Origin of the sequence: Photobacterium sp. OFAV2-7 (assembly GCF_022347985.1) — a bacterium.
Classification (GTDB): Bacteria; Pseudomonadota; Gammaproteobacteria; order Enterobacterales; family Vibrionaceae; genus Photobacterium.
The window spans coordinates 1-57,314 of sequence record NZ_JAKRFQ010000002.1; the positions used below are offsets into that span (position 1 = coordinate 1).

53 protein-coding genes, 1 tRNA gene, 2 rRNA genes and 2 riboswitches (1 of these 58 running past the window's edge) are annotated in these 57,314 nt (G+C 53.9%); of the genes, 37 read left to right on the forward strand and 19 right to left on the reverse strand.

Going from position 1 to position 57,314, the window contains the following annotated elements; genetic code table 11:
• The 11 genes from MHN01_RS00410 to thiH all read left to right on the forward strand — a co-directional run.
• Window positions 1-107: ribosomal RNA gene (locus MHN01_RS00410) — 23S ribosomal RNA — on the forward strand; the annotation flags it as partial.
• A 116-nt stretch (window positions 108-223) separates the two neighbouring features.
• Window positions 224-339 (forward strand): 5S ribosomal RNA (rrf, locus tag MHN01_RS00415).
• Window positions 340-619: 280 nt separating this feature from the next.
• On the forward strand, window positions 620-745 hold the full coding sequence (locus MHN01_RS24480; protein WP_255724912.1) for a hypothetical protein: 126 nt from the start codon (window positions 620-622) through the stop codon (window positions 743-745).
• 193 nt (window positions 746-938) lie between these two features.
• Window positions 939-1,015: transfer RNA gene (locus MHN01_RS00420), tRNA-Trp, on the forward strand.
• A gap of 154 nt (window positions 1,016-1,169) precedes the next feature.
• Window positions 1,170-1,233: riboswitch (Fluoride riboswitch) on the forward strand.
• Window positions 1,234-1,318: 85 nt separating this feature from the next.
• Entirely contained in the window at window positions 1,319-2,689 is a 1,371-nt protein-coding gene (locus MHN01_RS00425) for a voltage-gated chloride channel family protein (protein ID WP_239409540.1), read from the forward strand.
• Window positions 2,690-2,792: 103 nt separating this feature from the next.
• Window positions 2,793-2,890, forward strand: a riboswitch (TPP riboswitch).
• A 138-nt stretch (window positions 2,891-3,028) separates the two neighbouring features.
• Window positions 3,029-4,951 (forward strand): phosphomethylpyrimidine synthase ThiC, encoded by a 1,923-nt coding sequence (gene thiC, locus MHN01_RS00430; RefSeq protein ID WP_239409541.1) that lies wholly within the window; start codon window positions 3,029-3,031, stop codon window positions 4,949-4,951.
• Entirely contained in the window at window positions 4,951-6,201 is a 1,251-nt protein-coding gene (locus MHN01_RS00435) for a thiamine phosphate synthase (RefSeq protein ID WP_239409542.1), read from the forward strand. Before thiC ends, MHN01_RS00435 begins: the two co-directional genes overlap by 1 nt.
• Window positions 6,191-6,952 carry a HesA/MoeB/ThiF family protein gene (locus MHN01_RS00440; protein WP_239409580.1) on the forward strand — a complete coding sequence of 254 codons (762 nt, stop codon included), beginning with the start codon at window positions 6,191-6,193 and terminating at the stop codon, window positions 6,950-6,952. The genes MHN01_RS00435 and MHN01_RS00440 overlap by 11 nt, the downstream gene beginning before the upstream one ends.
• 6 nt (window positions 6,953-6,958) lie before the next feature.
• On the forward strand, window positions 6,959-7,180 hold the full coding sequence (gene thiS, locus MHN01_RS00445; RefSeq protein ID WP_239409543.1) for a sulfur carrier protein ThiS: 222 nt from the start codon (window positions 6,959-6,961) through the stop codon (window positions 7,178-7,180).
• Window positions 7,181-7,951 carry a thiazole synthase gene (locus MHN01_RS00450; RefSeq protein WP_239409544.1) on the forward strand — a complete coding sequence of 257 codons (771 nt, stop codon included), beginning with the start codon at window positions 7,181-7,183 and terminating at the stop codon, window positions 7,949-7,951.
• Between the two features lie 9 nt (window positions 7,952-7,960).
• The gene (thiH, locus tag MHN01_RS00455; RefSeq protein ID WP_239409545.1) at window positions 7,961-9,073 is read left to right on the forward strand and encodes a 2-iminoacetate synthase ThiH; all 1,113 of its coding nucleotides are present in this window, start codon (window positions 7,961-7,963) and stop codon (window positions 9,071-9,073) included.
• A gap of 160 nt (window positions 9,074-9,233) precedes the next feature.
• On the opposite strand, the gene MHN01_RS00460 is transcribed toward thiH, so the two are convergent.
• Both MHN01_RS00460 and MHN01_RS00465 read right to left on the reverse strand, forming a co-directional pair.
• Window positions 9,234-11,021, reverse strand: coding sequence for an aminopeptidase P family protein (locus MHN01_RS00460; protein WP_239409546.1), 1,788 nt, complete (start codon window positions 11,019-11,021; stop codon window positions 9,234-9,236).
• A gap of 156 nt (window positions 11,022-11,177) precedes the next feature.
• Window positions 11,178-12,134, reverse strand: coding sequence for a LysR substrate-binding domain-containing protein (locus MHN01_RS00465; RefSeq protein WP_239409547.1), 957 nt, complete (start codon window positions 12,132-12,134; stop codon window positions 11,178-11,180).
• 116 nt (window positions 12,135-12,250) lie between these two features.
• Here MHN01_RS00465 and MHN01_RS00470 point away from each other — a divergent pair, with 116 nt between their 5' ends.
• A complete protein-coding gene (locus MHN01_RS00470) occupies window positions 12,251-13,453 on the forward strand; it encodes a multidrug effflux MFS transporter (RefSeq protein WP_239409548.1) in 1,203 nt (400 codons plus the stop codon).
• A 75-nt stretch (window positions 13,454-13,528) separates the two neighbouring features.
• Here MHN01_RS00470 and MHN01_RS00475 read toward each other — a convergent pair whose 3' ends face one another.
• Window positions 13,529-14,422, reverse strand: coding sequence for a DMT family transporter (locus MHN01_RS00475; RefSeq protein ID WP_239409549.1), 894 nt, complete (start codon window positions 14,420-14,422; stop codon window positions 13,529-13,531).
• 299 nt (window positions 14,423-14,721) lie between these two features.
• Here MHN01_RS00475 and rmuC point away from each other — a divergent pair, with 299 nt between their 5' ends.
• The 9 genes from rmuC (at window position 14,722) to hemB (ending at window position 22,746) form a co-directional block, all read left to right on the forward strand.
• A complete protein-coding gene (gene rmuC / locus MHN01_RS00480; RefSeq protein ID WP_239409550.1) occupies window positions 14,722-16,272 on the forward strand; it encodes a DNA recombination protein RmuC in 1,551 nt (516 codons plus the stop codon).
• A 73-nt stretch (window positions 16,273-16,345) separates the two neighbouring features.
• Window positions 16,346-17,101, forward strand: coding sequence for a bifunctional demethylmenaquinone methyltransferase/2-methoxy-6-polyprenyl-1,4-benzoquinol methylase UbiE (gene ubiE / locus MHN01_RS00485; protein ID WP_075762130.1), 756 nt, complete (start codon window positions 16,346-16,348; stop codon window positions 17,099-17,101).
• Between the two features lie 7 nt (window positions 17,102-17,108).
• Window positions 17,109-17,714 (forward strand): SCP2 domain-containing protein, encoded by a 606-nt coding sequence (locus MHN01_RS00490; protein WP_239409551.1) that lies wholly within the window; start codon window positions 17,109-17,111, stop codon window positions 17,712-17,714.
• A 6-nt stretch (window positions 17,715-17,720) separates the two neighbouring features.
• The gene (ubiB, locus tag MHN01_RS00495; RefSeq protein WP_239409581.1) at window positions 17,721-19,355 is read left to right on the forward strand and encodes a ubiquinone biosynthesis regulatory protein kinase UbiB; all 1,635 of its coding nucleotides are present in this window, start codon (window positions 17,721-17,723) and stop codon (window positions 19,353-19,355) included.
• A gap of 68 nt (window positions 19,356-19,423) precedes the next feature.
• Complete coding sequence (gene tatA / locus MHN01_RS00500) at window positions 19,424-19,672, forward strand: Sec-independent protein translocase subunit TatA (RefSeq protein ID WP_160655667.1); 249 nt, start codon at window positions 19,424-19,426, stop codon at window positions 19,670-19,672.
• Between the two features lie 3 nt (window positions 19,673-19,675).
• The gene (tatB, locus tag MHN01_RS00505; protein ID WP_075762133.1) at window positions 19,676-20,014 is read left to right on the forward strand and encodes a Sec-independent protein translocase protein TatB; all 339 of its coding nucleotides are present in this window, start codon (window positions 19,676-19,678) and stop codon (window positions 20,012-20,014) included.
• 11 nt (window positions 20,015-20,025) lie between these two features.
• Window positions 20,026-20,781 (forward strand): Sec-independent protein translocase subunit TatC, encoded by a 756-nt coding sequence (gene tatC, locus MHN01_RS00510; RefSeq protein WP_239409552.1) that lies wholly within the window; start codon window positions 20,026-20,028, stop codon window positions 20,779-20,781.
• A gap of 71 nt (window positions 20,782-20,852) precedes the next feature.
• The gene (gene tatD, locus MHN01_RS00515; protein WP_239409553.1) at window positions 20,853-21,647 is read left to right on the forward strand and encodes a 3'-5' ssDNA/RNA exonuclease TatD; all 795 of its coding nucleotides are present in this window, start codon (window positions 20,853-20,855) and stop codon (window positions 21,645-21,647) included.
• A gap of 52 nt (window positions 21,648-21,699) precedes the next feature.
• Window positions 21,700-22,746: a porphobilinogen synthase gene (gene hemB / locus MHN01_RS00520; RefSeq protein ID WP_239409554.1), complete on the forward strand. Its 1,047-nt coding sequence runs from the start codon at window positions 21,700-21,702 to the stop codon at window positions 22,744-22,746.
• A 43-nt stretch (window positions 22,747-22,789) separates the two neighbouring features.
• On the opposite strand, the gene asnC is transcribed toward hemB, so the two are convergent.
• On the reverse strand, window positions 22,790-23,251 hold the full coding sequence (asnC, locus tag MHN01_RS00525) for a transcriptional regulator AsnC (RefSeq protein ID WP_075762137.1): 462 nt from the start codon (window positions 23,249-23,251) through the stop codon (window positions 22,790-22,792).
• Between the two features lie 139 nt (window positions 23,252-23,390).
• Here asnC and MHN01_RS00530 point away from each other — a divergent pair, with 139 nt between their 5' ends.
• The 3 genes from MHN01_RS00530 (at window position 23,391) to MHN01_RS00540 (ending at window position 27,948) form a co-directional block, all read left to right on the forward strand.
• Entirely contained in the window at window positions 23,391-26,552 is a 3,162-nt protein-coding gene (locus tag MHN01_RS00530; RefSeq protein ID WP_239409555.1) for an EAL domain-containing protein, read from the forward strand.
• Between the two features lie 76 nt (window positions 26,553-26,628).
• Entirely contained in the window at window positions 26,629-27,399 is a 771-nt protein-coding gene (locus MHN01_RS00535; protein ID WP_239409556.1) for a class I SAM-dependent methyltransferase, read from the forward strand.
• A gap of 90 nt (window positions 27,400-27,489) precedes the next feature.
• Entirely contained in the window at window positions 27,490-27,948 is a 459-nt protein-coding gene (locus MHN01_RS00540) for a hypothetical protein (RefSeq protein WP_239409557.1), read from the forward strand.
• 369 nt (window positions 27,949-28,317) lie between these two features.
• On the opposite strand, the gene MHN01_RS00545 is transcribed toward MHN01_RS00540, so the two are convergent.
• Genes MHN01_RS00545 through hemC form a run of 4 tightly spaced genes read right to left on the reverse strand, consistent with a single transcriptional unit; the run spans window position 28,318 to window position 32,414 of the window.
• Window positions 28,318-29,505, reverse strand: a complete 1,188-nt coding sequence (locus tag MHN01_RS00545) for a heme biosynthesis protein HemY (protein WP_075762141.1) — start codon at window positions 29,503-29,505, stop codon at window positions 28,318-28,320.
• Window positions 29,502-30,716: a uroporphyrinogen-III C-methyltransferase gene (gene hemX, locus MHN01_RS00550; RefSeq protein WP_239409558.1), complete on the reverse strand. Its 1,215-nt coding sequence runs from the start codon at window positions 30,714-30,716 to the stop codon at window positions 29,502-29,504. Before hemX ends, MHN01_RS00545 begins: the two co-directional genes overlap by 4 nt.
• 4 nt (window positions 30,717-30,720) lie before the next feature.
• Window positions 30,721-31,482, reverse strand: a complete 762-nt coding sequence (locus MHN01_RS00555; RefSeq protein ID WP_239409559.1) for a uroporphyrinogen-III synthase — start codon at window positions 31,480-31,482, stop codon at window positions 30,721-30,723.
• A complete protein-coding gene (hemC, locus tag MHN01_RS00560; protein ID WP_239409560.1) occupies window positions 31,482-32,414 on the reverse strand; it encodes a hydroxymethylbilane synthase in 933 nt (310 codons plus the stop codon). Before hemC ends, MHN01_RS00555 begins: the two co-directional genes overlap by 1 nt.
• A 412-nt stretch (window positions 32,415-32,826) precedes the next feature.
• Between hemC and MHN01_RS00565 the strand changes: the two genes are divergently transcribed.
• A complete protein-coding gene (locus MHN01_RS00565; protein WP_239409561.1) occupies window positions 32,827-35,391 on the forward strand; it encodes a class I adenylate cyclase in 2,565 nt (854 codons plus the stop codon).
• Window positions 35,392-35,467: 76 nt separating this feature from the next.
• Here the strand turns inward: MHN01_RS00565 and cyaY are convergent, their stop codons facing one another.
• Entirely contained in the window at window positions 35,468-35,782 is a 315-nt protein-coding gene (gene cyaY, locus MHN01_RS00570; protein ID WP_075762146.1) for an iron donor protein CyaY, read from the reverse strand.
• 78 nt (window positions 35,783-35,860) lie between these two features.
• On the opposite strand from cyaY, the gene MHN01_RS00575 reads away from it, so the two are divergent.
• From MHN01_RS00575 to yigB, 6 genes are read left to right on the forward strand one after another with little or no spacing between them, the layout of a single operon-like run.
• Window positions 35,861-35,977, forward strand: a complete 117-nt coding sequence (locus MHN01_RS00575; RefSeq protein ID WP_075762147.1) for a lipoprotein — start codon at window positions 35,861-35,863, stop codon at window positions 35,975-35,977.
• 30 nt (window positions 35,978-36,007) lie between these two features.
• Window positions 36,008-37,261, forward strand: a complete 1,254-nt coding sequence (lysA, locus tag MHN01_RS00580; protein WP_239409562.1) for a diaminopimelate decarboxylase — start codon at window positions 36,008-36,010, stop codon at window positions 37,259-37,261.
• Window positions 37,262-37,275: 14 nt separating this feature from the next.
• Window positions 37,276-38,106 (forward strand): diaminopimelate epimerase, encoded by an 831-nt coding sequence (gene dapF, locus MHN01_RS00585; protein WP_239409563.1) that lies wholly within the window; start codon window positions 37,276-37,278, stop codon window positions 38,104-38,106.
• Entirely contained in the window at window positions 38,103-38,804 is a 702-nt protein-coding gene (locus MHN01_RS00590) for a DUF484 family protein (protein ID WP_239409564.1), read from the forward strand. The genes dapF and MHN01_RS00590 overlap by 4 nt, the downstream gene beginning before the upstream one ends.
• Window positions 38,801-39,715, forward strand: coding sequence for a tyrosine recombinase XerC (gene xerC, locus MHN01_RS00595; RefSeq protein WP_239409565.1), 915 nt, complete (start codon window positions 38,801-38,803; stop codon window positions 39,713-39,715). Before MHN01_RS00590 ends, xerC begins: the two co-directional genes overlap by 4 nt.
• Window positions 39,716-39,757: 42 nt before the next feature.
• A complete protein-coding gene (gene yigB, locus MHN01_RS00600; RefSeq protein WP_239409566.1) occupies window positions 39,758-40,474 on the forward strand; it encodes a 5-amino-6-(5-phospho-D-ribitylamino)uracil phosphatase YigB in 717 nt (238 codons plus the stop codon).
• 75 nt (window positions 40,475-40,549) lie between these two features.
• On the opposite strand, the gene MHN01_RS00605 is transcribed toward yigB, so the two are convergent.
• The 5 genes from MHN01_RS00605 to MHN01_RS00625 are packed head-to-tail and all read right to left on the reverse strand — an operon-like array spanning window position 40,550 to window position 43,206.
• Complete coding sequence (locus tag MHN01_RS00605) at window positions 40,550-41,005, reverse strand: DoxX family protein (RefSeq protein ID WP_160655716.1); 456 nt, start codon at window positions 41,003-41,005, stop codon at window positions 40,550-40,552.
• A gap of 2 nt (window positions 41,006-41,007) precedes the next feature.
• Window positions 41,008-41,793, reverse strand: coding sequence for a DNA-binding domain-containing protein (locus tag MHN01_RS00610; RefSeq protein ID WP_239409567.1), 786 nt, complete (start codon window positions 41,791-41,793; stop codon window positions 41,008-41,010).
• Entirely contained in the window at window positions 41,771-42,622 is an 852-nt protein-coding gene (locus tag MHN01_RS00615) for a DUF692 domain-containing protein (protein WP_255724916.1), read from the reverse strand. The genes MHN01_RS00610 and MHN01_RS00615 overlap by 23 nt, the downstream gene beginning before the upstream one ends.
• A 9-nt stretch (window positions 42,623-42,631) precedes the next feature.
• Window positions 42,632-42,895: a DUF2282 domain-containing protein gene (locus tag MHN01_RS00620; RefSeq protein ID WP_239409569.1), complete on the reverse strand. Its 264-nt coding sequence runs from the start codon at window positions 42,893-42,895 to the stop codon at window positions 42,632-42,634.
• A 44-nt stretch (window positions 42,896-42,939) separates the two neighbouring features.
• Window positions 42,940-43,206, reverse strand: coding sequence for a DUF2282 domain-containing protein (locus MHN01_RS00625; RefSeq protein WP_075762156.1), 267 nt, complete (start codon window positions 43,204-43,206; stop codon window positions 42,940-42,942).
• 337 nt (window positions 43,207-43,543) lie between these two features.
• Between MHN01_RS00625 and uvrD the strand changes: the two genes are divergently transcribed.
• A complete protein-coding gene (gene uvrD, locus MHN01_RS00630) occupies window positions 43,544-45,715 on the forward strand; it encodes a DNA helicase II (RefSeq protein WP_239409570.1) in 2,172 nt (723 codons plus the stop codon).
• An 80-nt stretch (window positions 45,716-45,795) separates the two neighbouring features.
• On the opposite strand, the gene ggt is transcribed toward uvrD, so the two are convergent.
• From ggt to rarD, 4 genes are all read right to left on the reverse strand, one after another.
• Window positions 45,796-47,562 carry a gamma-glutamyltransferase gene (gene ggt, locus MHN01_RS00635; RefSeq protein WP_239409571.1) on the reverse strand — a complete coding sequence of 589 codons (1,767 nt, stop codon included), beginning with the start codon at window positions 47,560-47,562 and terminating at the stop codon, window positions 45,796-45,798.
• A gap of 116 nt (window positions 47,563-47,678) precedes the next feature.
• Window positions 47,679-48,335, reverse strand: a complete 657-nt coding sequence (locus MHN01_RS00640; RefSeq protein WP_239409572.1) for a LysE family translocator — start codon at window positions 48,333-48,335, stop codon at window positions 47,679-47,681.
• An 83-nt stretch (window positions 48,336-48,418) separates the two neighbouring features.
• On the reverse strand, window positions 48,419-49,207 hold the full coding sequence (locus tag MHN01_RS00645) for an AraC family transcriptional regulator (RefSeq protein ID WP_239409573.1): 789 nt from the start codon (window positions 49,205-49,207) through the stop codon (window positions 48,419-48,421).
• Window positions 49,208-49,380: 173 nt separating this feature from the next.
• A complete protein-coding gene (gene rarD / locus MHN01_RS00650) occupies window positions 49,381-50,292 on the reverse strand; it encodes an EamA family transporter RarD (RefSeq protein ID WP_239409574.1) in 912 nt (303 codons plus the stop codon).
• A gap of 293 nt (window positions 50,293-50,585) precedes the next feature.
• On the opposite strand from rarD, the gene recQ reads away from it, so the two are divergent.
• The 4 genes from recQ (at window position 50,586) to MHN01_RS00670 (ending at window position 54,405) form a co-directional block, all read left to right on the forward strand.
• Window positions 50,586-52,430 (forward strand): ATP-dependent DNA helicase RecQ, encoded by a 1,845-nt coding sequence (gene recQ, locus MHN01_RS00655; RefSeq protein WP_239409575.1) that lies wholly within the window; start codon window positions 50,586-50,588, stop codon window positions 52,428-52,430.
• A 306-nt stretch (window positions 52,431-52,736) separates the two neighbouring features.
• On the forward strand, window positions 52,737-53,042 hold the full coding sequence (locus MHN01_RS00660) for a DUF3630 family protein (RefSeq protein ID WP_239409576.1): 306 nt from the start codon (window positions 52,737-52,739) through the stop codon (window positions 53,040-53,042).
• 173 nt (window positions 53,043-53,215) lie between these two features.
• On the forward strand, window positions 53,216-53,893 hold the full coding sequence (locus MHN01_RS00665; protein WP_239409577.1) for a 7-cyano-7-deazaguanine/7-aminomethyl-7-deazaguanine transporter: 678 nt from the start codon (window positions 53,216-53,218) through the stop codon (window positions 53,891-53,893).
• Between the two features lie 74 nt (window positions 53,894-53,967).
• Window positions 53,968-54,405, forward strand: coding sequence for a GNAT family N-acetyltransferase (locus MHN01_RS00670; RefSeq protein ID WP_239409582.1), 438 nt, complete (start codon window positions 53,968-53,970; stop codon window positions 54,403-54,405).
• 244 nt (window positions 54,406-54,649) lie between these two features.
• Here the strand turns inward: MHN01_RS00670 and elbB are convergent, their stop codons facing one another.
• The gene (gene elbB, locus MHN01_RS00675) at window positions 54,650-55,300 is read right to left on the reverse strand and encodes an isoprenoid biosynthesis glyoxalase ElbB (RefSeq protein WP_239409578.1); all 651 of its coding nucleotides are present in this window, start codon (window positions 55,298-55,300) and stop codon (window positions 54,650-54,652) included.
• 324 nt (window positions 55,301-55,624) lie between these two features.
• Here elbB and polA point away from each other — a divergent pair, with 324 nt between their 5' ends.
• Window positions 55,625-57,314 carry the 5' portion of a DNA polymerase I gene (gene polA, locus MHN01_RS00680; protein WP_239409579.1) on the forward strand. The gene runs 1,082 nt beyond the window's last position, so the window shows 1,690 of its 2,772 coding nt (coding positions 1-1,690); its start codon is at window positions 55,625-55,627; its stop codon lies off the right edge, out of view.

Below are 57,314 nucleotides of genomic sequence, written 5' to 3' on the forward strand. Positions count from 1 at the left end.
TAAGTATCCTGAAGGGTTGTTGGAGACTACGACGTAGATAGGCAGGGTGTGTAAGCGCTGTGAGGCGTTGAGCTAACCTGTACTAATTGCCCGTGAGGCTTAACCATACAACACCCAAGGGGTTTTTTACGGACTCCACGAACGCTTGAATGTAAGCGCGAGAACACTGGTCAGATTTTCCCAGATTGTATCTTCCGTCAGTGACGTAAGATAAACGAATTTGCTTGGCGACCATAGCATTATGGACCCACCTGATCCCATGCCGAACTCAGCAGTGAAACGTAATAGCGCCGATGGTAGTGTGGGGTCTCCCCATGTGAGAGTAGGACATCGCCAGGCTTCAAATATAGAGAAAAGGCCACCTGAAAAGGTGGCCTTTTTTCGTTTTCCTGCCACCAAAAAAGACCTATCCTCATCAGATCTCCTTGTATCGTGCATTGCCGATATTTCTACATTTCTACATAGTTGCTCTTGGTCTATTCATATTATGACTCGGTCTGTTAATTGTTAAGCGATTGTTTTGTTTGTTTTTCTTGTTATCATTTTGTGCCTATAACGTATCAATAACAGGCTCTGAATAAAGGCGAAAACTACAAAGTAAAGTCAATGAGGTTCAACTATGTCTGAGTTCGAAATGTTGGAAATGACAGCACTTGCCTGTCTGGGAATGGGAATGCTGGTTGTCGGTCCTGCAGTTGTGGCGTTCGCCGTCTATAAGAAGAAAAAGGCACAAGCGGCATTGTAGTCTGTGGATGAGTACCTTGAGAAAAATCAGAGATTGAACGCTAAATGAATGATTTGATTGTTATCCGTGCATTTGGATGTAAATTTTCATTATTCTTGAATTAACTCTGGTAATTCTCTGCTAGCTGTATAAAATACTCATCACTTCCTAAGGAATGAGTTAAATTCTGGGAAGTCGCTGAAAACAGCACTACAGGGGTGTAGCTCCAATTGGCAGAGCAGCGGATTCCAAATCCGCGTGTTGGGAGTTCGAATCTCTCCACCCCTGCCACATATAAAAGCCTCGACAGAAATGTCGGGGCTTTGCTGTATCTGGACTATGTGAAAGTTGTTCAAGGTCAACCCAAGTGGGTAAACATGCATTTTACGCTTGTTGCTTCTGGGAATTACCGATAGCATACGACAGTTGTTACTGACAGCCATTGTTAGTAACGGGTGATGGAGTTCCACCTTTAACCGCTCGACTGAGATAATGACTCCTGCTGTAGTAGGATAGATCCGTCTATGGTGGGGCCCGGTCATTTGCCATAGCATCTATCCTTGAACATATTCCCGAATGAGATAGAAACTTGGTATGGCACACCCATTAAGCGCTAATCCTAAAATTTTTGTCCAGATCTTGAGATGGACACTCCTTATTATTCCTGTTGCTGTCATTGTCGGCTCTCTAAATGCCTTTTTTCTGTGGATCCTTAATCTCGCCACTGAAACACGAATCGATAATGCGTGGTTGATTTACTTGTTGCCGCTTGCAGGTGTTGTCATTGTCTATTGCTACCGTAATCTTGGTAAGAACTCCGAAGGTGGCAATAACCTGATCATGGATGAGATCCATGAACCTGGCGCTGGTATCCCTACACGCATGGGGCCGCTGGTATTAATCACGACAGTGATCACCCATTTGTTCGGCGGCTCAGCAGGGCGTGAAGGAACCGCAGTGCAGATCGGTGGGGCGACAACACACTGGCTAGCCCGAGTGTTCAAGCTTAACGAAGCTGATACGCGTCTGATATTAATTGCCGGTGTGGCTGCCGGCTTTGGTGCGGTGTTTGGGACGCCGCTGACAGGGGCGATATTTGCCCTTGAGGTACTGGCGATAGGACGTCTGCGCTACGATGCAATCATTCCTGCCTTGTTTGCCGCTATTCTTGCAGATGTTGTATGCAGCGCGTGGGGAGCTCACCATACGCATTACCGGATAGACTTTCTTGAGACCATTACGTTGTTCGAGCATGCCATCAAAGTCGATATCGTGATGATAGCGAAGATTGTGTTGGCAGCCGTTGCTTTTGGTTTGGCGGGGTACCTGTTTGGCGAGCTGACCCATGTGTTTAAGGACATCTTCAAGGCAACGTTGAAAAACCCTTACCTGATTGTTGTCGTGGGTGGTTTGATCGTCATTGGTGCGGTGCAGTGGATCGGTAACTATGACTATATCGGCCTCGGTGTTTATTCAAGCCGGGAAGGGGGAGTCAGTATCCTGAGTGCGTTTAGCGAAGGTGGTGCCGAGTGGTATAGCTGGTTGCTAAAACTACTACTGACAGCAATTACTCTGGCTGCCGGTTATAAAGGCGGTGAGGTAACTCCGCTGTTCTTTGTCGGGGCGACACTCGGCAATACCATGGCCTGGCTGTTGGGTGCCCCTGTCGATCTGTTTGCTGCGTTAGGGTTCCTGGCGGTGTTTGCCGCAGCCACCAATACACCACTGGCGTGTACCATTATGGGGATTGAGCTGTTTGGTGCCGAGCATATGCTGTATTTTGCTATTGCTTGTTATACCGCCTATTACTTTAGCGGCCATACTGGTATCTATTCTTCCCAAAGAGTGGCAGTGCCTAAGCTTTTCGATCTGGATGGAGCGCCGACAATTACCCATAAGTTAGGTGAGCTGAGAGATACGCATTCGTCCTTGCTTAAGACGGTGGTGAAAAAGTACACCAAATAATTATCGGGCCGCATGACAGTGCGGCCCGAGTTGTTTTTACATTCGTTAAACATTTTCTGTCGATTGCACTTGCTGCTGATAGCCTGCTTACCTATACTCTTCACTCAACTTGTCGGAGTGCCAACTGGCTGAGACCGCATTGCGGGATCCGTAGAACCTGATCGGGCTAATACCTGCGAAGGGAACAAGAGAAAAATCTTCTGTTTAGCTGCACCTTTATGATCCATAAAACTGTAGCTGCGGTACCAGATGACGCTGCACACCCTACGTGTACGCCTCTTGTTTAAGCACCAATCCGTCAAGCAACTTCCCCCTATATGGAATATAAAGGAAATTGCTATGTCGAGTCGCAAACAAGCGAGACTGGAAGCTAAACAATTTATTGATTCACTGACTGCCCAACCTTATCCCAACTCCCAGAAAGTTTATGTGCAAGGGAGCCGTTCTGATCTCCAGGTGCCAATGCGCGAGATATCGCTGTCGGATAGTTTGGTCGGCGGTACAAAACAAGAGCCTGTTTTCGAGCCGAATGAGCCGGTGCGTGTTTATGACACCTCGGGCTATTACACCGATCCGGCGCAGGCGGTTGATATCTATGCCGGGCTATCGAAAGTACGCGAAAACTGGATTGCCGAGCGTGCCGACACCGAGTTACTCGATGAGCTTAGCTCCGCTTATTCCAAAGAGCGCCTGGCCGATGAAACGCTGGATGAACTGCGTTTTGCCGAGGCGAACCGTATACGCCGTGCCAAGGCTGGCAAATGCGTGACCCAATTGCACTATGCTCGCCAGGGGATCATTACGCCGGAAATGGAGTTTATCGCAATCCGAGAAAACATGGGCAGGGCCAAGTATCGTGACGAAGTCCTGAACCAGCAGCACCCGGGGCTCAGCTTTGGGGCCAACCTGCCGGAAGAAATCACGCCGGAATTTGTTCGCCGGGAAGTGGCAGAAGGCCGCGCCATTATTCCTGCCAATATCAACCACCCGGAAACCGAGCCGATGATCATAGGCCGTAACTTTCTGGTAAAGGTGAATGCCAATATTGGTAATTCCGCCGTGAGCTCCTCCATTGAGGAAGAAGTGGAGAAGCTAGTATGGTCGACCCGCTGGGGCGGCGATACTGTGATGGATCTGTCTACCGGTCGTAACATCCATGAAACCCGTGAGTGGATCATCCGCAATAGCCCGGTACCGATCGGTACGGTTCCTATGTATCAGGCATTGGAGAAGGTGAACGGGATCGCCGAGAACTTGAACTGGGAAGTCTTCCGCGACACGCTGCTGGAGCAGGCTGAGCAAGGGGTCGATTACTTTACGATCCATGCCGGAGTCTTGCTGCGTTATGTCCCGATGACAGCCAAGCGAGTGACGGGGATTGTCTCCCGTGGTGGTTCTATCATGGCCAAGTGGTGTCTGGCCCACCATCAGGAAAGCTTCCTGTATGAGCATTTTCGTGAGATTTGCGAAATCTGTGCCCAGTACGATATTGCCCTGTCGTTGGGTGACGGCTTGCGTCCGGGATCTGTTGCCGATGCCAATGACGAAGCTCAGTTTAGTGAATTACGCACCCTCGGTGAGCTGACCAAGATTGCCTGGGAATACGATGTGCAGGTGATGATTGAAGGCCCGGGCCATGTGCCGATGCACATGATCAAAGAAAATATGGAAGAGCAGCTCAAGCATTGCCATGAAGCGCCTTTTTATACCCTTGGCCCGCTAACTACCGATATTGCTCCTGGCTATGACCACATCACCTCGGGGATTGGTGCGGCGATGATTGGCTGGTACGGTTGTGCCATGCTTTGTTATGTCACACCGAAGGAACATTTGGGATTACCTAATAAAGACGATGTAAAAGTGGGTCTGATCACGTACAAGCTATGTGCTCATGCGGCAGACTTGGCAAAAGGTCATCCGGGGGCCCAAGTTCGTGATAATGCATTGTCTAAAGCGCGCTTTGAATTTCGCTGGGAAGATCAATTTAACCTAGGTTTAGACCCGGATACGGCGCGCGCCTATCATGATGAAACTCTACCTCAGGAGTCCGGAAAAGTGGCTCACTTCTGTTCAATGTGTGGACCCAAATTCTGTTCGATGAAGATCTCGCAGGAAGTGCGGGATTATGCCAGCGATCTGGAAAAGAACGAGGAGCTGGCCATCAAGTTGCTTGAAGATCCTCTCGAAGGTATGCAGCAGAAAGCCGATGAATTCCGGGCTCGAGGTAGTGAGTTATATCACCCTGTTCAAGAGGATAGTTAATGAGCTCTTTATGTTTACCCGATAGTTTAACGCCACTGCTGATGCATGTGGAACCTTTGCTTGCCGCGGCTGATAAATACCAGCTGGGCGAGCAGGTGAGTGTGGAGTGGAGCGAGTCGGAGACTGTCGATATTCAAATCGAAGAGCGTCAGTTCAGCTTGGTGTTTAATCAGGCTGAGGCTGATATTGCCGGTTATAAGGTGCTGGATCAGTGGATTGCACCTTATCCGGAACTTTGCGAGATACAGCAGCAAGTGGCTGCTGACCCGTCTTTGGTGATTTGCGGTTTGCCGACCGAAAAGGGCTGTGTCGATATCTGGCACCACAATGGCGAGGCGAGAGCCGTCTATTGCCACCACGCCGGTGCCAGTGAACCACAGCGTGCCATGTTGCTGGCAGCACTGGCGCTGGATTATCCGCTGGAAGATGCGGTCACGCTGTCCCGAGCTCATGCTCGAGGCTATTTTGAAAGTCATGCGGATGGCTATGGTGAAACGGGCTGGCCAATGACGCGAGAGCTGTTCCCGCGTCCGCTCACGGCCAATCATCAGGAAGTGGATGAACTGGGCTGGAGCAGCAAGGAAGTGGCCGTCGCGCCCTTTGTCGCGACAGACCCTGCCAAGCTGGCACTGTATCCGGTAGTGGATTCGGCGGAGTGGGTGGAGCGCTTGCTATCGATGGGAGTGACCACCACTCAGCTGCGGATCAAGGATCCGGCCGAGCCGACTCTGGAAGCCCAGGTTAAGCAAATCATTGCTGCCGGAAACCAGCATCAGGCCCAGGTGTATGTGAATGATTACTGGCAGTTGGCCATCAAACATCAGGCCTACGGGGTCCACCTTGGGCAGGAAGATTTGGAAACGGCTGATTTGCAGGCAATCCAGCAGGCCGGTTTGCGCCTGGGTCTGTCGACCCATGGCTATTATGAAATTTTGCGGGCGGTCGAGTTCGCGCCGAGTTATATCGCGCTGGGACATATCTTCCCGACCACGACCAAAGAGATGCCGTCCAAGCCACAGGGGCTGAATCGTCTGGCGCTATACCAGAAGCTGATTGGTGATCAGTTCCCTACCGTGGCCATTGGCGGCATTGACTTGGCTCGGGCTGAAAAAGTCTGGCGCACCGGTGTCAGCAGCGTGGCGGTGGTTCGCGCGGTGACTCAGGCCGACGATACCCAGGCTGCGGTTGACGCCTTTAATCAGTTGTTGGTTCGCCATGAGCATACCAAGGGTGGTGATGATGCTCAGTGATCAGGCGTTTCTACGCTATAACCGCCAGATCATGCTGCCTGAGATCGGCGAGCAGGGTCAGCAGTTATTGGTTGAAGCGCAGGTGTTACTGGTCGGTGCCGGCGGGCTGGGTTCGGCGGCTGCGCTGTATCTGGCCGGGGCCGGTGTCGGCAATATTATTATTGCTGACGATGACGAGGTCGACAGCTCGAACCTGCAGCGTCAGGTGATCTACCGTGACAGCCATCAGGGACAGAGCAAGGTACAGGCGGCGGCAGAACAGCTCAAGGCGCTGAATCCGCATATCCGGGTTCGCCCGGTTCAGGCTCGGCTTGCTGATCAGAGACTGGCGATGGAAGTAGCGCTGGCAGATGTCGTGCTCGACTGCTCCGATAACCTTGAAACGCGCCATGCTGTCAACCGGGCCTGTTTTCGTGCCAACAAGGCATTGATTTCAGGCGCTGCCATTCGTTGGCAGGGACAACTGATGGCTTTTGATTTTCGCCAGGGCCTGGGGCCTTGTTATCACTGCCTGTTTCCCTGGCAGCCGGATGCCCCGCAAGAGCCGCAGAACTGTAGTAATTCAGGCATTGCCGGTCCGGTTGTCGGCATGATGGGAACCATGCAGGCGCTGGAGGCTATCAAGCTGATTACTGGTGCCGGAGAGGTTGCCTTTGGCGCCTTGCAGCAATTCGACGGGCTGACGATGGCATGGCAGAGGTTCAATCTTGCCCAAGATAAACGTTGCCCGGTGTGTGGCACAGGAGAATAACGAATTATGACAGACACAACATCCGTCATTCAGGTACAAGTCAATGACAAACCTGTGAGGTGCCTGGAAGGACAGAGTCTGACAGCGTTGCTAACTACGTTGGACATGCCGTTGCAGGCAACAGCGGTGGCGCTGAATGATGATATTGTTGCCCGCAGCGAGTGGGACAGCACATTACTGAATACGGGCGATCGTATTGCTTTATTCCAAGCTATTGCCGGAGGCTAAATGCTTACTATTGCAGACAAGACGTTTTCATCCCGCCTGTTTACCGGCACGGGAAAATATGCCAACAGTCAGGCAATGGCGGACTCTATTATTGCTTCCGAGTCAGAACTGGTCACTATGGCCTTAAAGCGGGTCGATATCGAAAATCGTGACGATGATATTTTGGCTCCTCTTGTGGCTGCCGGGGTGAACTTGCTACCTAATACCTCGGGCGCAAAGAATGCAAAAGAAGCCGTATTTGCCGCCAAATTGGCGCGCGAAGCGCTGGGAACAAATTGGCTGAAGCTGGAAATTCACCCGGACCCTAAATACCTGATGCCCGATCCGATTGAAACCCTGGCAGCCGCTGAAGAATTGGTGCGTGAAGGCTTTATCGTATTGCCTTATTGCCATGCCGATCCTGTGTTGTGTAAACGGCTGGAAGAGGCCGGTTGTGCTGCGGTGATGCCGCTTGGGGCACCGATAGGTTCCAACAAAGGATTGGCATCGCGTGACTTTTTGGAAATCATTATCGATCAGGCGCGGGTGCCGGTAATAGTCGATGCCGGTATTGGTGCTCCTTCCCATGCCGCCGAAGCGATGGAGATGGGGGCTGATGCGGTGTTGGTAAATACCGCGATTGCGGCCGCGGCCGACCCGGTAGCCATGGGCAAGGCCTTCAAGCTGGCTGTTGAAAGTGGTCGCATGGCCTATGAAGCAGGGCTGGCCGGTACGGTTAACCATGCGATAGCCTCCAGCCCGCTGACGGCTTTTTTGGATCAGAGCGCATAGGGGAGCGGCATGAGTTACGTTGATGTCTGGAAGCAGCTTGAGTGGGATGATATCCGATTGTCGATTTACAGCAAAACGGCGTCGGATGTCGAGCGTGCCCTGCGTAAGCCCAAGCGTGATTTGGAGGATTTCAAGGCCTTGATTTCTCCGGCGGCCGAACCCTATCTGGAACAAATGGCGCAGCAGTCGGCTGCGCTGACCCGCAAGCGGTTCGGTCATACGATTTCCTTTTATGTGCCGCTCTATCTGTCGAACCTGTGTGCCAATGCCTGTACCTATTGCGGTTTTTCGATGGAGAACCGGATCAAGCGCCGGACATTGAGTAAGTCTGAAATCGCCCGAGAATGTCAGGCTATCAAAGCGATGAATTTTGATAGCGTGCTGCTGGTGACCGGCGAGCATGAGCGTAAGGTCGGGATGGCGTATTTCCGTGAAGCGGTGCCGGCGGTCAAAGAGCAGTTCAGCTACCTGGCCATGGAAGTTCAGCCGCTGGATCAGGATGAGTATGCCGAGCTGAAAACCTTGGGGTTGGACGCCGTGATGGTATACCAGGAGACCTACAGTGCATCAACTTATGCCGAGCATCATTTACGTGGCAACAAAATGGACTTTGAATACCGGCTGGAAACACCGGATCGCCTGGCGAAAGCCGGGATTGATAAGATAGGCATTGGCGCCCTGATCGGATTGGAAGAGTGGCGCACGGATTGTTTCTATGTCGCCAGTCACCTCGACTACCTTGAGCGTACCTACTGGCAGACCCGCTATTCTATCTCGTTTCCACGCCTGAGGCCTTGTGAAGGGGGCCTGCAGCCCAAGTCCGTTATGGATGATCGCCAACTGGTACAGCTGATTTGTGCCTACCGTCTGTTTAATCCGGAAGTCGAGCTATCACTGTCGACCCGAGAGTCACCACAGTTCCGAGATAATGCCTTGCCGTTAGGGGTAACCAGTATGTCTGCTGGCTCGAAAACGCAACCGGGCGGCTATGCCGATGACGAGCCGGAACTGGAGCAGTTCTCGATCAGTGATGAGCGTTCGGCTGCTGCCGTGGCAGAGGCGGTTAAAAAGCATGGTTTCGAGGTGGTGTGGAAGGACTGGCACCATGCCTACTCGGGCTAGCGGACTGTTGTTATTTGGCTCTATATCGGCATCGAAAGTGCTCATTTATATCTATAAACTCCGCGCTTTCTCTTTGCTCTAGAGCCAAATCCTGAACAGCTTATATGATAACGCCCGCGAGAATGCGGGCGTTGTGGTATCTACAGCTTGAGATGAGCTGTTAGCGCTTAAGCGGTGCAGTTGCCTGTGCCAGCCAAGCCAGATCGTCGCCTTCCAATGCCGGGCTGATCGCCTCGAATACTGTCTTGTGGTAGTTATTCAGCCATGCCAGTTCGACATCTGTCAGCAGATCAATATCAACCAGACGACGGTCAATCGGAGCGCGGGTCAGTGACTCAAAGCCCATCACCGTCATATCGCCAGCGGTTTCCACTTCAACAACCAGTTCTAGGTTCTCGATACGGATACCAAAGGCATCGGCGCGGTAGTAACCCGGCTCGTTCGATAGCACCATACCCGGTAGCAGGGCAGTTGGGTTGTGTACTTTGGCAATGCGCTGCGGGCCTTCGTGGACACTCAGGAAGTGGCCGACACCGTGACCGGTACCGTGGTCATAGTCAAAACCGTGTGCCCATAGGTGCTGGCGAGCCAGTGCATCGAGCTGGGAGCCGGTGGTGCCTTTCGGGAACCGGGCCGTAGCCAGGGCAATATGGCCTTTCAGTACCAAGGTGAAAGTTTGTTTGACCTCGTCACCCGGTTGGCCGATAGCGATGGTACGGGTAATATCCGTTGTACCGTCTGGGTACTGGCCGCCTGAATCGACCAGGTAGACATTGTCCATTTCCAGAACGCTTGGCTCCGGCTGGTTCAGGTGATTGTAGTGACACATGGCAGCATTGCCGCCGGCGGCCGAAATTGTATCGAAGCTCACATCGGTACAGCTGGTGTCCTGAATACGGAACTGCCACAGCTTGTCAGACAGCGTACCTTCGTCCAGCAGGTTACCTGCTGCAACCTGGGCATCAACCCATGCCAAGAACTTGGAGACAGCGACACCATCGCGAATATGACAGGCTTTCATGCCGGCAATTTCAGTCGGGTTTTTCGCCGCTTTTGGTAGCAGGCAAGGATCCGCAGCTTCAATCAGGTTGGCACCTGCTGTACGCAGTACCTGAGCGGCCCAGGCGTTGCTGGTCGCCGGGTCAATCAATACCTGTTTGCCGTTCAGAGACTGAAGTCCCGCTTCCAGTGCTTCTGGCTTATGGATACGGACACCTTCACCGACATGGGCGGCAAATTCTGCTGGCAGACGCGCCGGGTCGATGTAGAAGTCAACGCTCTCGTCAGCATGGATAATCGCTGTTGATAGCAATACCGGCAGGCTCGGTACATCGCTGCCGCGGATATTCAGCAGCCAGGCAATGCTGTCTACCTGAGTCAGCAGGGCCGCTTCGGCTTTTTGTTTTTTCAGCTCGGTTGCAATGCTGCTGCGCTTGTCGGCGCTGCTCTGGCCCACGAAATCCAGACCCATCAGTTTTGCATCGGACAGGGTCGCTGCCGGACGGTCATGCCACAGGGTATCGATAGGGTTGGCATCAACACAAACAAGCTCAAGGGCTCCGGCCAGGCTTTCGGTGGTGCGAGCCAGCCAGGCACCGCTGTGCAGGCGGGCATCAATAGCCACTTTGCTGCCAGCGGCCAGGTTATCCTGAGTCCACTGGACCGGTGGCTCGTCAATCAGATGGCGGTATTCGAAAACGTCGCCCGGTACTTGCTTACGGACCTGAACAACATAGCGACCGTCAACAAATACAGCTGCTTTTTCACGCGTGATCACCGCCATACCGGCCGATCCCGTAAAGCCTGTTGCCCACAGCAAACGTTCGTTATGGGCCGGGATATATTCGCCGAGGTATTCATCTTCATGAGGAATAAGCAAAGCGTCTAGCTGGTTGTCGGCCAACCACTGGCGGATCTGCTCAACACGTTGTGAGATAACTTCTTGCATGTTTTGAGGTTCCTTGTTTTTGCCGCCGTCTGAATGACGGAATGAATGCCAACCTGAAGAAATCAAAGCAAGGCGACGAGTAATGAGACAGGTTGCCTTGCACTGAGTTGTTCAGGCTGCGGCCATAACGTTAGCGCTTTTGCAAGTCGGCTGCAATTAGGTGGTAGACAAATCACGACATCGGCTGATGATTAACTCCCTTAACCAACTGTGCCCGAGGTCTTTTTCTTGATGTTGATGCCAGAAAAGCGTGTATGCCATAGCAGGAAGTTCTGGCGGAAGCGGTAATACCACAAGATCGAGCTGGGCGGTGATGTAATGGGCAAAGTGACTTGGGGCGGTAAATACGAGGTCGGTGTGGGTGCATAAACTGGCAGCACTGTTGAAATCGGGCACGTACATCGCGATGTCACGGTGCAAACCTTTCTCGGCCAGCTTGTAGTCCAGCAGCCAGCGATCGTCCTGCCCGCAGCGGACTTGGATATGGCGTTGTTCAAGGTAGTAGTCCTGATCCCACTCCCTGTCGGTCTGGCACAGGATCGGGTGGCCCTGGCGGACAATACAGCGCTGGGTATCACGGCATAACTCCTGGAACACGATCCCCTTTGGCGGCATCAGGGTCAGCATCGCGTCCTTGGGGTTGAGATCCTTGCCGGTGATCCCGAAATCAATCTCGCCCCGCTGGAGTCGGTCAAAGGTATTGGGCTCCCATGCCTGGGTATCGAGAATGATATTGGGTCCTTTGGCAAAAATCTCCCCTAAAAACTGTGGCAGAAAAAGCGGGTAGGCGCTTTCGACCAGGGCCATTTTGAAATGGCGCTCGCTGGTCTCGGGAATAAACTCTGCCGGGGCGGTGATCAGCTCGACTTCCCGCAGCAGGTGACCGAGCAGGGGAAGCAGCGCCTGTGCCCGGGGAGTTGGGGCCATGCCGTGGGCGGTACGGGTAAAGAGCGGATCGCTAAACTGCTCGCGCAGGCGTGTCAGACTTTTGCTGACCGCCGACTGGCTGAGGTTAAGCCGTCTGGCGGCATGGGTCACACTGCGTTCTTCCAGCAGGACATGGAGGCAAACCAGCAAGTTGAGATCGATACGGGCAAGTTTTTCAAAAGACACAACAAAACCTCAGGCAGAGTGATATTCCAGAATGGAAATTCTGATTTGAATATAAACCATTTCTGTTCATATCTCTAAGGGCTTAGACTGCCGCCATAACAAGAGAGGAAAGTCACATGAAGCCTGAAAACACGCAGTCCGGAACAAGGTTGGTTGCCCTGATGGTCACCCTTGTCCTATTTAGCCCACTGGCTATCGATATCTACCTGCCCGCCCTGCCGGCGATGGCTGAGACCTTCGCGGTTGACGCCACCCGGGTTCAGGATACGGTGACCTGGTTTATGTTTAGCCTCGGCCTGGGACAGCTATTGGCAGGCCCGCTGGCTGACCGTTTTGGACGTCGCCCTATTGCCCTGGGCGGAGTAAGTATTTATGCCCTCAGTGCGGCGATGGCGTACTGGGCGCAGACACTGGATTTATTGCTGGTGGCTAGACTGCTGCAGGGGTTCGGCGCCTGTGCAACCTCGGTGGCTGCCTTTGCCGCCGTTCGCGACAGCTTCGGGCCTGAGCGTAGCGGCCGAATGATCAGCTACCTCAATGGGGCGATCTGCTTTATTCCGGCATTGGCACCGCTGCTGGGTTCGTGGCTGACCCATGAATTTGGCTGGCGTTCGAACTTCAGCTTTATGGCAGGCTTTGCCTTGGTTGCTGGCGCTTTCCTGGCGGTCTTTTTCAAGGAAACACGCCCGGCGGAAACCAAGGCTGATGGTGTGCTGTTCAGTGCTGATCGCTATTTGTCGGTGCTGCGCGAACCGGTGTTTTTGTTCCACGCCACGCTTTGTATGCTGTCGATGGCGGTGATTTTGGCCTATGTGACCTCGGCGCCGGTATGGCTGATGGTGGAGCAGGGACAGAGTATGGGACAGTTTACAATGTGGTTCGGGGTGAACGCTGCCCTGAATATTCTGGCCTGCATGGTGGCGCCCAAATACATGGATAAGTTTGGTACCCGCAACACCCTAAACCTCGGTTTGCTGATGCTGATTGGCTCCGGTGCGGCGATGCTGGTACTGAGCAGTATTCACCAGGCATGGGCCTTTATGGTGCCTATCTTTATGTCGTCTTTTGGTTTTGCCTTTGTTTTGGGCTCGGCGGCAGGTAAGGCGCTGGCACCGTTCGGTGACCGTGCCGGCACGGCGGCGGCATTGCTGGGGCTGTTCCAGATGAGCGGTGCCGGCATGATGGTGAGCCTGACTCAGCGTCTGGATTTAACCCCGCCGATGCTGCTGACGCTGCAGATGTGGCTATTGGTTCCCGGTCTGTTGATCCTGTGGTCAAAGCTGGGTCGCCGCTGGCATGCCGTCGCAACAACCAGCTAAGAACACTGAATTTATAACTAGACGCCTTTTCCCTGCAGGGCGCTGGGTCTCGACAACCCTTCTACGATTTGCCTGTCACGCTGTGGCAGGCTTTTTTTTGCCTTTCCATTGTTGGATCAGCAGTCCGCAGACAATCAGCACCAGTCCGGCAAGGGTCGAGGGGTGGATTTCTTCGCCGATGATGGTTGCCAGCAACAGCAGGGAGATAAACGGCGAAATGAAGATCAGGTTGCTGATCCGGGCTGTGTTGCGGGTGAGCCTCAGGGCATTGAGCCACAGGACGAACGTCACGCCCATCTCAAACAGTCCGACATAGCTGACAGCAAGCCAGCCTTGCCACGGCACGCTTGGCCAGTTGCCGAGATAGAGGCTGAGGCCGACAGAGAAAGGCAGCGAGACCAAAAAGCCGAGCAATACGCCCAGTACCGGATCGGCCTGGTTCTTGGCATTTAGGATCCAGTACATAGCCCACAGCAGGGTGGATAACAGTGCCAGCGCGACCCCGGTAGGGTTATCAAACTGCAAGGCCATGATATCGCCTTTGGTCGCGATCACCACCACACCCAGGTAGCCTAAGCCACAGGCGACCCAGTCCTGTTTGCGAATTTTCTGGCCGAGAAACACCGCGGCCATCAGAGTCAGGGTAATGGCCCAGCTGTAATTGAGGGGCTGGGCCTGCGAGGCCGGCAATAGGTCATAGGCCTTGAACAGGATCAGATAATAGGCAAAGGGATTGATCAAGCCGAGCAGCAGATAATAGAAAGGGCGGGCCATGAACGTGCGGCCAAGCAGGTGTAGCTTGCCCTGAAAGAAAGCGATAATTATCAGCGCGACAGCGGAGACCACACTGGCTGCCACCATCATTTGGATCGGGCTGAAGAAATCAAGGGTGATTTTAAATGCCGTGGCAACCGTCGACCAGAGTAGAACTGCTGCCAACCCATATCCGAGAGCGTAACGTTCGTTCATTATTCATCCATCATCTTTTTGGCTGCTTTTATATCAGAAGTCGCAGCACGGGTTATTCGTCATACCAAAGGCTGCCAGTCTATTCGATTGTCGATAGCCCGACCAGATCGTGGTTTCTCAGGCTGTGACAGCAAGCCCAATCATTATGCCTGATGGATTACAGCTTCCTCTCCGGGCCGCTTAACTGGCCATAATGGCTGGACATTTATCCAGTATCCACTTAGCCTTTAGCACAGAATAAATCGAGAATGAGTTCGTCTGACAACCATCATTCTTGCTATTAATTAGGGTTGGAAATCATGATAACTGAGTGGCTCACAGGAGCGGAGCTGGCTGTTGTTGCAGCGCTGTCCGGAGCAACCGTAGCCAGTGTGATCACCGCACTATGGATGAAAGGCCGCTGGCAGCAACAAGCGCAACTGCTCCGTCAGCAGGCCGAAGCGGATGCCCGCCTGGCCCAAAGCCAGGAACAGCATTATCAGGATCAGCTTGCAGAGCGAAACCAGGATCTCGATGAGCTGGACGTTGAGCGGGACCGCCTGACGTCCGAGTTACGCCAGATGCATGCCCGTCTGGCGGCGGCATTGGAAAAAATGCGCCATTTCGAAGCGCTGAAAAATGAGAAACAGTACCTGACCGAACAGCTGGAGAATGCCCGGCTGGCCAATGCCGGGTTAGAGGCGGATCTGCGCGAGCAGGAGGCCCGTCATTTCGAAGAGCAGAAAGCGGCAGATGACAAGATTGCCTTGCTGGAAAATGCCGAAGAGCGGTTGCGGGTCCAGTTTGAAAGCCTGGCCAACCGGCTGTTCGAACAGAAAACCCGAACTGTCGACGAGCAGAACAAGCTCAGCCTGGAACACTTGCTCAGCCCGCTCAAGGAGCAGCTGGAGGGCTTTAAAAAGCAGGTGACCGACAACTTCAGTCAGGAAGCTCGTGAGCGCCACACTCTGGTGCATGAGATCAATAACTTGAAGCAGCTCAACGAACAGATGGCCCGTGAGGCGATCAACCTGACCCAGGCCCTGAAAGGGGACAACAAGGCGCAGGGGAACTGGGGTGAAGTGGTGCTGGCCCGGGTACTGAGCGAGTCCGGATTGCGGGAAGGCCATGAGTACCAGACCCAGATCAGCCTGGAAAACGAAGAGGGCAAGCGCTACCAGCCAGATGTGGTTGTGCGCTTGCCACAGGAGAAGGACGTGGTGGTCGATGCCAAGATGTCGCTGGTTGCCTATGAACGTTTCTTCAATGCTGAGACAGCGGCCGAACAGGAACTGGCCCTGAGCGAGCATGTGGCATCGGTGCGAAGTCATATGCGCGGCTTGAGCCGTAAGGACTATCACCAGTTGCATGGTATTCGCAGCCTGGACTACGTACTGATGTTTATCCCGGTCGAACCGGCCTTTCAGGCGGCAGTCGAAGCCGACCCGAGCCTGATCCGTGATGCCATGGATCAAAACATCATGCTGGTCAGCCCGACAACTCTGCTGGTGGCCCTGCGTACTATCAATAACCTGTGGCGTAACGAGCGCCAGAACCAGAATGCCAAGCAAATTGCCGAGCGGGCCGGCAAGCTCTATGACAAGCTGCGCTTGTTCGTCACCGATATGGAAGCCGTCGGGGCATCGCTCGACAAAGCTAACCTGAGCTACCAGGGAGCAATGAATAAATTGGCGACAGGGCGCGGAAATGTGATCCGCCAGGCTGAAAGCTTCAAGTTGCTGGGTGTCGAGGTTAAGCGGGATATCAGTCCTGCTCTGGCCGAGCAGGCCCAGGCAGCGACAGCGATAACGGAGGAAAGCAAGCCCTCGGCACTGTCACCTGCGGTGTCTGCTGCAAATGATTTACCGTAGTGCTTTGAGCAAACCGCAGCCATCAAGTACACTAAGCCGGATAATTAAACACATATAGTATGACGGATATAGCATGACGGACACCACACAAGATACGACCCATTTTGGCTATCGTACTGTAGCCAAGGAAGACAAAGCGGATCTGGTCGCGGAAGTATTTCATTCCGTAGCCGCGAAATACGACATTATGAACGACATGATGTCGATGGGTATCCATCGGGTATGGAAGCGCTTTACCATTGATTGCAGTGGTGTTCGCCGTGGCCATCGTGTGCTGGATCTCGGTGGTGGTACGGGTGATCTGACGGCTAAGTTTTCCCGTATCGTCGGTGAAGACGGCCAGGTTGTACTGGCGGATATCAATAACTCGATGCTGAAAGTCGGTCGCAGCAAGCTGCGTGATATCGGCATCGTCGGTAACGTCGGTTATGTGCAGGCCAATGCCGAAGAGCTGCCGTTCCCGGATGATTACTTTGACTGTATTACTATTAGCTTTTGTCTGCGTAACGTGACTGATAAAGACAAGGCACTGCGCTCGATGTTCCGGGTACTGAAGCCGGGTGGCCGCCTGTTGGTGCTGGAATTTTCCAAGCCGCAGCTTGAGCCGCTGTCTAAGGTCTACGATGCCTATTCTTTCCATCTGTTACCGAAAATGGGCGAACTGATTGCCAATGATGCGGAAAGCTATCGCTATCTGGCCGAGTCTATTCGAATGCACCCGGATCAGGATACGCTGGAAGGCATGATGAAGGATGCCGGTTTCGAGCAGACCCAGTACTACAACCTGACGGGCGGTATTGTTGCCCTGCACCGCGGCTACAAGTTCTGAGGACATTATGCCATTCGATGCTTTTGTTACCGGCGCGGTAGAAACCTCGCTAAATACCCTGTTAAAGGATGACGCCGAGAGTCAGCGTCGTCTGGGACGTCTGCGCGGCAAAGTCATTAGCGTAACCATTAATGAGTTTGGCAAGACGCTGATCTTTATTTTCAGTCAGCAAATCGACGTACTGGCAGTCTATGAAGGTGAGGTGGACTGCGAACTTGCACTGAACCTGACCGTACTGCCGGAGCTTCGTCAGCAGGCTAACCTGACCCAGTTGATCAAGGCCGACAAGCTGGCGCTGGAAGGTGATATCCAGCTGGCCCAACAGTTCTCGGCATTGCTGAGCGGCCTTAAGCCGGATGTGGAAGAGAAGCTGTCGCAATATACCGGTGATATTGTTGCCCATACCCTGGTGAGTGGTCTGAAAACTGGTGCGCAGCGAATTCGCCAGGGAGCGAAGCGACGCCAGCGCGATTTGGCAGAAGTGATCACCGAAGAATGGAAGCTTGCTCCGCAGGCGCTGGAGATCGCCCACTTTGCCGATCAGGTCGATGATTTGAAATCGGATGTTGCCCGCTTCGAGGCCCGCCTTGATCAGCTGCTGGGGCGACGCTAAACCATGATGACCTATTCGGAGTTTAAACGCCTTTATCAAATTACCACAGTGAAGCTGCGCTACGGGCTGGATGAGTTTCTGCCTGATGATCCGCGGGTTAAAGCACCGAAAATGGCTCGCAAGTCACTGTTTTGGATCAAGAACCAGCATGCCGACAAACCACTGGGTGTCCGCCTGAGGCTGGCGCTGCAGGAGCTGGGACCGGTGTGGATCAAGTTCGGCCAGATGATGTCGACCCGCCGGGATTTGTTTCCGCCGCATATCGCCGATCAGCTGGCGATGCTGCAGGATCAGGTTGCCCCGTTTGACGGCAAGCTGGCAAAGCAGCAGATGGAGCAGTCGTTAGGTGGGCCGCTGGAAACCTGGTTTGATGATTTTGACGAAACGCCGCTGGCATCCGCCTCTATCGCCCAGGTTCATACTGCGACGCTGAAATCGGATGGCCGCAAGGTTGTGCTTAAGGTGATCCGCCCGGATATTTTGCCGGTGATCCAGGCCGATATTAAGCTGATGTACCGGATGGCGCGCATTTTGTCGCGGGCGTTGCCGGAAGCCCGCCGTCTGCGCCCGGTCGAGGTGGTACGGGAGTACGAGAAGACCTTGCTGGACGAGCTGAACCTGATGCGCGAAGCGGCCAACGGTATTCAGCTGCGCCGCAACTTTGAAGACAGCGATATGCTGTATGTGCCTGAGGTATATACCGATCTCAGCAGCGAGCGCTTGTTGGTGATGGAGCGCATCTACGGTATCCAGGTCTCTGATGTCGACGCCCTGGTGGCCAATGGCACAGATTTGAAGCTGCTGTCCGAAAACGCGGTGAATATCTTCTTTACCCAGGTGTTCCGCGACAGCTTTTTCCATGCCGACATGCATCCCGGTAATATTTTTGTTGCACGAGAAAACCCGGAAAATCCGCAGTGGATTGCGCTCGATTGTGGTATCGTCGGCACCCTCAACCGGGAAGACAAGCGCTACCTGGCTGAAAACTTGCTGGCCTTTTTTAACCGAGACTATCGGAAAGTGGCCGAGCTGCACGTTGATTCCGGCTGGGTACCGAAAGACACCAACATCGATGACTTCGAGTTCGCGATCCGTACGGTGTGCGAGCCTATTTTTGAAAAGCCGCTGGCTGAAATTTCGTTTGGCCATGTGCTGCTGAACCTGTTTAATACCGCGCGCCGCTTCAACATGGAAGTACAGCCGCAGCTGGTGCTGCTGCAGAAAACCCTGTTGTATGTAGAAGGGTTAGGGCGCCAGCTCTACCCGCAGCTGGACTTGTGGGATACGGCCAAACCGTTCCTGGAAGACTGGATGTCCCGTCAGGTAGGACCACAGGCCGTTATTGATGGTGTTAAAAGTAGGGCTCCGTTCTGGGCAGAAAAATTGCCGGAGTTGCCGGAATTACTGTATGACAGTTTGCGCCAGGGCAATGCACTGAACCAACGGATTGATACACTTTACGACAACTTTATGGACAGTCGGCGTGATCAGGGCCTGGCAAGGTTCTATTTTGGTATAGGTGCAACCTTGGTTGTATGTTCTGCCATACTTTTTAGTAATCATATTGAAACTTATCCAGCGGTCTCGGCCGTTACGGGGGTCACGTTTTGGTTACTTGGGTGGCGTGCTTGCCGCAAATAGCAGGTAAAGTATGCAGCCTAAACATATCGTTTTTGTTATCAACCACAATTAGCTGAGGTAAAACAAGCATGGGTGGTATTAGTATCTGGCAATTGCTTATCATTGCATTGATCATTGTGCTTCTTTTCGGTACCAAGAAACTTCGCTCGCTGGGCGGTGATCTGGGTTCTGCCGTGAAGGGCTTTAAGAAAGCGATCGGTGAAGATGACTCGGCAGCCAAGAAAGACGCTGACGCGGATTTCGAGCAAAAGAAACTTGCTGATGATCAGCAGGGTGAGCAGGCTCAAAAGAGCCAGAAAGACAAAGAGCAGGTTTAACGCGTGTTTGATATCGGGTTCTGGGAGTTAATACTGATCTCGGTGGTGGGATTGGTAGTACTGGGGCCGGAACGTCTTCCCGTCGCGATCCGTTCGGTATCGCGCTGGGTTGGCGCTGCTCGTAATATGGCTAATTCGGTGAAAGATGAACTGTCGCAAGAACTGAAAATTCAGGAATTGCAGGAAAATCTGAAGAAGGCCGAGCAAATGGGAATGAAGGACTTGTCGCCTGAACTGCGTGATTCGGTGGAAGAGCTGAAACAAGCCGCCGCTGATGTGCAGCGTCCCTATGCTGAGAAAAACGAGCACACCTCAGCAACGACTTCTCAAAAGCAGGATTAAATTACATCACTATGTCTACAGTCGAAGAAACGCAACCGTTATTCAGCCATTTGGTAGAGCTGCGTAATCGGCTGCTGCGTTCCATTTTGAGTGTCTTAGTGGTTTTTCTTGGTCTGGTCTGGTTTGCCAACGACATCTATGCGTTTTTGTCGGCACCTTTGGTCGAGCGTCTGCCCGACGGGGCGACGATGATTGCAACAGATGTGGCATCGCCTTTCTTTACACCAATAAAACTCACTTTGGTTACCTCAGTGTTTGTTGCTGTACCTATGATTTTGTATCAGGTGTGGGGCTTCATTGCACCGGGCCTGTACAAACACGAACGTAGGCTGATCATGCCGTTGCTGTTTTCCAGCTCGTTGCTGTTCTACGCCGGGGTGTCTTTTGCTTATTTTGTCGTGTTCCCGCTCGTGTTTGGTTTCTTTACCAGCATTGCGCCGGACGGGGTACAGGTTGCAACTGACATTGCCAGCTACCTCGACTTTGTTTTGGCACTGTTTATGGCCTTCGGTATCGCCTTTGAGATCCCGGTTGCCATTATTCTGCTGTGCTGGACCGGGGCGACCGATCCGCAGAGCCTGAAGCAGAAGCGGCCATATATCATTGTGGCTGCCTTTGTGGTGGGGATGATGCTGACGCCGCCGGACATTATTTCGCAGACATTGCTGGCCATTCCGATGTGCTTGCTGTTTGAGGTTGGCTTGTTCTTCTCTCGTTTCTATATCCGCGACGGAGAAGAGGAAGACGCGGAACATGACGAGCAATAAGCATAATGCATGACATAAGAACCGGCCGCTGGCCGGTTTTTTTTATACAATTTTCAGAGATGGATGATCACATGATAGATATCGGGGTCAACTTGACCAATAGTCGTTTTGACAAGGATCGCGAGGCGGTGATTGAACGGGCGAAGGAGGCTGGCGTCAAGGGCCTGGTGCTGACCGGAACCTGTATCGAAGAGAGCCGTCAGGCACAGGAGATGGCCCGCCAGTGGCCGCAATATTGCTATAGCACGGCCGGGGTGCACCCGCACGATGCCAAAACCGTTTCTGATCTGTCCCTGCCGGCTATCCGCCAGCTGGCGGCAGAGCCGGAAGTGGTGGCAATCGGTGAGTGCGGGTTGGATTTCAATCGCGATTTCTCGCCGCGGCCCCAGCAGGAAGCCGTTTTTGAGGCGCAGCTGGCCCTGGCGGCTGAGCTTAATATGCCCGTCTTCATGCACTGTCGTGATGCCCATGAGCGCTTTCTGGCAATTTTGAAACCGTGGCGTGACCGCCTTCCGGCTGCGGTGCTGCACTGCTTTACCGGAACTGAGGCAGAGCTGAAAGAGTGCCTGGCGATGGACCTGCATATTGGTATTACCGGCTGGGTCTGTGACGAGCGCCGGGGCACTGAGCTGCGCGAGATCGTGCATCATATTCCGGATAACCGCCTGATGATCGAGACGGACTGTCCGTATTTGCTGCCGCGGGACTACCGCCCCAAGCCCAAGTCCAGCCGAAACGAACCTAAGTTCTTGCCGCATATCGCCTCTGTGATTGCCCAGTGTCGCAATCAGGAAGCGGCTGAAGTGATTGCCTGTTCTTATACTACTACCCAGGCATTTTTTGCAATCGGATCGCCCGAAGCCTGACGAGAGTGGTATCATCAGCAAAAAGCGAACCAACCCATACAAGGAGTATGCAGTGTCTGTATCTATCCAGGGCGCGTTTCCAGCCCGCCGTATGCGTCGCATGCGTAAGCATGACTTTAGCCGTCGTCTAATGGCAGAAAACCAGATTTCTGTGAATGATCTGATTTACCCGATGTTTATCCTGATGGGTAAAAACCGCCGTGAAACGGTTGAGTCGATGCCTGGCGTTGAGCGCCTGTCAATTGACCTGATGCTGGAAGAAGCGGAGTATCTGTCAAAGTTGGGTGTGCCGGCGATTGCATTGTTCCCGGTGATTTCGCAGGATTTCAAAAGCACCTGTGCCGCAGAGGCGTATAACCCAGAAGGCCTGGTTCAGCGCGCTGTTCGTCTGCTGAAAGAGCATGTGCCGCAGATGGGCGTGATCACCGATGTGGCACTGGACCCGTTTACGATTCACGGTCAGGACGGCATCATCGATGAGACCGGCTACGTGATGAATGACGTGACGACCGAGGTGCTGATCAAGCAGGCCTTGTCTCATGCCGAAGCCGGTGCCGATGTGGTTGCACCGTCCGATATGATGGATGGCCGTATCGGCGCAATCCGTGAAGCCCTGGAAGAGGCGGGTTACATTCATACCCAGATCATGGCCTATTCTGCCAAGTATGCCTCGAACTACTATGGCCCGTTCCGTGATGCGGTCGGCTCGGCGGGTAACCTCAAAGGTGGCGACAAGAAGACCTATCAGATGGATCCGGCCAACAGCGATGAAGCCCTTCACGAAGTGGCCATGGATGTCAACGAAGGCGCGGATATGGTGATGGTGAAGCCGGGTATGCCGTATCTGGATGTGGTACGCCGGGTGAAGAGTGAACTTCAGGTACCGACGTTTGCCTATCAGGTATCAGGCGAATACGCGATGCACATGGCGGCAATACAAAACGGCTGGCTGAAAGAGCGCGAGACAGTGATGGAATCGCTGTTGTGCTTCAAGCGTGCCGGTGCCGACGGTATTCTAACCTACTTTGCCAAACCGGTTGCCGAGTGGCTGGCTGAAGAGGCGGCTGCCCGTCAGGCAGACAGCGACAATAAAGCCTAATATTCCACTGAGTAAGAGGCGGGATAGGAGTATCTCGCCTTTTTTATGGTTGTACGTTGCGGTTGATGGGGTTCTGCAGCGAAATCAGGGTCTCGGTGGACTGCACCTCATCAATCGCCTGCAGCTTGTCGATTAGCACATATTGCAGCTCCTCAATCGACTTGCACATCAATTTGACGAAAATATTGTACGCACCGGTGGTGTAATAGGCTTCGACGACCTCGTCCAGCTCGTTGAGCTTGGCCAGGGCCGAATGGTAGTCACGGGCGGCGTTTAGATTGATACCGATAAAGCAGCAGACGTCATAGCCGAGCAGCTTCGGGTTTACGACCACTTCGGTACCGGTAATAATCTCGGCTGCCCGCATTTTTTCCACTCGGACATGCACCGTGGCGGGGCTGACATTGAACCGCTTGGCCATTTCTGCATAAGGGATCCTGGCATCATTCATCAGGGCGTTGAGGATATCGCGATCTAAATCGTCAATCCGTGGTGGCTGGGTCATGGTTTTGTATTATCCCTTGTTTATCCGATACAGCTCATATCTTATACTGAGCTGGCTTCAGTATCGAATAATCAGACTTAATTGCGCTGTATTTAGACAGCTGCGCCGGCAGCTAGGCCTGCGCATACTATGAACTTTGATGACAGGGACCCTTCTACGTTCTATGCGCTTTCTAGCTTTGTTTTTGGTGTTGCTGGTGGCACCGGTCTATGCCCAGGTGAAAGATACACTGGTTATCCACTCCTATCACCAGGGCATGCAATGGACAGATTCGTTGCAGGCCGGGCTGGAGTCGGCCTCGAAACCTCATGATATTCCCCTTCATGTCAGCTATATGGATAGCAAGCGCTACCAGTCCGCTAGCTATCTCAACGAACTGCTTGATATCTACCGGGCCAAGCTGACCCGGGAAAAATACCGGGCGATTGTGGTGACGGATGATAATGCCCTGTGGCTGGTGAACCAGCTCTCTGAAGAGGTCGGGGAGACGCCGGTATTGATGGTGGGGATCAATCACTACCAGCCTGAGAAACATGATCAGCTGTCGCAGGTGGCGGGTGTGCTGGAAGTGAACAACCCGGTAGACAATATTTCTCTGGCCCTGTCGCAGCAGCCTGACCTAAAGCAAATCTATGTGATAGCAGACGAGACTTATACCGGACAGGCGATGTGGCAGGAGATCAATGACTACCTGACACTGAATCCGTCTGAGCTGGTTGTACACCGTTTTCCTCCCGGTAAGTTCGACGACATCTTTTCACGTGCCGCGCAACTGCCGGACCAATCTGCAATTATCTTCCTGAGTTATTATTTTGACAGCAGCGGCGACTATATGGGGAGCCGCCCTTTTGTCAGGGCGCTGACCAAGGTCGCTTCTGCGCCTGTATATGCCTCTTACCGGTACCTGCTTGAGCAAGGCGTGGTCGGTGGTGTTATGAACAGTGGCTATGAGCAGGGGCAGCAAATTGGCCAGTTGCTGGTGGCGGTTATCGATGGCGAAATCAGCGAGCTGCCGACGTTTACCTATAGTGCGAGCAAGGAGATGTTTAACCACCAGGTCTTGCAGCGCTGGGGGTTAGACGTGCCGGATGATGTGGTGGTGATCAATAAACCGCAGAGCTGGTTTGAGCGCTATAACAAAGAGCTGCGGGCGATTACTGTGGCTGTGGTGATTATGGGCGCAATCATTGTTTTTCTTAGCCTGATCATTCGCCGACTGCGCAAGAGCGAGCGCAAGCTGCAGCAGAGCAGGGCGCTATTCGAAGGGGTGTTTGATCAGAGCTTTCAGTATATCGGCATTCTCGATTACAACGGGGTGTTAATTTCTGGCAATCTGGCCCTCCAGAATCTGGTCGGTCGCTCAATTATCAAATATGACAGCCCGATGTGGCGCTGGCACTGCTGGGATCAGGAAACGGTTTCTCGCCTGAGCAAGGCCTTTTATGCCGCCTGGCAGGATCAGCGGGTCCGCTTTGAGGTCGAGGTCCAGAGCAGCGAGGACGGCCGGCGGGTATTGGATATTGCGATGAAGCGCATGCCGGAGTCGGTCGGTGAAGTGGAGCAGTTGTTGTTTGAGGCCCGTGATGTGACCTCCCGTCACCAGATGGAAGAAAAGCTGCGCGAGCGGGAAGTCAGCTACCGCCTGCTTTACGAGCAGCAGCCGGTCATCCTGCTGGCTGTCGATAGTCAGGCTCGTATTCAGTCGGTTAACCAGTTTGCGGCCGATCTGCTGGGCTACAGCAAGCGTCAGATGCTGGGGCATAAGGTAACGGATTTCTATTTCGATGATGTGCCGTTGCCGCAGCAATACATCTCGGGAGTGCGCGAGAACAATGCGCAAAAGGTCTGGCGCCGGCAGCTCAGGTACAAATGCGCTGATGGTCATACCGTCTGGATCCGCGAGACGATTCGCCCTACCCAGTCAAAACTTCAGCTGCTGCTGGTTGGCGAGGATATAACCTCGACCCGTGAACTGGAGGCGCAGCTGGAGTATCAGGCCTGCCATGACTACCTGACGGACTTGTTTAACCGTAACCATTTTGAACAGCAGCTGGAAGAGGTGTTGCTCGAAGCCAGGGAGCTGGAAGCCCGCCATGCCATGCTGTATATCGACCTTGACCAGTTCAAGGTGATTAACGATACCGCGGGCCATGAAGCCGGCGATGAAGCGTTGAAGCAAGTTGCCCTGCTGCTGCGGGGGATCACCCCAGAGAAGGCTACGCTGTCTCGACTGGGTGGCGATGAGTTTGCCATCATACTGCGTCATTGCAGCTCGGCTGAGGCTGTGCAGTTTGGTAATGAAATTCTGCACCTGCTGGAAGAGGCCGAGTTTTACTGGCAGAACTCCCGGTTTAGCTTTAGCGGCTCGATTGGGATCCGGCTTATCGACGAGACGGCTGGTTCGACCCAGCAGGTTCATGCCCAGGCGGATACCGCTTGTTATGTGGCCAAGGATGAGGGGCGGAACCGTCTGCATCTCTACCATCCGGATGATGAAGAGCTCAAGCGCCGCGAGCTGGAAATGGAGTGCGTTAACTTGATCCGTAAGGCGCTGGCTGAGAAACGGCTGGAGCTGCACGCCCAGCAAATTGCCCCGCTAACCTCCACGAGCAACAAACAGCATTACGAGATTCTGGTTAGGATCCGCGAGAGCGACGGCTCCATGATATCCCCCGGGCTGTTTATGCCGGCCGCTGAGCGCTATAACCTGGCGCACCTGATTGACCGCTATGTGGTCAATGCCGTTATTGACTGGCTCGTCGCCCATCCAGAGGCGGTCGAGCAACTGGAGCTGTGCTCGATTAATCTTTCGGGTCAGTCGATGGGCAACCGGGACTTTATCCAGTTCATGGTGGAGAAAATCCGCGGCTCCGGCTTGCCGACCAACAAGCTGTGTCTGGAGATCACCGAAACGGCGGCCATCGGCAATATGAGCGAGGCGATACTGCTCTTCACCCAACTGAAGTCATTGGGCTGTCTGATTTCGCTGGATGACTTCGGATCCGGGCTGTCTTCGTTTGGCTACCTGAAGCGAATGCCGGTGGATATTATCAAGATTGACGGCATGTTTGTGCGGGACATCGCCGACGACGAGATGGATTATTCCATGGTGAAGGCCATCAACGAGCTGGCGAAGAAAATGGGCAAGCAGACTGTGGCCGAGTTTGTCGAAAACGAAGCTATCCTGACTCGGCTTGATGATCTCGGTGTCGACTATGCTCAGGGATACCTGTTTGGCAAACCGCAGCCACTGGCCGAGCTGGTAAGCGAGTTGCGCCAATCCTCGGAGGCAGTGGTATAATCCTGACCCTTATATCCCTAGGTCGCTCGGTGCGAGCCGTATGCCGGGGCTTATTGATTGATTACCGGAGAATTCTGTGCAACTCGCTTTAATCTGTGACACGCCTGACCGTCAGCATGAACTGGATGAATTGGCCCTGCGCTGGGGGCTGAGCCATGATGAAGACAGTACTTTTGCCCTGGTACTGACGAGCGAGAGGCTTGAGCTGCACAAACGTGACGAGCCGAAACTGGGCGCGGTGTACGTTGATCTGGCGGGCGGGGCGGCGTCCCATCGGCGTAAATTTGGTGGCGGACGTGGTCAGGCCATCGCCAAGGCGGTCGGCCTGAAGGGCGGCGTGACGCCGACAGTGGTTGACGGTACGGCCGGGCTGGGCCGCGATGCCTTTGTGCTCGCATCTCTGGGTTGCAAGGTGCAAATGGTCGAGCGTCACCCGGTGGTGGCGGCGTTGCTTGATGACGGTCTGCGCCGTGCACAGCAGGATCCCGACATTGGTGGCTGGATCAGTGAGCGGCTTACCTTGCTCCATGCCTCAAGCCATGATGCCCTGGAGAAGCTGGCGGCAGATCCTGAGTTTGCTGCGCCGGATGTGGTCTATCTCGATCCTATGTATCCGCACAAGAAAAAGTCGGCACTGGTGAAGAAGGAAATGCGAGTGTTCCAGACCCTGGTTGGCGCAGATAGTGATGCAGACAGCTTGCTGGCACCGGCGATGATATTGGCAACCAAACGGGTGGTGGTCAAGCGTCCTGACTACGCCGAATTCTTGGCCGGTCAAAAGCCGTCAACGGCGATAGAGACCAAGAAAAACCGTTTTGATGTTTATGTGCTGGCTGCGATGAAATAGGGCCGCTCGGTCCCTATCTTTTGCTCATTACAATGTGGTGTTACCCTTAGAAAGAATAATAATCATTGGCTTTGGCTGAAGGAGTGGTTAATGGCAAAGTCTTTATGTAAATATCGCCGAGTTGAAATTGTCGATCAGTTTGCCAAAATCAGCAAAATAGTCAGTACGCCTAATTTTGTCTGCAGCAGCTGTGCACGCTCGGCCAGCAGCAAGGACTACCTGTGCAAACCCAGCGCCCTTAAGAAAGCCGCGTCATTGGCCCCTGTGCCCAAAGAGGATTCTGCTCCAATAATGGCTTCTGAGGCAGAAAGGCAGGGCACCAACGTTCGGCCGCTCCCGGCGCTGCCAGCTGTGGCTTGCGTCCAGCTGGATGCGGTTGCCACTGTTGAGCAGGAGAGTGTGGCTCTATTGCCTGCAGTGACCAAAAAACAGGTCAAGCGCCTGAAGAAGCTGGCTAAGAAGAAAAACAAGCGGTTGAAGAAAGCCGCCAAGGCAGTTAAACGCTATGAGAAGGCGCTGCAGAAGACCAGGAAAGCGTTAAAGCTCTAGTCGCCTGTAATACCCATTGACACATGACACCATTAAAAAAGCCTCCGAGTACGGAGGCTTTTTTAATTTCCGGCCGATTATGATTCTTTGATCAAAACCGCTGTCATCAGGCAAGTGATCACAGAAACAACAATCCCAGAAACGATTAACCAAGGAAGCATATCCATAGTTAGTTATCCATCTGTTAGCGACTAGAGGTGGCATTGAATAACTTTTACATAATGCTAGCAATAGGTCAGATATAAGATGAAATGCCTGTTAACACTTGGATACAAACTATCGCGACTAGACACATAAATTTCTGATTTTAAGAATAAAAAAGCACCCAAATGGGTGCTTTTTGCCTCAAAATATTATGTTGCTATGATGTTAATTTTTGGCCGGCAGAGCCAGTGTCAGGGCCTGGCGGGAAAGATCGGCGGCAGCCTTGCTGTCGTTCAGTTTTTCCATTACATCAACCAGGTAGCCGTAGTCAGCCATATTCGGTCGTAGCTCGATAGCCTTCTCGAAGTGCTGCTTGGCTTCCTCCCATTTTTCCTCACGCATATACAGCTGCCCCAGTGCACTGTATGTGCTTGGGTTGCTGCTGTCATAGCGAAGCAGATCGGTCAGGCGGACAATGGCCGGGTGGTAGTCGGCCAGGTTCAGTGCCGGTACCAGCTCAATCAGATCTTCGTCGTTGTTTTTCTTCAGCGCGTCACGAAGCACGGTGTAGGCCTCGCTGTCGGCACTGTGGCTGCTCATTAGCCTTACAAAGCAGGCAATAAGCTCAGGGCGTTGCTTGGTCTTACGGTTGAGGCTGTTCCAGTGGCCCATCAGGCCTTCGCTGCCGCTTTGCTGGGTAATGTGGGTCATCAGCCCGCATTCGGCTTTGATTTGCAGTTCAGCCGCTTCCTCGGCGGTGATCACGCCAAGTTTCTCAAGCTGGGGAAGCTGTGCCAGTAGCGGTTTCCAGTCTTCCAGCTTCAGGTAACAGTCTTTTAGCAGCGCCAGCAGTACCGGGTTACGGCTGTGTTCGTGCTGAATATCCTGCAAAGTTGCCACGGCTTGCTCGTACTGCTGCTGACGGAATTGCAGCTTGGCGCGAGTCAGTGCCACGGCTAGATTCTGGCCATCAATGTCGGCAGCCAGTTTCAGGTATTCGTCACGCTGGTTGGCGTCGCCCTGGCTTTGTGCGGCTTCTGCGGCGGCCAGGTAGTTAAGCAATGGCGCGTCGCTGTGCTTGGCGGCTTTGACAACCAGCTTCTCGGCCTGTTTCCAGTCGCCTTCGATGACCTTCATCAAGCCTGTTGATGTCAGCTGACGTGCTTTACGTGCTTTGCGGCCAGACAGCCAGCCACGGGTCGAGCTGCCGACAGACAGGATACGCTTGAGAATGGTTTCCAGCAGGAAGAAAGAGCCGAACAGGATCACGACAATCAGGATCAGGGTGGTCAGGCTCATTTCCAGGGTCTGGTTGGCGACAGAGATCAGTACATAGCCCTGATTGCCTGCCAGCATCGGACCGGCAACAATACCGGCAATCAGCGCAGCAACCAGCAATAATAGTTTGATCATGCTGGGTTCTCCTCTGTGCTAAGTGGCTTCACTTGCTGGCGCAGGCGCTCGCTGATGGCGTTGGTGATCAGAGGCTGTGACTTCAGCGTGCTTGGGTAGCTCGCTTCAATATTTTCCTGTGCAAGTTTATCCAGGGTGCTGATGAAGCTTTGCGCGGCAGGATCTTCCATGTCGTAGAACTGCTCGGCCCACTCTTTGGCCATCATCAGTGACTTGGTGTATAGCTCGCCCTGCTCGCGGTAGACCGACTTGATTGCGGTTTCCAGCTTCGACTTGATGTTTTCCTGCAGGTAGAAGTCCTGCTTAGGCGAGAGTAGCGGGATCACGCTGCCGTCGCGGGTACGGTAGGTAACAAAGTGCTCGCTGAAGTTTTTCAGGGATGTCTTCAGGTTTTCTTTCCAGTCGTCAACAGAAGTTGACACTGTGCCCGACTCGGTCGCTGTCGCTTCCGGCACGATGGCATTGGCTAGCGGCAGTGTTGCAACGGCTTCCTGCAGGCTGGTCAGGCGAAGCACCAGGCCGTCGCGGTCAACACGGGCAACGGCTTTCAGTGCGGTGATGTCACTGTGCATGGCTTCGCGGATCGGCGTCATGCTTGGATCGTTCAGCTCGGCAATACGGTGATCGGCAGATTCAAGCAGGATGGTGGCACTGGCCGTGTCATGCTCCAGCCACAGTTTACGACCGGCCATTTTGACCAGGTAATCCGCCTCGGCCAGCAGCCAGTCGTTCGGACGGCGTCCTTTCATTTCCGACAGTGCCATTTGCAGGCCGGTGATTGACTTGCCCTGCTGCGAGATAGAGACATCGGTACGTTGCAGGCTCTTCTCTACCTGGCTGAGGGTTTCTTGTTTGGTCGCGGCAATGCTGCTTGTCAGGTTGCTTTTCACGCCTGCCAGCTGCTGTTGAAGCTCAGCCATTTTGGCGTTCTGGGCCTGGGTTTGCTGGTGACCGTGGTAGTACAGGCCGGCACCAAGTGCGATGACGAGGGCAATGGCGATAGCCCCCATTTTACTGCCGCTTTGCTTTTCGGCTGGCTGAGGAGCAGGTGCTGGCTGGCTGGCTTTCGCCTTGGCTGCTGTTTCCTTTGGGGCAGAGGTTTCAGGTGCCTGGGCTTTGGCACTTGATTGACCTTGCTTATCCGTTGTTTTTGACACTGCCGATTGTTTGTTATCTGCAGAGGTTTCGTTATTGGTTTTTTTGTCAGTCATCCGATTATCCCATCGTGCCTATCTTGCTTAGGGTCGTGAAAAGGCAGTTGTTGGCCGCACTCCCCACGGTGGAAATTGTACAAAAACCAAGCGTTGTAGCCTGGTCCGCGATTCGTTGGCTTGGTACGAAAAGGTGACGCTGAAGAAACCAAGCCTTGTTGTCATCAGGAATTAAACTACTCAGGTATGCCAGCTGCTCGCCACTGGTGACAACCAGTGCCGACACCTGCCTCGACTGCCATGCCCGGCACAACTGCTCGCCATCGAGAGGGAGCCAGCTGCGCTGGTATGTTTCGCAGTAGCTGACCTCGGCCTTGCGCTGTTGCAAGGTTTGGTAGATCAATTCACGCCCGCCGTTGCCGCGTAAAATCAGTATCCGGCGGTTTTGTATCCGAGCTTGAGTCAGTGCCGGTAATTCCAGTAATCCTTCACTGTCACAGCGCGACTGAGGTGATTGCACGTCGTTGCAGGTGCACTCGGAGAGTACAGCGGCAGTTTTGTGCCCAACGGCCATATAATGCACGTTTTTTGGCCAGCTGGCACCTTGTGTTGTTAAGTAATTGTGCGCCAGGTTCACTGCATGAACACTGACGGCAATCAGAAAATCCCCTGATTGCAGCTGATTTAGCTGAGAAATCAACGTAGGGAGTTGTTTTCCCGGCTGAAAATCGAGCAGTGGTTGGGCAATAGCACTGATCCCCGCCGCATTGAGCTGCTGGGCAAGCTGGTGGCATTCCGGAGCCGGGCGGGTGATCAGTATGGTCATCAGGCGTTGCCGTATAGCTTATCCAGGATGTCCTTGGCGCCGTCGTCGAGCAGCTGCTCTGCCAGTTGGGTGCCTAATGCTTCTGCATCAGCGGCCGGCCCGCTGATCTCGCCGCTAACAATCTTGCTGCCGTCAGGTTCGCCAACTAAGGCGCGTAGCCAGATTTGATCGCCTTTGAGTTCCGAGTAGCTACCGATAGGGACCTGGCAGCCACCCTGCAGGCGGTTGTTCATTGCACGCTCGCAGAGTACGCGGGTCGCGGTTTCCTGGTGGTTCAGGGCTTCAAGTAGCTTACGGACGCGGGTGTCATCCAGACGGCATTCGATGCCGACAGCCCCCTGGCCGACCGCAGGCAGGCTGGTTTCCGGTGCGATGGCATCACGGATGCGATCGTCCATTTTTAGTCGCATAAGGCCGGCGCAGGCGAGAATAATGGCATCGTATTCGCCGTCATCGAGCTTGCGCAGACGGGTATTGACGTTGCCGCGCAGGTCTTTGACAACCAGATCAGGGCGCTGGGCGCGAAGCTGGCATTGACGGCGCAGGCTCGAGGTGCCGACTACGGCACCGGCCGGAAGTTCATCAATAGTATTGAACGTGTTGGAGACAAACGCATCGCGCGGGTCTTCGCGCTCGCAAATTGTCACCAGCCCCAAGCCCTCAGGGAACTCAACAGGGACATCTTTCATCGAGTGCACGGCGATGTCGGCGCGGCCTTCAAGCATGGCCACTTCGAGCTCTTTTACAAACAGACCTTTACCGCCGACCTTGGCGAGCGGGGTATCCAGAATGATATCGCCTTTGGTTACCATAGGTACCAGTTCGACAATCAGGCCCGGATGCGCCTGCTCCAGTGCCTCTTTTACAAATTCTGCTTGCCACATTGCCAGCGGGCTTTTGCGGGTGGCAATGCGGATCGGTTTATCGGTCATAGAATCGGGTCCATTAAATCGCTTGCATTTATACACGGTAATCGTATCACTACTGCGCCATGATGGTAATTCACTTGTTGCCCTCAGTGCGGTGAAGCAGTATTGTCTTGATATGTGTTGCAATTAATGTGATATTTCTCACATAACCTTGAAGTGAAAAATTCATTACAATACCGTCGCTGGCGGTTTATTGAGTTTGTACTAGCTTGAGGGAATCAGGACAAGGATGGGCCGTATCGCCATGTTGCCAAAAAGCGAGCCATTCATAAGCTGTCATAAATCGTCACTATCTTTACGGTTAAAGCAAAAACTGTTACATTGATCACGTTTTTGCTCGCGTGTAGGACACTATCTACACTAATAATGACAAGATTTGGGCCGCTCTCTAGCTGGTAGCTCTTGGAAGAGTAATTTGCATAATTATATCGAGACGCTTAAAAGTAGACTGGATCAGCACAACCAGCTAAGACTGGAGCGTGCCCGCGCAGCCATGAATGCGCAGTCCGAGCAGGTATTTAACCTGCTGACAGTGTTACTCCACTACAATCATCCGGCGGTACCTGGTTATCTTGATCAGGCCGTGCCTGTAGGCATTGCCGCGTTTGACGTTTCCGAGCAGCAGCAACAGCTGATCGACGATTGTGCGCTCACCAGCCAGTCGACCATCACCCCTCCTCAGCTATCTGACGGTGAATACCCGATCCTTGGCCTATATGCCATGGGTAGTACCTCTTCGCTGGGCCAGAGTCTGACCAGTGATCTTGATATCTGGGTCTGTATCCGTACCGACATGGCGGCGGATGATCGCAAGGCGCTTGAGAGCAAGTGCTCGCTGATCTCTGATTGGGCGATGGCACAGGGCGTCGAGGCCAACTTCTTCCTGATTGACGAAAATCGTTTCCGCGATAACTTTTCCGAGCAGATGACCGGCGATAACTGTGGTTCGAGCCAGCACCTGCTGCTGCTTGATGAGTTTTACCGCTCGGCGGTCCAGCTCGCCGGCCAGCGCCTGATGTGGTTCATGGTGCCGCCTGAAATGGAAGAGTGTTACGACGAATATATCGATTACCTTGATTCGAATGGGTATATCCGCCGTGAAGAGTGGATTGATTTCGGCGGCCTGACCCGGATTCCGGCCGAGGAGTATTTCGGCTCCAGCTTGTGGCAGCTCTATAAGAGTATCGACTCGCCGTATAAATCGGTACTGAAAGCGATTTTGCTCGAGGCATATTCATGGGAATACCCGCACACCCAGCTGCTCAGTGTCGACGGCAAGCGCCGCTTCTTCTCGGAAGATCGCACCGAGTACTGCATGGATGCGTATTACCTGATGCTTGAGAAGGTGACGCGTTACCTGGAGCGTATTGACGATCACCGCCGCTTGGATTTGGTCCGCCGCTGTTTCTACCTCAAGACGCATGAGAAGCTGACCCGTGAGCCGGCCTCCGGCTCGGTGGCGTGGCGTCGTGAGGTTCTGGGCAAGCTGACGTCGGGTTGGCAGTGGTCGCAAGAGGTGCTGCTTGAGCTGGACAACCGCCGTGACTGGAAGGTAGAGCAGGTCAAGCGGGCGCACAACGAGTTGCTCGATGCTCTGATGCTCAGCTACCGTAACCTGATCCGCTTTGCCCGCCGTAATAACATCACTTCGGCGATTAGCCCGGAAGATATCAGTATTTTAGCGCGTAAACTGTATGCAGCGTTTGAGGTCCTGCCGGGTAAAGTCACCTTGCTTAACCCGCAGATCTCCCCAGACCTGCACGAGCCGAACCTGAGCCTGATCCAGGTACCGGCCGGGCGGACCAATGCGGCTGGCTGGTATCTGTACAAGCATTCGCTCGATCCGTATGCCATTTTGGGCCAGCCGTCACTGGAGCATAACCGTTACCTGAGCAAGTTGGTTGCCTGGGCATACTTCAACGGCCTGTTAACCGAATCGACCTGTCTGCACAATGTGGTACGCGATTCTGCGATGGATATCGACAAGCTCTATCAGCTGGTCAGTGATATCCGCAATACGTTCCCGATCCGCCGTCCGCAGCCGGGCCTGCAGGCGCTGTCGAGCCCGTGCGAAATTCGCCAGCTCGGGTTGTTTGTCAACTTGGAAAATGATCCGACGACCGAGTTGAAAAACCGTTCAGTCCGTTTTGACTTTAAAAATACCGATATCTTTAGCTATGGCCCCGAGCAGACCTGCCTGGTCGGCAGTGTGGACCTAGTCTACCGTAACTCGTGGAACGAGGTGCGTACCCTGAACTTCAGCGGCGAAAATGCCATGCTGGATGCGCTGAAGACGGTACTGGGCAAGATGCATCAGGATGCAATCCCGCCGGAATCTGTGGATGTGTTCTGCTACAGCAAGCACATGCGCGGCCTGATCCGGAACCTAGTCTATCAGCTGGTGGCCGAGTGTATCGAAATGCGCCTCAAGCCGGTTGAGCAGGAAAAACGCCGCCGCTTCAAGGCGATTCGTATTGGCGAACAGACCCATGGTCTGTTCTTCGAGCGTCGTGGCGTGTCGGTCCAGAAGCTGGAAAACTCCGTCGACTTCTATAGCTGCATTTCGACCAACAAGTTGTTTGGCTCGGCCAATCTGGTGATGGGCAAGGCCGATGAGCCGCACCCGCCGGAAATTGTCGATGCCTATGCCAGCGAAGGCCTGATCCAGTTCTTCTTCGAAGACTGTGATGCCGGCTATAACATCTACATTCTCGACGAGTCGAACCGAGTCGAAGTTTATCGCCAGTGCAGCGGCGACAAAGATGAGATGGTTCACGGGGTAAACCGTTCTTACACCTCGGCCCAGGACCGTTTCAGCTACAGTGCCAACTTCATCAACTTTAACCTGCCGCAGTTCTACGACATTGTGCACAGCGATGGCGGTGAGCCGCAGGTGATCCCGTTCAAGAGTGGCCAGCAAATCCCGCGACCTTCGGCGGCTGGAGCCGCCCCCAACATGATGTCGCTATCGACACGATAGCCGGACGTCGGGCCAAATAACAAAAAGCGAGAGTCTGTCGGCTCTCGCTTTTTCGTTTCAGGCTGTTTGCCTAGGCCTATGACCAGTCCACCGGCTCTTCGGCGTGAAGCGAGCATTCCTGTTTCACCAGCGAAATCAGCTCGGCCCCGCTACGGGTACAGTGCCACAGGCCGTCTTTGTATTTGAAATGGTAACCGCCTGATTTTGAAGCCAGCCAAATTTCGTGCAACGGTTCCTGTCGGTTAATAACGATTTGGCTGCGGTTCTCAAATTCCAGTGTCAGCACGTTGCCGGTCGTCTCATATTCAATGTCTGCACCGGATTCGTCGATGCCTTCCTCGATGCTCATAAGAACCTCATCGGCTAACTTATGAAATTCTGTATCATTCATCCCATTGCGTCCTATTGCTTTTCCTAGTGTTGGTGCGATTATAGAGGGCAATGAAATGATAATCACTGGCTTTGAAAAATGCGTAAAGGTTTATTGGCAATTTTAGTACTGGGTGTATTGGCACTTAATGGCTGTGGTCAGAGTGGACCGCTTTATATGCCGGACGACTCCGAGCAGCAGCAACAACAGCAGTAACGACAGCGATCAGACAGGGAAGAGACAACTTTGGATTATTTTAACTACCAGCAAGACGGCCAGCTTTGGGCCGAAGACATTGCACTTACCGACCTCGCTGAGCGTTACGGTACCCCTTTGTATGTGTACTCCAGGGCAACACTGGAGCGACACTGGAATGCGTTTGATCAGGCGGTGGCCAACCACCCGCACCTGATTTGTTATGCCGTGAAGGCCAACTCCAATATCGGGGTACTCAATGTGCTTGCCCGGCTGGGCTCCGGGTTCGATATTGTCTCGCAGGGCGAGCTGGAGCGGGTTATCGCCGCCGGTGGCGATCCGGCCAAGGTTGTCTTCTCCGGTGTCGGCAAGACGGCTGCGGAGATGAAGCGGGCGCTGGAGCTGGGTATAAAATGCTTCAATGTTGAATCCGAGCCTGAGTTGGAGCGTCTGAACGAGGTCGCTGGCGAGCTGGGCAAGGTGGCACCGGTATCCTTGCGGATCAACCCGGATGTCGATGCCAAGACCCACCCGTATATCTCGACCGGCCTGCGTGACAACAAGTTTGGTATTGTGTTTGATCGTGCGCCGGAGGTTTACCGCCTGGCACAGAGCCTGCCAAACCTGAAGGTGACCGGTATGGACTGTCATATTGGTTCCCAGCTGACGGATATCGAGCCGTTTATTGATGCCACCGATCGCCTGCTGGCACTGATCGATACCCTTAAGGTCGAAGGCATTGAGATCGAACACCTTGATGTCGGCGGTGGTCTGGGCGTGACATACAGTGACGAGCAGCCGCCGCAGCCTTCTGACTATGCCACCGAGCTGCTGGCTCGTCTCAAGGACCATCCAGACTTGGAACTGGTTTTTGAACCGGGGCGTGCCATTGCGGCCAATGCCGGTGTGATGTTGACCCGAATTGAGTATCTCAAGCACACCGAGCACAAAAATTTTGCTATTGTCGACGCGGCGATGAACGATTTGATCCGTCCGACCCTTTATCAGGCATGGCAGGATATCGTGCCGGTATGCCCGCGCGAGGGTGAGAAGCAGACCTATGACTTTGTCGGCCCTATCTGTGAGACCGGCGATTTCATCGGCAAGGAGCGTACCTTGTGCCTCGAACCTGGCGATCTGCTGGCAGTACGTTCGGCAGGAGCCTATGGGTTTGTGATGGCGTCAAACTATAATACTCGTACACGCGCTGCCGAAATCATGGTTGACGGTCAAGATGCCCATGTGGTTCGCGAACGTGAAACACTGGAGCAATTGTGGCAGTCTGAGCACCTGTTGCCAGAATAACAAGAAGGGACATCATGCAGATCAATTTTTCAAAAATGCATGGCTTAGGCAATGATTTCATGGTGGTGGATTGCGTGACGCAGAATGCATTCTTCTCGCCTGATGCCATCAAGCGGCTGGCCGATCGCCATAGGGGGATCGGTTTTGACCAGCTGTTGGTGGTAGAGCCGCCCTATGATCCGGAAACTGACTTTCATTACCGGATCTTCAATGCCGACGGCAGCGAGGTTGAGCAGTGTGGCAACGGTGCCCGCTGTTTTGCCCGCTTTGTCTGGATGAAAGGGCTCACCAACAAATACCATATTTCCGTCAGCACCAAGGGCGGGAAAATGATCCTGAAGCTGGAAAATGACAACCAGGTGACGGTCAATATGGGGGCGCCGGAGTTCGAGCCGGGCAAGATCCCGTTTCGTGCCAAACAAAGTGAAAAAACCTATATTTTGCGAGCTGGCGATAACACGGTATTCTGTGGCGCGGTAAGCATGGGAAATCCGCATTGCGTGACTGTGGTGGACAATGTCGATACGGCTGACGTCGAGACGATGGGTCCGTTGCTGGAATCCCACGAGCGGTTTCCTGAGCGGGTCAACGCGGGCTTTATGCAGATAGTGAACCGTCGTGAAATCAAGCTGCGGGTCTATGAGCGTGGTGCCGGTGAAACCCAGGCCTGTGGCAGTGGTGCCTGCGCAGCTGTTGCGATTGGTCAGCAGCAGGGACTGCTGGATGAAAATGTAAAAGTGAGTCTTCCGGGTGGCAATCTCCATATTCGCTGGGCCGGAGAAGGCAAGCCATTGTATATGACTGGCCCTGTAGCACATGTCTTTGATGGACAAATAGTATTATGACAGATGTATCCCAACTGGGTGAGCTGCCGGTAGTTGCAGACACCCCGTTGTCCGATCAGGACGTGGCAGAATATCTGCTCGGCAACCCTGATTTTTTTAACCGCCAGCCGGAATTACTGACCCAACTGCGCGTTGCCCACAGTGAGCGTGGTGCGGTATCGCTGGTGGAAATTCAGCTCGACAGGCTACGAGGCCGGGTGCGTGAGCTCGAGGGGGAAATTAATTCCCTGGTAACCGCCGCCGGAAAAAACAGCGAGTTGTTTGAAATCTTTGCCCGCGCCCAGCAGCAGTTGTTTCAGACCCATAATATCTACCAGGCGCTGGTGATCCTTGAAGAGCTCAGCAGTCAGTTGCAACTGGATTTCAGCCTGAAGTTGTTTGACAGCTTTGATGACAACCTCTATCTGGAACGCAAGGCTTTTGAGGGCTTTCGTGTTGCCCATCTGTCGCATCGGCCGGTTTACATGGGCCGGTTGCGCAAGCAAGAGAGCGAGTTGCTCTTTAGCCATCCGCCGCACCTGGGATCTTATGTGGTGCTGCCGCTGGGTATTGAGCACCCAATCGGGGTGTTGAGTTTTGCCAGTGCTGATGGTGGTCATTTCCAACCAGCGATGGATACATTGTTTGTCGAGCAGTTGGCCTTGGTGCTAACTCGCCTGATCCATCACTGGGAATATACCCGCGAGGTAATTGATTGAGTCAGTTGCCTTCCGGGCTGGACAAGCCCCTGCAGCGTTTTTACGAATACCTGCGTAGCGAACGCGAGCTCAGTCTGCATACCCAGCAGAACTACAAGCGTCAGCTGACAACGCTGGCCGAGCAGCTGGTTGAGCTGGAGGTCACGGACTGGCGCGTGGTCGATGCCGGCTGGGTACGCCAGCTGGCGAGCAAGGGGATGCGTGACGGCCTGAAGGCCAGCAGTCTGTCGATGCGCCTGTCGGCGCTGCGCAGCTTTTTTGACTATCTGGTACGCCAGGGTGTGTTGAAGGCCAACCCAGCCAAGGGGGTATCTGCACCACGCAAAGCCAGGCCGCTGCCCAAGAACCTTGATGTTGATGAGATGGATCAGCTACTTAGTGTTGATGAGGATGATCCGCTGTCGATTCGGGATCGGGCGATGATGGAACTGATGTACGGGGCCGGACTGCGTCTGTCGGAGCTGGTAAACCTGGATGTGCGTGATATTAGCCTGAGCAAGGGGGATATCCGGGTGATCGGTAAAGGGGATAAGGAGCGAATTGTGCCTTTTGCCGGGTTGGCTCGCGACTGGGTTGGCCATTGGCTCAAGGTCCGCGGACAGCTGGCGGCCAGCGGTGAACCTGGTTTGTTCGTCTCCAAGCTGGGGCAGCGGATTTCCAACCGCAACGTCCAGAAACGGATGGCGGAGTGGGGCCAGAAGCAGGCTGTATCCAGCCATATTAACCCGCACAAGCTGCGCCATAGTTTTGCTACCCATATGCTCGAGTCGAGCGAGGACTTGCGGGCGGTGCAGGAGCTACTCGGCCATGCCAACCTGTCGACCACTCAAATTTATACCCACCTCGACTTTCAGCACCTGGCACAGGTGTATGATGAAGCGCATCCGAGGGCAAAACGAAACAAACGCTAGTGCGTCTTGCCACCTATTCTGCTGATGTAACCGAGGGCTGATATGCAGTTTTATCGCAACCTCCAGTCGCCTAAGGCGCTGACTTTTGATTTGGATGATACCCTGTACGATAACCGCCCGGTGATCCGGCGGGCCGAGCAGGCGATGCATGACTGGCTGGCTGAGTATCATCCGTGCAGCCACAGTATGGCCCGTGAAGACTGGCTGCGGCTGAAAATGCGTTTGGCGGAGCAGACGCCTTATTTGCGTCATGATGTAAGCCTATGGCGTTATGAAGTGCTCAAAGTCGGACTGATGCAGCTTGGTTATTCACAGGAAAAGGCCGAGCAGGCCGCGCGGGAAGGACTGGAGCGGGTATTGGTTGTTCGCAATCAGATTGATGTCCCGGAGGAAACCCATCGGGTACTGGCCGAGCTGGGTCAGAAGCTGCCCCTGCTGGCTATTACCAACGGCAATGTTGATGCGGACAAGATCGGTCTCGGCCAGTACTTTTCTCGGGTGCTGGTAGCAGGCCGTGACGGTTTGGCGAAACCCGAGCCGGATATGTTTGCCCAGGCTGCGGCCTTATTGGGCACGGCGGCACAGGACATTCTCCATGTCGGCGATCATCTGGTCACGGATGTCGGCGGCGCGAAACAAAATGGCTTTCAGGCCTGTTGGTATAACGATCAGCAGCGCCAGCTGCATCGCGAGCCCAAGGCCAAATGGCTGCCGGATGTTGAAATCTGTCGCTTGTCGCAGTTGCTTGATTTGATTTAATGCTGGCTGAGATAAACAAAAAGGCGATCACGATGATCGCCTTTTTTGATCCGGTTTGAACCGACAAGCCTATTGTTACTCCAGCAGGCTCTGCTTCGGCTCGTTGCTGATCAGCCTGTCGACCGAGATCAGTCCCGCGCCCCAGAATACATTGACCAGCATCATCATGCCCCATAGCTGGTGGTCGAAAAAGCCTTTCTCCCACAGCAGTGGGTAGGACACTACGGCAATAATATTGAAGACGAACAATACCAGTGCCATCGGACGGGTGAATAAACCTAGCGCCAGAAAGACCGGCAGGATCAGCTCGGCGGCAGTTCCCATATAGGCGGCGAGCTGCCATGGCAGCAAGGGAACCTGATATTCATATTCGAACAGGTAGAGGGTGCTGTCCCAGCTGGAGTACTTAACCATGCCGGATTTGAAGAACACCCAGGCCACCCAGAGTCGGGTGAATAACAACAGCAACGGGATAAGAGGTTCCGTAATACGCTGTGCCAGACCGTCAATTTGTTTGATAAAACTCAGCATGCTCACTCTCCCTCTGGCAAACCATGAATGTCGGTAAAAATGTGTCGCTGGACGAGCTCACCGAGCATCGCCAGCATTTCCTCGGAGGCGTCACCAAGGCAGCCTTGCTGCTGGCTGAGCCGGATAAGCCCAGTGGCACCCGGCGTCGTATTCAGTACTATCATCTGATCCGGGCGTCGCTGGATCACCGCAGATTCCGGCTGACTGAGATCAATCTCTTCAATGGCGTTGTCGGTGATCATCTGCCAGATAGTCGCGACCGGGTAGTCGGAGTCGATACAAAATGTTGGTTCGGGTACCTCAAGCCGGATCTGGGGCAAATTGGCCTCGGTCAGCTGCTGTAGCTTGGAAAACGGGAACTGACTGTCGATGGCCGGCGCATGGGCGGCACGATCAAGGTACCATTCGAGGCTGGCCAAATCAGCCAGATATGGCACCGCGTCTACCAGTTCAGGTTGGCTGCTGACGGTATTGCACAGTCCTTCCCCGTAATGGCTGACATCACCCTGCTGCAGCGGGTGAGTAAGGACATGTTGGCGTGCAAGCTGGCTAAAGCACTCGTCACCGACCACGCCTTTGACGCAGGGATAGACCACCTCAAGGATTTCCGACAGGCTGATAATAAAGTTGTTGCGGTAAATCTGGATCAGCTGTTCGGCCGGAAACTGACCGTCAGCAATGTCTGCTGTCACGGTGCTGGGCTGGTAGTGCAGGGCTGCCGCAAAGTCTTGCTGCAGCTGGTGCAGCTTGCCGTCTTTGTCCCGGTCAGGGGGTAAGGATTTGTCCATCTTGCGCCTCCTGCATGATAATGTTGCGTGCCTTGTCGGCTTCCCCGAGCAGGACAGAGAGTGGCGGAATATCCAAATCCCACTCAATCAGGGTTGGTGTCCTGCCGTGTTGCTGTACCCAGCGGCGATAAAGCTGCCAAACCGGTTCGCTGACGGGTTTGCTATGGGTATCAATCCAGATCTCGCCGTCCTCGAACTGCTTGACGGTAAAGCCGGCCAGATGGATTTCTTTTACTGCCGAGGCATCCAGCGCGGCAATATACTGATCACAGTCAAAGCCATGGTTGAAGGCGCTGACGTAAATATTGTTCAGATCGAGCAGCAGGCCGCAGCCGGTGCGTTGCTGGACCTGATGAAGAAACTCCCATTCCGGGATAGCCGAGCTGGCAAAGCTCAGGTAGCTGGACGGGTTTTCGATCAGCATCTGGCGACCGAGATACTCCTGCACCTGTTCTACTTTGCGACAAAAGTGAACCAGTGCTTCCTCGGTGTAGGGTAGTGGCAGCAGATCATTGAAAAACTGCCCGTCGACAGAGCTCCAGCTGAGGTGATCCGAGACGGCAATCGGGTCAATTTCATCAACCAGTTGCTTGAGCTGGCTCAGGTGCTGGCGATCCAGGGGATCGGCCGAACCGAGGGACAAGCCGATTCCGTGGCAGCTAATTGGATAATGCTCGGCAATCTGCCGCAGCTGCTGTCGGGCGGTAGAGGTTGTGATGAAGTAGTTCTCACTGTGGACCTCCAGCCAGCCGATATCCGGTTTCTCCGCCAGAACCTGGGTGATGTGGGGGGAGCGTAGCCCCACCCCAACCACTTGGTGCTGTGTCAGGCCACCCACTTATTTTGCCTCTGGCGAGCTGCCGGCCAGGCGGTCACACAGGCCTTTTGGCACCATGATAAAGGCATCTTTCTGACCGTCGACCTTTGAGGTACCGGCACATGAACTGGTTTTGGTTGCACAGTCGTTTTTACCGGCTTTGGCAACGCCGTAGCATTTTTCTTTGGCTTCGGCGGCAACAGCGGTCGAGGCAGTCATCGCGGTACCGGCCAGGGCAAGCAGACCGGTAACGGCAGTGGCAAGGGCTACGTTGGTTTTCTTCATAATCATTCCTTAGATTGAACTAACAGTACAAGGTGGCGGGGTCATTAAGACGATGAAGTAGAACCACCGGCCAGGCGGTCACATAGACCTTTTGGCACCATGATGAAAGCGTCTTTCTGGTTGTCCGTTTTGGACGTACCGGCACAAGAGCTGGTTTTGGTTGCACAGTCGTTTTTACCGGCCTTGGCTACGCCGTAGCATTTCTCTTTGGCTTCGGCTGCCACAGCGGTTGAGGTGGTCATTGCGGTACCTGCAAGCGCAATAAGACCAGTAACGGCTGATGCTAGAGCGATATTGGTTGTCTTTTTCATAATCATTCCTCTTTAATTTGCTGACTGTTGCTGCATGGAGCAACGTTTCCTTTTGTTATTGTTGGCGCTTCTTACTGCGCTCTCGGAACATAAGAAAGGGCGAGCAGGTTTTTTATTTCACTCTTTCTTAACTTTTTTTTCTGGTGCGTAACATCCTGCCATTTCCAAGCATAGAACAAATACTAAAAGGCAAGCGTTTGAAACTGGTGAATTATCAAACGGCTGTGCAGTTGGAAAGCTGGTTTGTCTGAATCTCCGGGGAGGGTGAAGATATCGAGGCATTCTTGAATTGAGCTGGTATAATCACCAGCATTGTATAAATAACCAGTAGGTAACGATGGACGCTTCACTCCTGTTAGATGGCCTTAATGACAAGCAAAGAGAGGCGGTGGCTGCGCCGCTAGGTAATCACCTGGTTCTGGCGGGTGCGGGCAGCGGCAAGACCCGTGTTCTGGTCCATCGTATCGCCTGGTTGATGCAGATTGAGCAGGCCTCGCCGTATTCAATCATGTCGGTGACCTTTACCAACAAGGCGGCGGCCGAGATGCGCGGCCGGATCAACGAGCTGATGCAGGGCTCGTCGGCCGGCATGTGGAACGGCACCTTCCACGGCCTGTGCCACCGCATGCTACGTGCCCATTATCTGGATGCCCGCCTGCCCGATGACTTCAACATTCTGGACTCCGACGATCAGATGCGTCTGCTCCGCCGCCTGATCAAGGCGCAGAACCTGGACGAGAAACATTGGCCAGCGCGCCAGGCAGCCTGGTATATCAACGGCAAGAAGGATGAGGGGCTGCGACCTGCCAACATCGATACCTTCAATGATCCCGTCGAGCAAACCTGGCTGCGGGTATATACCGCCTACCAGGAAGCCTGTGATCGTGCCGGACTGGTTGATTTTGCCGAACTGCTGCTGCGGACTTTCGAGCTGATCCGCGACAACAAGCACATTCGCGAGCATTATCAGGCGCGTTTCAAACATATTCTGGTCGATGAGTTCCAGGATACCAACAACATCCAGTTTGCCTGGCTGCGCCTGATGGCCGGTCCTGATTGTAACGTAATGATTGTCGGTGATGATGACCAGTCGATTTACGGCTGGCGTGGTGCCCAGGTCGAAAACATCCAGCGTTTCCTGCGGGATTTCACCAATGCCTCGTCGATCTTCCTTGAGCAGAACTACCGCTCGACTGGCAATATCCTGAATGCGGCCAACGAACTGATCGCCAACAACAACGAGCGAATGGGCAAGAACCTGTGGACCGAAGGGGCCGAGGGTGAGCCGATCTCACTGTATTCGGCCTTTAACGAGCTGGACGAGGCGCGTTTTGCGGTTGGCAAGATCAAGGAATGGCGCGATCAGGGCGGTACCCTGAACGAGACTGCCTTCCTGTATCGTAGTAATGCCCAGTCGCGGGTACTGGAAGAGGCGCTTATTCAGGCTGGCCTGCCATACCGCATCTACGGTGGAATGCGCTTCTTCGAGCGTCAGGAAATCAAAGATTCGCTGGCCTACCTGCGTCTGATGTCGAACCGCAATGATGATGCCTCTTTCGAGCGGGTGGTTAATACCCCGACCCGTGGCCTGGGTGACCGGACGCTGGAAACCATTCGCATGGCGGCGCGCGATCGCGGTGCGACGATGTGGCAGGCCAGTGTCGCCCTGCTGGAAGAGCAGGTGCTGGCAGGCCGGGCGGCCAATTCGCTGCGCCGTTTCATTGAGCTGATCAATGCCCTTGAGGATGATACCCGCGATCTGCCGCTGTTCCAGCAAACCGATGAGGTGATCCGCAATTCGGGTTTGCGGGCGATGTATGAGCAGGAAAAGGGCGAGAAGGCGCAGGCGCGCATCGAAAACCTCGAAGAGCTGGTGACCGCCACCCGTCAGTTTGAGGTGCCGGAAGAAGCGGAAGAGATGACCCCGCTGGCAGCCTTCCTGTCGCATGCCGCGCTGGAAGCCGGTGAAGGGCAGGCCGATGATTTTGAGGATGCGGTGCAGCTGATGACGATGCACAGTGCCAAGGGACTGGAATTTCCTGTCGTCTTTATGGTCGGTGTCGAGGAGGGGATGTTCCCGAGCTCGCGCACGACCGAAGAGGTGGGGCGTTTGGAGGAGGAGCGTCGCCTGTGTTACGTGGGCATGACCCGTGCGATGCAGAAGCTGTATATCACCTATGCGGAAATGCGCCGCCTGTACGGCAAGGACAATTTCCATAAACCGTCACGCTTTATTCGTGAGATCCCGGCTGAATACGTCGAGGAAGTCCGGATGAAGGCGCAGGTCTCGCGTCCGGCGAGCAGTGGTCGCTTCAGCCAGACCCAGGTGAACGATAACTTCAACCAGACGGGCTTCAGCCTTGGTCAGCGGGTGCAGCACCCTAAGTTTGGTGAAGGGACGATTATCAACTTTGAAGGCAGCGGTGCCCAGAGCCGGGTCCAGGTTGCGTTCAATGGTGAAGGGATCAAGTGGCTGGTAACCCAGTACGCTAAGTTGGATCCGATGTAATTGATTGATGGCTGCAATGTCGTCAGAAAAAAGCCCGCCATGCTGATGCACTGGCGGGCTTTTTATTTGTCGGATGTTTTTTATTGGGCGATAACCTTGCCTTCACGGCGTGGATCTGCTGCCCCGGAGAGCTGCTTGCCGTCAATTTTGATCGCCTGGACTCCCGAGTTGAGATCTTTGATTTTTATCTCGAACCCGAGTTGCTCAAGCTTGGGGGCCCATTGTTCTGCCGTGGTTCCTTTTTCCAGCTCGAAGGCACCGAAGCGGTTATTCATGTTGGGCAGGTTGATGGCCTGCTGCAGATCCAGTCCCCAGTCGAGATGGCCCACAAGGGTTTTGGCGACATAGCCGATAATTTGGCTGCCGCCCGGCGAGCCGACGGCCAGATACGGCTGCTCGTCCTTCATCACGATAGTCGGGGCCATTGACGAGCGAGGGCGTTTGCCCGGCTCAATCCGGTTGGCAATCGGGTTACCGCCGATATGGCTGCGGAAGGAAAAGTCGGTCAGCTCGTTGTTGAGCAGAAAGCCACGGACCATCAAACGCGAGCCGAAGCCATTTTCGATGGTGGTGGTGATTGAAACAACATTGCGATCACGGTCGACAATTGAAAAGTGGCTGGTGGAAGGCAGCTCCAGCGACTCGTCCATGGCGTAGCGCATCGCATGGGACCAGACCGGCAGGCCCGGTTCGGCTGTGGCAAGGGCTTTGTCGCCTTTTAGCAGCGCAGCACGTTGCTTGAGATAGCCGGGATCGAGCAGGCCATCGGTTGGCATGGGGACATAATCACTGTCGGCCATGTAGCGCCCGCGATCGGCAAAGGCCAGGCGGGAGGCATCACCCAGCAGGCGCCAGCTGTTGACGTCATTCGGGCCCATTTTGTCGATAGGGTATTGGTTCAGCATCCCCATGATCTGGCCGAGGGTCAGGGCGCCGGAGCTTGGTGGCCCCATGCCGCAAATCTCAAACTGGCGGTACGGTGCACAGATCGGCTCTCGTTCCTTGACCTGATAGGTGGCCAGATCCATCACGCTGAGTACGCCGGGGTTCCCCTCTGCATTGCGGACGGTTTTGACAATGTCCTTGGCAATGTCGCCATGGTAGAACGCGCTGGCGCCACGCTCGGCAATTTGCGTGAGGGTGTCGGCATAGGCCGGGTTGGTCAGACGCTGTCCGGCCCGGATAGGGCTTTCGTCGTCATTGAAGAAATAGGCTTTGGTGGCCTGCCAGCGCTGGAGATTTTTCTGATCTTTGGCGACCAGTGCCGCGAGGCGCGGGCTGACCGTAAAGCCTTCGGTGGCGAGTTTTATTGCCGGGGCAAACAGATCGCTCCAGGGAAGTTTGCCGTGACGCTGGTGGGTGTACCACATCAGCTTGACCGTTCCCGGGGTTCCGACTGAGCGGCCGCCGACCACGGCATCGTAGAAGGCCAGCGGCTTACCGTTTTCATCTTGAAACAGGCGCGGCGTCACCGCAAAAGGGGCAGTTTCACGACCGTCGAAGGTGGTAAGGGCTTCTTTTTCTGCATCCCAGAACACCATGAATGCTCCGCCGCCGATGCCGGAGGACTGCGGCTCGGTCAGCCCGAGAACAAGTTGGGTTGCCACCATGGCATCAATCGCATTGCCTCCCTGGCGAAGCATTGCTGCGCCCGCTTCGCTGGCATAGGGGTTGGCGCTGGCGACCATCCAGTCTTTGCCGCTTACTTGCTGCTGTTGGCTGATCCCGGTAGCAGCCTCGGGGGCAACCTGATCGGCCGTTTGCTTGCTGGTATCCTTACTCAGGGCGGTAGGGGCAAGCAGGCAGGCTGCCAGTGCCACAGCCAGACGGGACGTATTCCACTCCATGGTTCATTCCTCATTCGCATACGGGGTGCTTCGATAGCGTAAAAGCAGAATACGTAGCTGTCTAATTGCTGAGCAGTTTTTGTGCTCCTAATCAACAATTTATTACAGGCTTACCATCAGGCTGGCAGGACTAGGCGGAGCAGGATCATACTGCCGATACTGACAAACAGCAGGCCGCAGAGCCCGTCGATAAACGGAGTCCACTGTTGGATTTTCTGCTGCAGCCGCTGTCCGGTCAGCAGCCAAGCCAGTGTGGCAAACCATAGGAAGGAGGTTAGCCATAGCAGGCTGATGGCAGTGGCTTTTCCTGCCACGGACATATCTGCCGGCACCAGGGTCGATAGCAGGCTCAGGAAGAATACCAGTGCCTTGGGATTGAGGATGTTGGTGGTAAACCCCTTGGCCAGCGCCTGTTTGCGGTTACCTATCAACTGCTGGGCAGGGCTTGGAAAGGCATGAGATTCGCTCTTGCGCCAGAGTAACTCCAGTGCGCTCATGGTAGCTCCGATGCCCAGCCAGAGCAGATAGGCACCGCCTGCGGCCTGTAGCATGGCAAACAGGGCGGGCTGCTCGCGGATCAGCAGGCTGGCACCGGTAATGCTCAGAATGGAGTGAAGCAGGATCCCCAGTGATAGACCGAGTGCAATAGTGATACCGGTCTGGCGTCCGTAGCGCCCTGCGTTCTGCACCACGAGGGCAAAATCCGGCCCCGGGCTCAGCAAGGCAATAACATGGACGGTAAGCAGGGTGACAAATGGGGTAAGTTCGTGCATTTCATTTTATCCGGTGGTGGTATAACACGGAATAGCATGCCTAGGTGAGCGCAGGAGCGCTTGTAAAAAATTAACAGGGCTGGCTAGATTTCCGAGGGAGCGACGCCAAAGGCTTGCTTGAAGGCCCGGGCGAAATGGGCCTGATCATAAAAACCAACATAATAGGCGACATCAGTACTGCAGTAGCCAGCCTTGAGCAAGGCCATGGCATGTTCCAGCCGCAGGCGGGCCAGCCAGGCATAGGGTGTCATGCCGGTGGCTTTCTTAAATTGTCTCAGTAGCTGGGACGGGCTCAGGTCACATAGCCTTGCCAGGTCGTCGAGGCTAATTTTCTGATCCAGGTTAGCCATCAGGTAGTCCCTGAGTTGGTGGAGATCTTTGCTACCCAGTGCTACCACTGGTTGGGGGCGTAGCTGGCTGTATCGGCCGAGTAGCTGTGAGAAGTACTCGATCGGCATGCAGTCCTTGGCGAGCTGGGGAAAGTGTGGATTGCCCAGCTGGGCGTGTAGCTGGCTAAGCTGAACAAAGAGTTGGCTGTCGGTCACGTTGTGCTGCGGAAAGTGCACCTGACAGTTGCCCGACAGTTCGCTGGCCTGGTGGTCGAGCCATTCCGGGGAAATGCTGAACACTTTGACTTTGTAGCCTTGCTGCTGGGGCTGGCCGTCATGAATTTCATCCGGCGGCATGATCACCAGCTGACCGGCACCAGCCTGATGACGAGCGCCGTTGAAATAGTATTGCTGCTGCCCATCGGTGATCAGCCCCAGATGGAAATCAAGATGGTAGTGGCGCTTGAAGGCAAAGCTTTGGTAATGTGCATCAATCAGGTTGATGTCATCGATGCCGGATTTTCGGTGGTTGACTTTGTTCATCCTGATCCTTCTAACCGCCGGCAGGCTGAGAGTGCATAGTGCCGTCTAATGTGGTGCCGTTAAATATAGCGCCGTCAAAAAATATGGCTATCAGTAGAACATAAACGACGGATGGCGGCTTGTAAAAAACTGACAAGCCGCCAGTTACCCTTTGTGGCAGGTAGTGAGCCGGACTAGCTTGCCTGAATCCGTTTTTTGGCCCGGCGATGACCCTTGATGCCATCGAAGCTAAATAGTACCAGTGCTCCCCAGATGAAGGCGAAGGTATAGCCTTTGTCGGCGGTAAAGCTTTCGCCGTAGACCGTAATCGCCAGCAGAAACATCAGGCTCGGGCCGATATACTGGAAAAATCCCAGAGTAGAGAGTTTCAGTTTGGTGGCAGCTCCGGTAAAGCACAGCAGCGGAAGCGTGGTAACAATCCCGGCGGCCATCAGCAGCAAGTTGGTACTGATTGGGTTGGCGCTCCAGTCGGCGGTCGGGCTGTCGGCGATCAGCAGTACGTAGATAGCAGCCAGCGGCAGCAGAATACAGGTTTCCATGAACAGGCCGGTTTGGGCATCCAGGTTGACTTTTTTCCGTAGCAGCCCGTAGAGACCGAAGCTGCATGCCAGGGCCAGGGCAATAACCGGCAGTGAACCGAACTGGATCAACTGCACGCCAACCCCGCAGGCAGCCAGCGCGACGGCGAGCCATTGCAGCGGGCGTAGCCGCTCTCCCAGAAAGAACATTCCCAGAAGGACATTGAGCAACGGGTTGATGTAATAGCCCAGGCTGGCATCAAGCATGTAGTTGTTGTTCACGGCCCAGATAAAAATCAGCCAGTTGCCACCAACCAGCAGGGCAGTGGCCGTCAACACCAGCAGTGTTTTGGGCTGGCGAAGCACAGCCCTGACCTTGCCCCAACTCTTACCGATGAAGATCAGTACTGCCAGGAAAAAGAATGACCAGATCACCCGGTGACTGAGAATCTCCAGCGGACTGACATGCTGGAGGGACTTAAAGTAAATCGGTGCAATGCCCCACATGGTGTAGGCGCCAAGGGCGAGCATGACCCCTCGCTGGGTATCTTTGGCTTGCTGGTCCATTTTATCCTTATGTGTATTTTATAAAATTCAGAGAAAATGATGGTATTTTCTAAAAAGGTATGCGGAAGCAGTATAAATCGTGTTCAGGTTGAATGTCATCCAGAACTTTTGATGATTTTGTTAGCACCGGACATGATAAGAAAATCCTGCCCGAAGGCAGGTGGGGATTTGCGAGAAGTATTCCAGGAAACAACATTTTGCCGGCTTGGCTAGGGGAAGCTGCTGTAAGTGTCGTTCACATCGGCGATCTGATTGGTATAGAATAGCCAGCTCGTCAACTACAGAGTCGATTTATGTCATCTTGCAGCGCCGCCGTTTGTCAGCCAGCTTCTCTCGCGACCAGCGAACAGATCTTACAGGATGTGTTCGGCTATCAGGCCTTTCGTGTTGGCCAGCAAGAGGTGATTGAGGCGATAGCGGAAGGCCGCGACAGCTTGGTGATCATGCCAACCGGTGGCGGTAAGTCGCTCTGTTATCAAATACCGGCCCTGATGCGTGACGGGCTGACACTGGTGATCTCGCCGCTGATCTCGCTGATGAAGGATCAGGTTGACCAGCTCAAGGCCAACGGGGTGGCGGCCGACTACCTAAACTCGACCATGTCCCGTGAGGCAATGCAGGATACCTACCGCGCGATGCAGAGCGGTGAGGTAAAGCTGGTGTATGTCTCGCCGGAGCGGGTGCTGACCCGTGACTTTCTCGAGCGTCTTTATGACATGCCGCTAAGCCTGGTTGCCGTCGATGAAGCGCATTGTATCTCCCAGTGGGGGCATGACTTTAGGCCAGAATATGCGGCTCTGGGAACGCTGAAGCAGCATTTTGACCAGCTGCCAATTATGGCCCTGACTGCAACCGCGGATGAAACGACCCGCAATGATATTGTCTCCCGGCTCGGCCTGGTTGAGCCGCATGTTTACCTGGGCAGTTTTGACCGCCCGAATATCCGCTATACCCTGCAGGAGAAGTACAAGCCGATGTCGCAGCTGACTCGCTACCTGGGCGGCGTTCGTGGTCAGTGCGGGATTGTATATTGCAATAGCCGTAAGCGGGTGGAGCAAATTACCGAAAAGCTGTGTGATAACGGGATCCGGGCCGCCGCGTATCATGCCGGCCTGGAGCATGCCGAGCGGGTGAGGGTGCAGGAGGACTTTCAGCGGGATGATATTCATATCGTCGTCGCCACCGTGGCGTTCGGAATGGGCATCAACAAGCCTAATGTCCGTTTTGTAGTGCATTACGATATCCCCCGTAATATCGAGTCCTATTATCAGGAAACCGGGCGGGCCGGCCGTGATGGTCTGCCGGCAGAAGCGGTGATGTTCTATGATCCGTCGGATATGGCCTGGCTGCGCCGTTGTCTGGATGAAAAAGAGGAAGGGCCTCAGAAGCAGGTGGAAAGCCACAAGCTCAATGCAATGGGAGCGTTTGCCGAGGCGCAGACCTGTCGCCGTCAGGTATTGCTCAACTATTTTGGTGAATACCGGGAAGAGTCGTGCGGCAACTGTGATATCTGCCTCGATCCGCCCAAGCGCTTTGCGGCGGTTGAAGCAGCTCAGAAAGCCCTGTCCTGTGTCTATCGGGTCAACCAGAGCTTCGGCATCAACCATGTGGTGGATGTGATGCGCGGGATGCAGAACCAGCGTATCCGCGAGCACGGTCATGACAAACTGAGCACCTATGGTATTGGCCGCGAGCATAGCCACGAGTTTTGGGTGAGTATTTTGCGCCAGCTGGTTCACCGGGGCTTTCTTACCCAGAATATTGTCCGTAGCTCGACGCTGCAGTTGACCGAAAAGGCCAGAGCAGTTCTGCGCGCCGAAGTGGAGCTGGAGCTGGCTGTCCCTCGTCTGGATATTGCGACCCGTAGTGCGAAAAATGACAAGCTGGCCAATCGCCATTATGACAAGAAGCTGTTTGCCAAGTTGCGCAAGTTGCGTAAGGCCATTGCCGACGAGGAAGACTTGCCGCCATATGTGGTGTTTAACGATGCCAGCCTGATGGAAATGGCAGAGATGCTGCCGACGTCGGCGGGTGAAATGCTGGCGGTGAACGGTGTCGGTCACCGTAAGCTGGAAAAGTACGGCAACGTGTTTTTGAACGTGATTGAAGATCACCTGATGGCGGGTGCCGGCGAGTAGTAGATAAAAAAATACCGGACATTCCGAGTCCGGTATAAATGCGTTTAAGAAACATAACGAGTATGTTCTGTTCGCTACAAAACAGCTTGCGTATTTGGTGAGAATGTTAATATCACCCGTTGCTAGGGAATCGGAAACCGACGGGATGTGTTTCCAGTGACTAGGCAACGACCTCATGAAAACATGGATTAGCATTGCTGGCTATAGCCCCTTTATTGCTTGATACGCATAGAAACACTTGGTTACAGGAAAGCTGCCCAGGCCGTATGTGGGGGCGAGCTTGCCATAGATGAAAAGGAATATGTAATGACCGTTTCTTCCGCGCCGTTTGTTTGTCGCGAGCTTGATTTGGAGCAGGGGTTGCTGCTGATCGGTGGCCCGGACTTCGATTTTGATAGTTTTCCCTTGGTAGCCGAACAGTTTCTGAGCCATATTGACGCGACGGTTGTCGAGCGTGAGCTTAATGCCGATCTGCATGTCTGGCTGATTGATTTCGAAGGTTGTCGGCTGATGCTCAAGGGCGAACATTATGCCGGAGCTCTGTGGTTGGAGTGGCTGTCGCCCGATGATAGCGAGACGCTGGCGTTCCTGGCTACCCTACTTGCGGGCTGATCGTTTTGCTTTTTTTGTCGGCAAACGATTGCACAAATTTAAAGCCGTTTTTGGGACTAGGCAACCTAGGCGGTTAATGTATAATCGCCGCTTCGGTTGCTGCGGGCGCAGGTATGAGAGCCTAGCTGCAGTGTTTTGGGTTCCCTCTCCCCCAATGACAAAAAGGTCTGACAATGACTGTATCTCAATTTTCTCTCGCGCAACAACGCAAAGCCTTATCGTTCCTTGTTCTATTTCACCTATTGATCATTGCCTCGAGCAATTATCTGGTGCAATTGCCGTTTACCATTTTTGGTTTTCATACCACCTGGGGCGCCTTTACCTTTCCGTTCATCTTTCTGGCTACGGATCTCACGGTCAGGATTTTTGGTGCAGCCATGGCCCGCCAGATCATCCTGCGGGTGATGCTGCCGGCACTGGCCATTTCCTATGTGCTGTCGGTGCTGTTCTATCAGGGTGAGTATCAGGGCTGGTCTCATTTAGGTGAGTTTAATCTGTTTGTCGCCCGTATCGCGATCGCCAGTTTCATGGCCTATCTGCTGGGGCAGATCATGGATGTCTCGGTGTTTAACCGCCTGCGCCAGACCAAGCAGTGGTGGGTGGCACCAAGCTGCTCGACCATTTTTGGTAATGCACTGGATACGGTAGCGTTTTTTGCTATCGCGTTTTACAACAGCCCGGATCCGTTTATGGCGGAAAACTGGGTCGAGATCGCGCTGGTGGATTACAGCTTTAAACTGATCATCAGTCTTGGCTTGTTTGTGCCTATGTACGGGGTACTGCTCAATTACCTGATCAAGCGCCTGACGACGATTACCCCCAAGCTGGAGTCTCAGCAGGGGCTTATCTGATACAATAAAGGGTATAGACTGACAGCCGACGCTATGTCGGCTTTTTTGTACCCTAAGAAGTAGGAGCGGGAGTGATGAAGATACGCCAGGCAAGTTTGGCTGAAGCCGCAGAGGTATTGGCACGGATCAGTGAGTTTGCCCAGCCTGCCGATGAACACGCACTCGAGGTCCGATTGAGAGGCAAAGCGCCGCTGATCCTCGTGGCAGAGCTGGATGGCCAGCTGGTCGGAGTCAAAATCGGCTACCGCCTGTCCGAGACGTGTTTTTATAGCTGGCTGGGGGGCGTGGCACCTGAGGGGCGCTGCAATGGGGTAGCGCAGGCGCTGCTGGAGGCGCAGGAAACCTGGGTGAGACAGCAGGGTTTCGAGGAGCTGCGGGTGAAATCGCGTAACCGTTTTCCGGCGATGTTGAGGCTGCTGCTAAGGAATGGCTACCTGATTGAACATATGGAGAAAAAAGACGGGCTTGAAGACTACAGGTTGCATTTTGTGAAGGCGCTGGCAATTAAATAACAATTATTCTCAATATAATACTTGCATCTTAAATGAGAATGGTTATTATTAACTTGCACTCAGCAAGGGAGGAAAGCAAAAGGCTCCCTTGTTTGAAGGCACGACATTGCTCACATTGCTTCCAGTGTACTTCAGCTACGGTCTGTGTTTTTAGTGTAGGGCTGAAAACGAACACCAATTCTGCTGAGCGGCGCTTACCAGGTACTCATAACCTCAGGTAACGCCGCTTTTTCTTTTCTGGCGCTTAGGCCAGCTTCACCAGCTCCTTCACCAGTTTGTTGATACCGCTTGCTGCCTCCGAGATACTGCCTGCCAGCATATAGGCCGGGGTCGTCAGGATGCGTCGCTTTTGATCCAGTACGAAATCGTTAACCGGACAATTGATGTGTTCTCCGCCCATTTTGTTGAAGGCGTTGGCGGTGTCCTTATCGGTACCAATGGTTCCTTTAGCCCCCGGACCGTAGATCGTTGGGATCAGGGTCGGGGCTATACACAGATAGGCGGCAGGTTTTTCTTCCTTGGCAAAGGCCTGGCAGGCTCTTTTCACTTCCGGATTCACTTCGCAGCCGGCCCCGGTGAAAGCGAAATCGGAGAGATTTTTGGCTGCGCCAAATCCACCCGGCAGCAACAGGGCATCGTAGTCTGCGGCATGGAGGTTGATGATATCGTCAATATTGCCGCGGGCAATACGGGCTGCCTCGACCAGTACGTTGCGGGTTTCATCCATTTCTTCGCCGGTGATGTGGTTAACCACATGGTGCTGGGCAATATTGGGGGCAAAGCAGTGCCAGCTCGCCCCTTCTTGTTCGATGGCATGCAAGGCCAATACAGCCTCGTGGATTTCAGCTCCGTCAAATACCCCTGAGCCGCTTAAAATAACTGCGATTCTCTTCATTTTGGCTTCCTTTATGGTCAGATATGCCTGTTTTTGCATTCAGATATTCTTATTTCAGATCGATCTGTTAACTTTTTCCACAATTAATGATCATTTTAGGATCGAGGATCTATTTTTGCTTAAGATCTTAAGTTATTGATTTGTATCGGGTTGAATGAAAATCGCATAATTTTCATGTTTTTTGATCAACTGTTTGATTTTAAATACTAACAAAGTTATCCACAGATAATGGCGGCTTGGTGGAAAACATCAGTTAACACTTGCTGGCTGTCATGGCATTCTAGTGCCCTAACTCTTTCATCCCCCGGATATAAGAATATCGTTATGGCAACTATCCCTGAAAATCCACTTATCCTGATTGATGGATCCTCTTATCTCTATCGCGCCTATCACGCAGCACCGAACTTCACAAACTCTGACGGTGAGCCGACGGGAGCAGTATTTGGTGTCGTGAATATGCTGCGTAGTCTTCTGCGCCAGTTTTCCACTGAGCATATTGCGGTGATCTTTGATGCCAAGGGCAAGACCTTCCGTGATGATATGTATCCGGAATATAAGGCCAACCGCCCGCCGATGCCGGACGATCTTCGGGGGCAGATTGAGCCGCTGCATGCCGTGATCAAGGCGATGGGACTACCGTTGATCTCGATACTCGGGGTTGAGGCGGATGATGTGATCGGCACTCTCGCCACTCAGGCATCAAAGGAAAACATGCCGGTGTTGATCAGTACCGGTGATAAAGATATGGCTCAGCTGGTGGATCAGAACATTACCCTGATCAATACCATGACCGATGTTGTGATGGATCCGGCCGGTGTTGTTGATAAGTTCGGGATCGGTCCTGAGTTGATCATCGACTACCTGGCCTTGATGGGCGATAAAGTGGATAACATTCCGGGCGTACCTGGGGTCGGTGAAAAGACGGCCAAGGCGCTGCTGACCGGGATCGGTGGTTTGGATGCATTGTATGACAACCTGGATGCGATCCCGCCACTGGGCTTTCGCGGCTCGAAGACGATGCCGAAGAAGCTGGAAGAGCATAAAGAGGCAGCGTACCTGTCTTACGAGCTAGCGACGATCAAGCTGGATGTCGAGCTGGATGTCAGCCCGGATCAGCTGCGTAAAGGCGAGCCTGATACTGACGAGCTGATAAAGCTGTTCGGCAAGTTGCAGTTCCGCCGCTGGTTGGCAGAAATGCTCGATGGCGGTGACGGTAAGATTGTGGCCGAGGAGCAGTCTGCTCAGCCGGCAGCCGAGAAGAAAACTGTGGCACCGACCATTGATCGTAGTGGTTATGAAACCGTCCTTGATGAAGCAGCGTTTAAGACCTGGCTAGAGCAGCTTAAGGGCGCCGAGGTCGTGGCATTCGACACCGAGACGGACGGTCTGGACTATATGACGGCCAATTTGGTCGGGCTGTCGTTTGCGGTCGAGGAAGGCAAGGCTGCCTATGTGCCTGTTGCCCACGATTACCTTGATGCCCCGGCCCAGCTGGATCGCGACTGGGTACTGGAGCAGCTCAAGCCATTGCTGGAGGATCCGCAGCAGGCCAAGGTAGGGCAGAACCTTAAGTTTGATGCCAGTATTCTGGCTCGCTATGGCATCGAGATGCAGGGGATTCGCTACGATACGATGCTGGAGTCATATGTCTTCAACAGTGTGGTCGGCCGTCACGATATGGACAGCCTGTCCCTGCGTTACCTCGAGCACAAGACCATAAGCTTTGAAGAGATTGCCGGCAAGGGCAAGAAGCAGCTGACGTTCAACCAGATTGATTTGGAACAGGCCGGGCCATATGCCGCAGAAGATGCCGACATTACGCTGCGTCTGCATAATCTGCTGATAGAAAAAGTTAACGCCGACGAGAAGCTCAAGTCGGTATTTGACGATATCGAGATGCCGTTGGTGCCTGTCTTGTCACGCATGGAGCGTACCGGCGTCTTGATTGACAGTATGCTGCTGAGCGCCCAGTCGAATGAAATTGCCGTTCGCCTTGATGAGCTGGAGAAGAAAG

Coding starts and splice junctions, on each gene's coding strand:
- tatC (WP_239409552.1), top strand. CDS start 20,026: ATGTCTACAGTCGAAGAAACGCAACCGTTATTCAGCCATTTGGTAGAG.
- MHN01_RS00645 (WP_239409573.1), bottom strand. CDS start 49,207: ATGAACAAAGTCAACCACCGAAAATCCGGCATCGATGACATCAACCTG.
- MHN01_RS00610 (WP_239409567.1), bottom strand. CDS start 41,793: ATGGACAAATCCTTACCCCCTGACCGGGACAAAGACGGCAAGCTGCAC.
- tatD (WP_239409553.1), top strand. CDS start 20,853: ATGATAGATATCGGGGTCAACTTGACCAATAGTCGTTTTGACAAGGAT.
- asnC (WP_075762137.1), bottom strand. CDS start 23,251: ATGACCCAGCCACCACGGATTGACGATTTAGATCGCGATATCCTCAAC.
- MHN01_RS00555 (WP_239409559.1), bottom strand. CDS start 31,482: ATGACCATACTGATCACCCGCCCGGCTCCGGAATGCCACCAGCTTGCC.
- yigB (WP_239409566.1), top strand. CDS start 39,758: ATGCAGTTTTATCGCAACCTCCAGTCGCCTAAGGCGCTGACTTTTGAT.
- ubiB (WP_239409581.1), top strand. CDS start 17,721: ATGACCTATTCGGAGTTTAAACGCCTTTATCAAATTACCACAGTGAAG.
- MHN01_RS00470 (WP_239409548.1), top strand. CDS start 12,251: ATGAAGCCTGAAAACACGCAGTCCGGAACAAGGTTGGTTGCCCTGATG.
- MHN01_RS00590 (WP_239409564.1), top strand. CDS start 38,103: ATGACAGATGTATCCCAACTGGGTGAGCTGCCGGTAGTTGCAGACACC.
- thiH (WP_239409545.1), top strand. CDS start 7,961: ATGAGTTACGTTGATGTCTGGAAGCAGCTTGAGTGGGATGATATCCGA.
- thiS (WP_239409543.1), top strand. CDS start 6,959: ATGACAGACACAACATCCGTCATTCAGGTACAAGTCAATGACAAACCT.
- hemX (WP_239409558.1), bottom strand. CDS start 30,716: ATGACTGACAAAAAAACCAATAACGAAACCTCTGCAGATAACAAACAA.
- MHN01_RS00575 (WP_075762147.1), top strand. CDS start 35,861: ATGCGTAAAGGTTTATTGGCAATTTTAGTACTGGGTGTATTGGCACTT.
- ggt (WP_239409571.1), bottom strand. CDS start 47,562: ATGGAGTGGAATACGTCCCGTCTGGCTGTGGCACTGGCAGCCTGCCTG.
- MHN01_RS00640 (WP_239409572.1), bottom strand. CDS start 48,335: ATGCACGAACTTACCCCATTTGTCACCCTGCTTACCGTCCATGTTATT.
- MHN01_RS00490 (WP_239409551.1), top strand. CDS start 17,109: ATGCCATTCGATGCTTTTGTTACCGGCGCGGTAGAAACCTCGCTAAAT.
- recQ (WP_239409575.1), top strand. CDS start 50,586: ATGTCATCTTGCAGCGCCGCCGTTTGTCAGCCAGCTTCTCTCGCGACC.
- MHN01_RS00475 (WP_239409549.1), bottom strand. CDS start 14,422: ATGAACGAACGTTACGCTCTCGGATATGGGTTGGCAGCAGTTCTACTC.
- MHN01_RS00540 (WP_239409557.1), top strand. CDS start 27,490: ATGGCAAAGTCTTTATGTAAATATCGCCGAGTTGAAATTGTCGATCAG.
- MHN01_RS00665 (WP_239409577.1), top strand. CDS start 53,216: ATGACTGTATCTCAATTTTCTCTCGCGCAACAACGCAAAGCCTTATCG.
- tatA (WP_160655667.1), top strand. CDS start 19,424: ATGGGTGGTATTAGTATCTGGCAATTGCTTATCATTGCATTGATCATT.
- MHN01_RS00435 (WP_239409542.1), top strand. CDS start 4,951: ATGAGCTCTTTATGTTTACCCGATAGTTTAACGCCACTGCTGATGCAT.
- MHN01_RS00620 (WP_239409569.1), bottom strand. CDS start 42,895: ATGAAGAAAACCAACGTAGCCCTTGCCACTGCCGTTACCGGTCTGCTT.
- MHN01_RS00545 (WP_075762141.1), bottom strand. CDS start 29,505: ATGATCAAACTATTATTGCTGGTTGCTGCGCTGATTGCCGGTATTGTT.
- MHN01_RS00625 (WP_075762156.1), bottom strand. CDS start 43,206: ATGAAAAAGACAACCAATATCGCTCTAGCATCAGCCGTTACTGGTCTT.
- uvrD (WP_239409570.1), top strand. CDS start 43,544: ATGGACGCTTCACTCCTGTTAGATGGCCTTAATGACAAGCAAAGAGAG.
- dapF (WP_239409563.1), top strand. CDS start 37,276: ATGCAGATCAATTTTTCAAAAATGCATGGCTTAGGCAATGATTTCATG.
- MHN01_RS00605 (WP_160655716.1), bottom strand. CDS start 41,005: ATGCTGAGTTTTATCAAACAAATTGACGGTCTGGCACAGCGTATTACG.
- cyaY (WP_075762146.1), bottom strand. CDS start 35,782: ATGAATGATACAGAATTTCATAAGTTAGCCGATGAGGTTCTTATGAGC.
- MHN01_RS00530 (WP_239409555.1), top strand. CDS start 23,391: ATGACAGGGACCCTTCTACGTTCTATGCGCTTTCTAGCTTTGTTTTTG.
- ubiE (WP_075762130.1), top strand. CDS start 16,346: ATGACGGACACCACACAAGATACGACCCATTTTGGCTATCGTACTGTA.
- rarD (WP_239409574.1), bottom strand. CDS start 50,292: ATGGACCAGCAAGCCAAAGATACCCAGCGAGGGGTCATGCTCGCCCTT.
- MHN01_RS00660 (WP_239409576.1), top strand. CDS start 52,737: ATGACCGTTTCTTCCGCGCCGTTTGTTTGTCGCGAGCTTGATTTGGAG.
- rmuC (WP_239409550.1), top strand. CDS start 14,722: ATGATAACTGAGTGGCTCACAGGAGCGGAGCTGGCTGTTGTTGCAGCG.
- MHN01_RS00440 (WP_239409580.1), top strand. CDS start 6,191: ATGCTCAGTGATCAGGCGTTTCTACGCTATAACCGCCAGATCATGCTG.
- MHN01_RS00670 (WP_239409582.1), top strand. CDS start 53,968: ATGAAGATACGCCAGGCAAGTTTGGCTGAAGCCGCAGAGGTATTGGCA.
- MHN01_RS00450 (WP_239409544.1), top strand. CDS start 7,181: ATGCTTACTATTGCAGACAAGACGTTTTCATCCCGCCTGTTTACCGGC.
- MHN01_RS00460 (WP_239409546.1), bottom strand. CDS start 11,021: ATGCAAGAAGTTATCTCACAACGTGTTGAGCAGATCCGCCAGTGGTTG.
- MHN01_RS24480 (WP_255724912.1), top strand. CDS start 620: ATGTCTGAGTTCGAAATGTTGGAAATGACAGCACTTGCCTGTCTGGGA.
- hemC (WP_239409560.1), bottom strand. CDS start 32,414: ATGACCGATAAACCGATCCGCATTGCCACCCGCAAAAGCCCGCTGGCA.
- MHN01_RS00425 (WP_239409540.1), top strand. CDS start 1,319: ATGGCACACCCATTAAGCGCTAATCCTAAAATTTTTGTCCAGATCTTG.
- thiC (WP_239409541.1), top strand. CDS start 3,029: ATGTCGAGTCGCAAACAAGCGAGACTGGAAGCTAAACAATTTATTGAT.
- elbB (WP_239409578.1), bottom strand. CDS start 55,300: ATGAAGAGAATCGCAGTTATTTTAAGCGGCTCAGGGGTATTTGACGGA.